Here is a 57,671-nt window from a genome sequence, read left to right as displayed (position 1 = left end):
TGGTGACGCTCAGTAGAAGAAAGGTTTTTACTTTCCTTTAGAATTTCAGCGAACCCACCAATATTATGAATTGGTGTTTTAATCTCATGACTGATTGTCGCCAAAAACGTTGTCTTTGCATCATCGGCCGCCTGCGCCACTTGATAGGCTTTCTCCAACGCTATTTCGATACCCTTACTTTCAGAAATATCATGCGACATGCCGATGATACGTATAGGAGTCCCTTGCTCATCTCTTTGAATTTCTACCGTACTTCTCACCCATACCGGATGCCCTTCAGCATGAAGGAAACGATGATCGAGATTTACCGGAGGTCCACCAGCCCTATGTAAGTTCCACGCCTTTTTTACAGCCTGCACATCATCTTTATAAATGAACCGCCAGATATCACTAAGCACCTCTTCCCCCTGAGGAGGACGGCCCAAAAAGTCAGCCAAATTTGCAGAATAGTGGATAGTCTGACGCTGAACATCGACCTCCCAAGCAGCAGAACCTGACAGTAAAAGCGATTGCCGCAAACGCACTTCGGAGGCTTTCAGCGAACTAATCATTTCCTGTTCGCGCGTTACATCCTCCGTATAAATAACAATACCACCAACTTTTTGGTCATCATCATACCAAGGCCGAATTTCAAAATTGAGATATTGTGCACGTCCATCTGCGCGCATAAATTTATAATTACGTTGGCGCTCAATAGCCCCATTCAAACATCTATTATTGACCTCTTTTTCCTGCTCACTAACTTCAGGTAGCGCATCATAATGTGATTTTCCGATAACTTCATAAGCATTCAGGCCATAATCAGCCGCCCAACGCGGGCTAAGCGCAAGATACCGCATCTCTTTATCGAGGAGCGCCATAGCACTAGGTGATTGCGTAATAAAATTGACCAGTCGCGCACCAGCACTCTGTAATTGAAACCAGCGTCGGCGCTCTTCCATATGCTCAACAAGGATCTCAGCCAAAACCTTCAATTGATCCAATTGAGACTTTGTAAATCGTACCGGCTTTGTATGAATGACACACAATGTCCCGATTGCATGCCCTTTTCTCGTAATCAAAGGCATACCAGCATAGGATCGAATTCCAAGCTCACCTGTTACAAGTGGGTTTTCATTAAATCGGGGATCTTTTGTTGCATCCTCTACTAGAAAGTGTGTCTTTCCTTCAATTGCATGCGAACAAAACGCAACATCACGTGGCGTCTCCCCCGCATTCAATCCAACAGTAGACTTAAACCATTGGCGATCACGATCGACGAGAGAAATAAGAGAGATAGGAACGTCACATATGGCGGCAGCAGAACGCGTTATTTTGTCAAAGAACGGTTCCGGCGGTGTGTCGAGCAAATTGAAAGCAGATAATTCTTCTAACCGAGAGGTTTCAGCAGACATGTCATTGGGATCAGTCAATTTGCGGCATTCCTTAACTTCATTTCGCCCTTCAAGTAAGCTTCAACTTTTTGCTACTCTTTAGGCATAATCTGACGGGCAACCAATATTGCTTGTGTACGATTTGATACACCGAGTTTTTTATAAATAGCGGTGAGATGACTTTTCACTGTTGCTTCTGCAAGTTCTAAATCATACGCGATTTGTTTATTTAACCGCCCATCAGCAAGCGCAGCTAATATCCTCACTTGAGCCGGTGACAAACCGTCAATCAATTTCGATTGTCTTTGAGTTTCTGCATCTGCATGGTCGAAATTGGGAAATATAACTTCCCCCCACATAACTCTTCGCAATTTACGGATCATTTCATCCATCGCCAAAGATTTACCGATAAATGCATCTGCACCCGCCGATTGCAGCGCACGTACAATGCTAGGCTCTTCTCGACCTGATATAACAACCATTTTGGTTTCATCAGGTAATCGCTTCTTTAACGCCAGAAACCCATTCAACCCATCCGTATCTGGTAACATTAAATCCAATATAACCATCTCAGGGAGACCGCCCTTATCTAGGTAAACATGGGCGTCTGTTGCAGTTGTCACAGCGTTGACCTGTGCTTTGGGATTTATGCCTTCAAGCGCCAACCTTAAAGCATCACAATACAAAGGGTGATCATCAATAATCAAATAGCGGTCAAACATTTATTTACCTTCACACAACTACAGGGCACTTATTTAAAGACATGCATTTTTGAGTATAGCCTGCGCTAACGGTCTTAATTTCCACTTAAATGCGTAAACATAGCTCATACCTTAGTATGCATGTTCCCCATACGTTCACGTTTCCATATTGCTGATTTTAACCATAACAACAGCAAACTTGAAAATACAGTACTGTTTTATAACAATTTATTTCTCAACCTTACGCTGCACCCATCCTTTATCCTAAATCTAAATGAGAAAAGTCAAGGATTCCAATTCAGAACCCAGAAACCGCCAACCCCAATACTCAGGGTAGTTGAATAAATAAAATCACAACTCGCGGAGAATGGACATGCGTATTTTATATAAGACACCCAAGTCAGCTCTACCTCTCTTATGCTCAACCATCCTCATGGCAGGTTCGGCACATGCGGTAGGAACTGATGCTGGTAAATCTGTCGAAAACACTTTCACATTGGATTACCAAGTTAGCAATGTAGATCAGGGTACAATTACTAACGACCCCAACTACACTGCTGAAGCTGGTGACCCTAGCCCTGTCATCAACCCTGCTGGCCCAACCAACTTTACCGTCGACCGTATGATCGACCTAAGTGTAACAGCTAATAACTCCAATCTTATTGTGCCTTCCAATGCACAAGACCGTGTACTTGAATTCTCAGTCACCAACCTTGGAAATGATTATCAATCATATTCATTTAGCGTTGCTGATGTTGCAGGCGATGATTTTGACGCTACAGACCTTCAACTCACTTATTCTCGTGCAGCATATGACCTAAATGGCGATGGCGACACATCTGATGCTTGTGAGGGCGAAGTTGTTGACGCTGCCCTAACAGCGACTGTCGTTGGAACAGCCGCAGGAAGCGCGAGTTATACTTGTGACATTCCAGCTGACTTGCCATTTACAGTGAAAATCTCAGGCGACATCCCGTCTGAACTTGGCGAGCAAAGCGTAGACAACCTCGTTCTTGTCGCGGAAACACGTAACCCTAGCCAATGGGTATTTGAAGGAAGCGCCCCAAGTGTTGGTGGTGTTTCAGCCAAAGATGGCGATTCAGCTAACACTATTGATGGTGTTGCTGAGAACGTATTTGCCGATGGTTCAGGCTCTTCAGAAGAAGCAAATGAAGACGGTCTTATGTCCGCACCTTCCAGCTATGTCGTAACATCTCCAGACTTGGTTGCCGAAAAGCGTGTATGGGTTTTAGAAACAGACTCAGATGTTTCTGGCTGTAATGCACTTGCTATTCCAAGCTCTGAGCCAACCACTGAATACCCAACACCTGGCGCATGTGTGCTCTACACAATCGAAGTGCGTAACACAGGTGAAGTAGCAGGTTCGGATGCAGAAAACCTAGACATCGTCGACTTGCTACCATCCGATATAGCTTTCGTGTCAGCTACAACCAACGGGTTTAGCACACCAGGCACACTCACTTACAAAAAAGCCGATGGCACAACCGATTGTGATGGCGCAGCAGCTGAAGACTGTACTGTCTCTCTGATCGCCACATCATTGGATGCACAAGTTGGAGCAACAGACACTGTCGCTCAACTCTACATTCGAGCACTCGTTAGGTAACGAGGCTCGGATCAGAAGAGGTCGTTTTGTCCCCCCCAACCAGAGACGACCTCTTCGCTTTTTTCACAATAATCACAACAAGCCATTTCAATTGGCGGAAGCTGCGAAAGAATTTATGATGTTTATCAAGGCAAAAAAATCTATCACAAACATCGCTGCAGCATTCGCTTTCTTTGGCTTCAATGCATCCGCAGCATTGGCGCAAACAACGCCTCTTGGCACAGAAGTCGTCAATCGCGCGAGCCTTTCATACGACCACTCAAGTGGAAATTACACATTCCCAACGAACGACGCGACCTTCACTGTGACCGCGCGCCCGTCACCGTCAGTTATCGAGTTTTTCCGTCAAGCTCCCACAGCTCCAGACGCTGAGTTCATTTCGTTGAATGGAAGTGATTACAGCTTTGATGGAACAAATACGCGCGGCAGCTTCCAACCTATTCCACGCGATTCAGCGTCAATGGGCATGCCGGTATCATCAGATAAACCCGTCCCAATCATTCCAGCAGAATCTTTCTTTGCTGGTGAAATGATGATTGTGCGTGTTGTAGACAAAGGTCAAAATGGTGACCCAGACCTCATCGAAACAGTTACATCGACCATTACAACAAAATCTGGCGACAGCATCGTTATTCGTTTGTATGAAGACACACCTGATAGCGGCATTTTCTACGCGTATGTGCCGTCTACATCTGAAAACTCCACAACAAACGACCCCGTTCTAAGTACACCTGATGCAACATCCATCAAAGCTGAATATGTTGATCCTTTCGATGCAACAGAGCAATCTGAAGATTCAGTACTTGTAGACCCTTATGGCTTGCTATTTGATTCATTGACTGGTGAGCTTATCAATGGCGCTGAAGTTACGATTGTAGACGCTGATACATTACAGCCCACCCAAGTTTTCGGTATCGACGCAATGTCTGCATACCCATCAACACTTCTAACAGGAAGTGTCGTCACAGACGCGTCTGGCTTGGTATATGACTTAGAAGATGGCCAATTCCTATTCCCACTTGTGTATCCTGGTGAGTACCGCCTTTTAATCACACCGCCACAAGGCTACATCTTTCCATCAGGCTTTGGTGCAAGTGATTTTGAAGCGCTAAACAATGGCCCATTTGAAATCATTGATGGTTCTTACGGCCTCACATTCACTGTTGACGCTTCTGGACCACTACACTTTGACGTTCCTTTAGACACAACACGTGGCCTCACTGTGACGAAAACAGCAGGCAATGTGCAAGCTGCCCTTGGTGACTTCGTCACTTACACAATCAAGGTAAGCAATGACAGCGAACACCTATTGCCGCTTTTGATTAAAGACGAACTTCCTAGAGGTGTGCGTTATCAGGACAATTCTGCACAAATGGGCGGTGAGCGCCTTCCAGAAGATGCTGTAACAGCGAGTGCAGACCTCATTATTTTTGATGCGGGAGATATCCAAGCTGGTCAGTCTAAAGAGATCAATTATGTGGCTGCTATCGGCGCTGGTGCACCTAATGGTGAAGCCATCAACATCGCGTCAGCTATCAATCCTTATGGTCGCAAAATCTCGAACACTTCAGAAGCTGTTATCAACATCAAAGAAGACTTATTGCGTTCAGAGTCTACCGTAATTGGCCGTGTATCTGAAAACGCCTGTAACACGGATGATGAATGGACACGCGACATCCAAACAACACCGGGTGTTGAAGGTGTACGCATCTATATGGAAACAGGTGAGTTTGTGGTCACTGATGAGACTGGTGCATTCCACTTTGAGGGAATTGAAAAAGGCACACACATTCTTCAAATCGACCCTGCCACTCTACCTGCTGGCTACACACCTATCCAGTGTGAGGAGAACACACGTTATGCCGGCAATGCTGCGTCTCAATTCATAGACATTATTGGCGGCGGCATTTGGAAGGCAAACTTCTACCTTGAACGTACAGAGACTGTTGCAACAGAAGAAACACAGTCACAAACTGTCGCAGCTCAAGAATACCTCGCATATGATGATGCATGGTTGAACACACAAAACGCTGACACAGCTTGGGTGTATCCAGACACATCTTTCGCACCAGCAGGACGCAGCCTTAACATTGGTATTAAGCTTCCAGCTGGCAGCAAAATCGACCTAAATTTAAACGGCCGCCCAGTTGAAAAAACAAACCGCCAGCCTCGCTTGCTTTCAGCCGACCAAAAAGTCGTTCTGAAGCGTTGGAAAGGTGTAGATATTCAATCTGGCCGCAACACAATTGAAGCAATCATTACGCATAAAGATGGTCGCGTTGAAAAACTGAACAAAGAAATATGGTTTGTTGAGCAAGGTGAACGCGCGCGTCTCGTAGATGACCAATCAATTCTCGTTGCAGATGGACGTACGGCTCCAATCATAGCGATCAGACTCGAAAACTCTGAGAAGCAACCGGTTCACGCTGGCCGTATCATCGAAGTTGACGTGACAGCGCCATACAAATTGAACACAGAAAACCGCCTTTCAGACATAGCTCCTGTAGATGTGGGTATTGTTGAAGCACGCGGTATCAGCATCAACCGCGAAGGTATCGCAATGGTTGAGCTAGCGCCTACACTTCGCACAGGTAAAGTACGTGTGCGCGTACCGCTTACAGATGACCGTTATGAAGAAATTGAAGCCTATCTTCGTCCAGAAAAGCGCGACTGGGTTGTTGTTGGTCTAGCTGTTGGTGAACTCGCTGAAGTGAGCTCAAACGATATATTTGCAGACACAACAGACGGACAAAGCAAATCTGGCCGCATTGCATTCTTTGCGAAAGGTCTCGTAAAAGGCGACTGGTTGCTAACGCTTGCGGTAGACACAGCGAAACGCCGTGGACGTAAAGACGATGAATTATACGATGCAATTGATCCTAATGCTTATTACACACTCTATGGAGACCGCTCAGAATCCGGCCATGAAGCACAAAGCCGTTACCCGCTTTATGTAAAGCTTGAAAAAGATACCACAAAAGTTCTTTTCGGTGATTTCAACACAGATATCGCAGACTCAGAGCTTGGTCGCTATGGACGCCAGCTATCAGGCTTGAAGGCCGATTATGAAGGTGAGAATTTCTCGCTTACTGGTTTTGCTGCGGAAACAAACCAAGGCTTTGTAAAAGATGAAATTCCAGCGGATGGTACATCTGGCCCATATCAATTGAGCCAAACCAACCTTGTGCGCAATTCAGAAACAATCATCATTGAGACACGTGACCGTAACCGTCCAGATCAAATTCTATCTAGCCGCTCTTTGCAGCGCTACACAGATTATGAACTTGATGTAGACACAGGTGAAATCATTTTCCGTTTTCCGGTGAATACAACGGATGCAAGCTTCAATGACAATGTGATTGTTGTTGACTATGAGACATTTGCCGATGCAGACCGCAACATCACTTATGGTGGACGTGCAGAAGTACGCGGCTTTGATGACAAGGTTGAAGTTGGTGTAAACTTCATCAGCGAAGACGGCGCATCAACAACATCAAAAAGCGCTTCACGCCTAACATCTGTTGATGCCAAAATGGACATAACAGAAAAAACGCAACTTGTTGCCGAATTTGCTTCATCAAACAACGCCTCAGCTGAGGAAGGTCAAGATGACGTAGAATCTAATGCATACCTCATAGAATTGAGACACGCTTCTGACGGTGTATCAGCGCAAGCTTATATAAGAGAAGAAGAAGCAGGTTTTGGTTTAGGCCAAACAGGCAGCAACACTAACGGCATTCGCCGCGTAGGTGCGCAAGCGTCCATTCGTATCAGCGAAAAAACTAATGAAGAAACAGGCAACCGCCTTATCCGCCGCGTAGAAGGTCAAGCGTACCGCGAAACAAACCTCGGTACAGATCAAAACCGCACAGTTTCTGATATTGCGCTTATCCAAAACGGACACTCTTTCACAGCAGGCGTAGGTCTACGCTCCGTAAAAGAGCACCTCACAACTGGCGATCGTGAGTCTTTGCTAGCAACTGTAAACGCAAGCAAGAATTTCCAAAAAGCTGGCGTCACAGTTCTCGCCTCTCACGAGCAACCAATCAGCAGCGATAAAGACCAAGTGTCTACATCCCCTGAGCGTACTATTCTTGGTCTCGATAAAGCTTTTGGTGAGCGCGTAACGCTCAACCTCCGCCATGAAATCACCAATGGTGCAGATGCATCTGGCAATAACACACTTGTAGGCGTGACTGTTCAACCTTGGACAGGTGGACAAGTCGTGACGGGATTGGACCGCATTACGAAAGATGCAAGCTCACGTCTTGCAGCTACAGTTGGCCTAGATCAGTCATTCCGCATTTCTGAAAATTGGAGTGCAAGCCTGGGTCTTATGAACCGCAGCCGCATTGATGGAGGTGACAACCCAGTAGATCCACTTGCAGATGATGCCATCTCCCCTATCGCGGAAGGCACACGCAGCGCCCTCACAGAAGATGACTCATATACATCTGGATATGTTGGACTTGGTTACAGAAATGAGGGGACCGCCGCATCAGGTCGCTTTGAATACCGTGACACTATTTCATCAACACGCACTGCATTCATTTTAGGTGCAGCACGCGAGATGACTGAAACAATCAGCTATGCAGCCAGTGCTCGTCTTCAATCTGATGAACAAGCCAATGGCACGACAGACAAACTAATAGCGAGACTTGGTTTTGTGCGCCGCCCTGAAGATGAGTCTATCTCAATTTTCAACCGCTTAGATTTCCAAATGGAAAGAGCTGACCTCAATGGTGAGTCATGGAAAGTAGTCAACAATCTTGGGATCAACATGGCACCAACTGAAAGATCTCAGCTCGCTGCATTCCACGGCATCAAATATTCTGAAGCTAACCTTTTAGGCCAACAATATTCGGGTTGGACGAATTTGATCGGAGCTGAATACCGCTATGACGTTACAAGATATGTTGACTTGGGTCTGCGTGGATCGGTCTTAACATCCACAGCAACGTCCACAACTGAATACCAATTTGGACCGAGCGTTGGTTTATCTCCAACAAAAAACATATGGATTAGCGCGGGTTACAACTTTACGGGCTTTAAAGACAATGATTTTGACGCCGCTTTAGATAGTAGAAACGGCATGTTCATAAAGTTAAGGTTGAAATTAGATCAAAACGACCTTGATGGCCTTTTGGCTTGGGTTTCGCCAAAAGAGGGGAAATAACATGATCAAGAAAATAGTTCGCAAAACGGCCAAATATATTATTGCCATTTCCTCTGCAACAATCGTTGCAGCGCTAAATGCTTGGTCTGAGCCCGCTCCCAATGGCGCACAAACATGTACGGCCCTAACAGGAACGTGGACGGGATCGGGCAACACATGGACAGCGACCACATCTAGCGGCGTTGGCGTCACCGCGACTTTATCCGCGCAAGCAGGTGGGAATTTCACAGGCGGCACTGACGTGCTGAACTCAGTTCCTGCTTTTAGCGAAACATCCGCTCAAGGTGCGCCCTCTTTATCTATGGTTTTCTTTTGGGATACGACAGCGGAAGCCACGACACAATCAAGCGTTGATGGCGTGAGCGGCAATATGGTTTTGACGTTCGACCGCCCTATTCTCAACCCGATTGTTCACTTTGACCGTGTTGGGGGTGTTGACGGCACGTCTTCAAACTCAGCCTATATCGAAGTGGTAACGCCTGGTGCATCGCTCACACGGCTTGCTGGTTTAACTCATTTTGAAACTGAGACGAACCGTCTCTTCAGAACAATTGGCGAGTCTAGTGCCGGCGCAGAATCTTCTGCTATATCATCTCAAGGAACTGCTGCTGGTTCTGTCATGGTCAACGGTTTCCATTCTGAAGTTAATTTTGAACTCACAGGCGGCGGTCTTGAAGGCGCTGGAGGTGATGGATTTGAAATCAGCGTGTGTGGTCATGAATCAGACTTTGGTGATGCCCCATCACGATATGGAACGCGCATCGTTAATCAAGGACCAACCCACCAAATCACAACCGGAGCAGCCAGCCTATTTTTAGGTACAGGGGTTGATGCAGAAACCAATGCAACTGTTTCTTCCGGTACTGCTTCAGATGACACAGATGAAGGCGTCACCCTACCTAGTTTCAAGCAAAATGTAGAGACACTTATCCCTGTATCCGTTGTTGGAAACGGCTATCTACAAGCATGGATAGATTGGGATGGAAACGGCACATTTAACTCAAACGAAGCCATAGCGGTTGATGTCGTCGATGGTGGATTGGGTGATGCCGATGGCGTGGTTAATTCTCAAATATCTATTGCTGTCACACCACCTCAATCATCCACGACAGCATTGACATTTGCGCGCTTTCGCTGGGCCAGCACAACGGGTCATGGCGCAAAAGGCGGCGCACCTGATGGAGAGGTCGAGGACTACTCCTTCACGATAGAACCATCCATCACGCACAACTGTACCACAAGCTCATCAGCCACAGGGAGCGGCTATGCCACATCGGGTACAGGTGGGTTCCGCAACGCTATCTGGTGGTTTGATTGGTCTTGCGGCGGAAGCGTTTTTCAAGCTGGAGACATTGTAAATAAAACTTGGTCCCTGCCCGCAGGCATAACCGTACAAGCGCAAGTATCAAATATTACCCAATCAATTCAATCCTACAACTCTGGCGATTGGAGTGGAGACATTTGGCCCAGCATGTATGGAGGTATTAACCCCGTCGGCCTGCGCAATGCAATCGTTGGAGATGACCCTCGATTTGATATCGAATGGAGCGCAATCCAAAATGGTAGCCCAATTTCACTCGATCTCATATTATTTGAAGCTGAGGATTTGGATGGTGATGAGATATTATCTGCCGTAACCGATGGTGCAAACTGGGAACCTATTGAATATCAAGGAGAAGTTTCTGCCGCTTTCCCAATGGGAGGTTCGCAAGTAATTGAAGTTGACCCAGCCAATGGCGGCCCCGGAACACTCCTTGTTCTTTCAGAAGATATAGCAAACTTAAACGTTGAACTTACATCCAATGGAATTACAGCCGTTGGAATGGGTTTCTTACTGCCCATCGATATTGGTGATGCCCCTAACAGCTATGGCAATGGCGGCGGTCACTATGCGCAGCACACAGTATCTAGTGCAGCTATTCAGCCAGCTGCAGTTACGCTTGCTGCAAGCCTTACATATTCAGCCTTAATACCTGACGCAATTGTGTACATGGGAGTGGAAAAACCTGACTCCGATCCCTCTTCCCTCGCTTCCGCTGACTCTACGGGTGATGATGCCCTTGGGAGCGCTGATGAAGACGGTGTAACAATGCCAGCAATATCCCCGAGTGCTTCGCTATCATTTCCTGTCTCTGTCACAGGGTCTGGGGGGTATTTGCAAGCTTGGGTCGACTGGAATGGTGATGGTGACTTCCTAGATGCCGGTGAACAGATAGCGACCAATGCTCAGGATGGAATTACTGGTGTGAATGGACGTACGGACGATAGTGATGCAACGGCAAATACAATTACTATCTCAGCAACGGCACCGGAAACACTCGTCATCAATCAAACAAGTCATGTACGTTTTCGCTGGTCCACGCAGTTAGATCTAGGACTTAACGATGTAGCGCCCGATGGTGAAGTAGAGGATTATTCTTTCACTGTGTTAGGTTTGAATGCCGAACTCACTGGCTCTAAAACCATATCAGTATTTGACCCAACCAATAGCGGTGATGTTTACGCCCTTCCCGGTGAAGATGTGATCTATACTTTAAATGTCGCAAATACAGGGGATGGAAGCGTCGACACTGATACAGTTCTTCTGATTGATCGACTTCCTGATGAAATTGAATTTTTCAATGGGGATATAGATACAGATGGACCCAATACCTATGCAGGTAGCGATCCAGTTGGTTTTGTTGATTCAAGTTCAGGACTAACCTTCACATATAATAGTGATGTTGGTTTTTCTAACCAAGCACAACGCCCAGCTGACTTTGCCGCTTGCAATTACGTGCCAAGTGCGGGTTATGATTCAAACGTAACGCACATTTGTTTTAACCCCAAAGGCCAAATGGCAGCAGGCGATCCTGACCCTAGTTTTGCGGTATCTTTCCGCGCACGCATCAAGTGATACCAACGATTTTAATAAATTTGCCTCTAATTCAATATATGGAGCTCTCATGAAACATTTTATTTTGCCACTCATCATTAGCATGGCTGCTATCACGCAACCTGCTTTAGCTCAAAAGTTTGAAGCTGAACAAACCGTTGAAAAACAAGTTATTACTACAGATGAAAACGGTAATACTGTTGAAAGCTATGAAGAAGCTATAGCTGTCGCGCCTGGAGATATCGTTCGCTATTCTCTCGATTATAAAAACAATTTAGCGCAACCTGCTGATGGCGTTGAATTTGTTATCCCTGTGCCAGCTCAAACTATATTTGTAGCAGGTTCCGCGACTGAGATTGGCGCAGCAACAACTAGCTATTCTATGGATGGCGCTGAAAGCTTCACAGCTGACAACAACGTTTCCAATGACCAGCCTGATGCGATCACTCACGTGAAGTGGACATTCACCCAAGCTGTCGCGCCGACAGAAGCAGGAAAATTATCATTTCTTGCGCAGCTTCAATAAGCTCTAGTTTTTATATGGCAAACAACTCTCCAGCTAAGTGAACTAAACTTAGCTGGAAGCTTTTTTATTTCAGGTGCTCGCGTTTATTAAATCTAGTAAACGCTTATTCGGAACAAGCTTGCTTGCCAAAAGAGATGCATTCCGCTGGACAGTTCTTTGCGCTGTCAAAAGTTCATTCTTTTCTTGTTCGGAAAAGCCCAAAGGTCTTTTTTGTGTTTTAAATCCCATGCCATACAAGACATACTGATAGCTAGCGATTGGAAACGGTTCATCAACTCGGTCAAACTCCTTTGCTGAAGGCGCTTGGCACGACCAAAATTCCATATCTTCAATCAACCGAGAGGACATACTCTCTCTGCTTGCACTCTCTCGCCAGAACGCCTCCTTACGATCAGATAAAACATAGTGTAATTTCAAAAAATCTATGATGCGCTGCCAACGATAATGAAAACGCGCGTTAAACTTCTTCGATACTTTATCCATCGCTGCACGCGTCACCGGGAAATGATCAGCGACAAAATTTGCTGACGCCTCAATTATCATCATGGCAGACGCTTCCAGTGGCTCTAAAAATCCTGCTGACAACCCAATTGCGACACAATTTTTGTGCCAAAACTTCTCTCGATAACCCGGCTGGATAACCAGTTTGCGAGGATTTAAATTACTAAACTGCGGTTCCGACACCCCCAAATACCGTTGCAATTGCTGTTCAGCTTCACCATCGGTGATGTGGGCTGAACTATAGACATGCCCTACGCCTCTTCTATTGGATAAACCTATATCCCACACCCAACCCGCTGTTTGCGCAGTTGAAATCGTTGCTGATTTTATGGGCACTTCCTCAGAGTATGGGACTTGAACAGCAAGCGCTGAATTGATTGGCATTTGCGCACTCTTATCAACAAAACCAACCCCTAGCGCTTCCCCTAACAACAAAGACCGAAAGCCAGTACAATCTACGAAAAGGTCCGCCGATAATTCATCGCCCGTTTTCGTTGTTACACTAAGAATATCGCCGTTCTCACGAATATTCACACGCGTCACATTATCTTGAATAAGCTCTACGCCTAACTTTTCTGTGCAGTGCCTTTTCAAGAATTCAGAAAATTTTCCTGCATCTAAATGGAAGCCATAATTACCAACACCCGCATATTCAGGGGAGCTCATTAATTTGGGAGATAAATCCAATTCGCATAAATGCTCTTGAACACAGCTCGCTTTGGAAAATGATTGTTCTTGGTCACCTTCTAACCAATATTGGCTTACATCCGCATCATAGAATTTCTCTGGTAAATCAAATGGGTGGTAATAGAAGTCCTTCTCTCCACCCGTTTTCCACCCTACAAATTTGGAACCTTGCTTAAAAGAGGCATGGCACTCTTTTAAGAAATCCACTTCCTTTATTCCTGCATTGCGAAGCGTGTGTCGCATGCCGGGCCACGTCCCTTCACCAACGCCAACAATTGGAATATCTGGCGCTTCAATCAGTCGAATTTTCAGCCCTTCACCATCCGAGCTGTGGTGGTGCTTAGACGCCAAGATAGTTGCGGTTAACCAGCCAGCGCTTCCCCCTCCAACGATGAGAACAGAACGAATAGCACCGGATAGATTAGACATCGTCAATGCCGCAATATTGCTTCAAAAAGTCTTCATGACGCGGCATCCCTGACACTGTTTTCCCTATATTCGCTTTGAGTGTTTCCAACGCATGCTCTAATTGAGCTTGCGGCAGCATACGTCCCATTAAATGATAGCCATCACTTTCAAGTCCCTGCCCCCTAAATACCTGCATCCATGAATCGACACGAAACAAATCCAAGCCATCTTGGTAAGCGATCGCGTTATTTTTATATAATTCAATTCGATGCCTTAGCGTGTCAGGGATATCCATAGCTGCACACTCTTTCCAAAAATCGGAATCGGTTCGTGTGTTAAGCTTGTAGTGAAGAATTAGAAAATCTCGAATACTTTCAAGCTCCTTCTCACTGTGGAAATTATAGTGGCGCTGAATAGCCTCATTCACCCCACCAAAAGGAAACATTTGGATTAAGCGTGTCACTCCTATCTGGACGAGGTGAATACTCGTAGATTCCAGCGGTTCTAAAAAGCCACTAGATAAACCAAAAGCTATACAATTTTTTGTCCAACATTGTTTGCGCCGGCCAGTTGTGAATTTTATTGGACGAGGATCTGAAACCATCTCTCCGTCGATATTATCCACGAGAATTTTATAGGCATCATCATCCGACATATGCGCACTTGAATACACATGACCATTGCCTACGCGATGTTGCAGCGGAATACGCCATTGCCACCCGGCTTTTCTCGCAATTGAACGCGTATAAGGTACTATTTTACCTGAAGATTTTGTTTGAACCGCAATGGCTCGGTTCATCGGAAGATAATGGCTCCAATCATCGTAACCAACTCCTAAAGCATCCCCAGTAAGCAGGCTACGAAACCCTGTGCAGTCTATAAAAAGATCACCTTCAATACTTTGGTCATTATCTAAATCCAGCTGAGTGATAAACCCGTTTTCAGGGTCCACATGCACATTATTTATTTTACCTTCGATCCGCTTTACGCCACGCTCTTCGCTGTATTTTCTAAGAAAACCAGCATAAAGGCTAGCATCAAGATGGTAGGCGTAATTTATGTTTGCTTTCTCAGAGGTGGCAAATTTACCGGCCTTAGCCGCTTGTAATTCAAAGCAATAGTCATCTAAGTCACCGCCACCACCTTCAGCCTTAGCTTGGTGCCACATGTGCTGAAAATCGCCCATCCAAGTGGATTTTCCAATTTTCCCAAATGAGTGAAAATAACTATCCCCCAGCTTGCCCCAGTTTTCAAATTGGATACCAAGCTTAAAACTAGCACGTGTTGCACGCATAAAAGCTTGCTCATCAACGCCTAGAAGACGATGAAAAGCTTTGTGCGTAGGGATAGTAGCCTCGCCGACACCGACAGTGCCGATCGCATCACTTTCAACGATTGTGATATCCAACAAAGCCCCTAATTGGCCCGACAATGCGGCAGCAACTGTCCAACCGGCAGTGCCACCACCCGCGATAACGACTTTTTTGACCCTCTGTTGCATACCGCCTGCTCCCCTTGTGCTCATTATCTGTTGAGCTTGTGTATTATCTTCGCTCTAAGTCTGCGCGCTGACTGCTCTTCAAGTGGAGCAAGCATGTTTTGAATATGCTCTGGTAGATGTGCAATGGGTGCCTCTGGCCCATTGAAAACATAGTAATCGAGCACATGACGCCATGCCTGACGCTCGTGTTCTGGTCTGTCTCGCAAACTCAATATACCCTGCAACATTACATTGACTGGGTCATCAAGATAAGCTGGCACATTATTCCACCAATAATTCAGGAGCACATTGAAAGGCTCCAATGCCTCTACTTGATGCCACCACATTGCTGGATAAACCAGCACATCCCCGACATCCAAATCCGCAATTTGTCCTTCTTTGATCGCGAGAGGAAAATGAGGGAAACGTTCCAAATCAGGCTCTTTAAAATTGACCATGCTCACCACCTGACCACCGGGCGTTGGCTCCAAGGGTCCAGGATAGAGATTGGCAATTTGGGATGGCGGAAAAAGTGTGAACCGACGTTTGCCAACCATGCAAGCTGCTATGTTGTTTGACATATCATAGTGACAAGCCGTCGTCGTCTGATTGCCCATCCAAAGACTTATCATAGGCTGACGTGCTCCAGATATATTTTGAGGAAATTGGAGCTTCGATCCATCTATCAAGTTAGGAAAAAAATCTCCTACATCTGCTGAACCGACATAATGGGCTGGCCCATGAGGTTCCGCCAATATTTGCTCAAAAATTTCTTCAAGTCGAACTCTATCAGTTCTATAATTGAACCCATCTAAGGTGTCGTTGTAAAAGAAACGCCCTTTTATTTCAGCTTCAGCTTTAAAATGAATAACGGGCCGCTGATTATAATACGACAAGATAAGGTCCATCGCGGACTTGGCAGATGTATCTGCCGCCTTACAAAGTGGAGACTCGCGCAGAACTCCCTTAAGAATGACAGGCTCACCGGCTTCAATTAAAGCGTTGAAGTCGACATCCTCAAATGAAGCATTCTCGATACATTTGGTTTTTCGATCAATCTTGTAATCAGACGCCAATTTATAGCCTCCACCCTATGCAGACTGATGCCTTTTAATTGTTTTCAGCTCAATTAAACGAGACACATTGCCTGCCGAAGCCATGATTGCATAGCAATGCTCTAGCAGGCCAAGCGAATTCAATTTCGCAAGATCTTCCCCGCTTAACGAAGCCATTTTCTCTCGGCTTATCGTGTAAACGTCAGGCACTGTATATTGCTCGGAGTCAGACAATTTGATTTCGAGAGTTATCGGTTCGATCAATTTCATCTCATTAAGAGATGTAAAAAAAGCTTTCGCAGCCCCCGCCCCTACGTGAATACGTTTAAGTACGTGGGTCACACTTTCCAGATATGGGGAGTGACCACCATGCGGTAGGAACACACTCTCCCCGCCATTGGCACAAATACGAGGATGCTCCATATCTACATTAATAAGTGGCTCAACCTGCATTTGACCGTCCACTTCATTTTCACGCAGGCTAATGGAGAAAGGCCCTCTTTCTTGGATTGCTGGAATATAACGCGCATTCCAGCCCTCCTCACTCAAGAAAAGGTTTTCATCTCGATCCAACCCTAAAAGGACAACAGCATAAAAATCACCATCATCAGATTTACGGATTAATATCGGATATTCCCGCTGCAATTCCATGAACTCAGTAGGAAATACCAATGCCTGATTCACACCATCCCCAAAGGCTTCAGAGTGTTGAATATTCACCCGCAAATCTTGGTGAGCAACATTATCTAGCAATACAGGCTTAGCCATGGAAACCTCTCAATCAGAGCGCCATTCTTTTAAAGAAATACATGATCATCAACGCATTTATGCGGTGGATCAGCAAGGGAATAAATACAAAAAGGAGCTACACAGAATGTAGCTCCTTTCTTATCGTTCTAAAAAAATCTAGAACTTGTAGTTTATACCGAAGTAGTAACGCGCGCCGTTTTCACGGAGGAAGCGCACTGCAGATTGTGAACGTTGGAACGTACGAGAACGCTCTTCATTCAAGTTCACACCTTCAAACGATACTGAAAGATTATCATTGATTTCATATCCTAAGCTCAAATCAATTTGACCATAGGCTTCAACAAAAATCGGGTTTCTGTTTCCATCGTTTGCGCTTTGCAGGAACTCATCACGCCAGTTGTATGCCAAGCGCCCTGAGAAACCGTATTTCTCATAAATCAACGTCGCATTCGCTGTGTCACTTAGACCAACGAGCGCAAATTGAGTCACGTCTGGATCTCCAAGAATGTCAAAGCCGACATCCCCTTCCACCATTGTATAACTTCCAGCTAAACCAAATCCAGTGTCACCAAAGAAGTGTTGTCCTTGGATTTCGATACCATTGATTTTCGCTTCACGGTTGTTCACCGGTTGGCTCAATTCAAATGTCATCAATGGATCTGTGGCGTTTGCAGCCAACTCAAAGTTAGTTTCTAGGCGCAGATATTCATCTTCATCAATGTTTCCATCAGCATTTTGGTTTGCGATGAAAGTTGCTTGAGCAGCGGCAACATCACCACCTGCTTGGTCAACATACACTGAAGCAGCAAAGAAGTTATCTTCGTTCAGTTCAACGCCAAGGTCTTCAAGAATACCTAAGGCAGCACCTGAACGTGTACCCTCAGCACCCGAACTTACATCGCGAAGTCCAAACAGGTTTCCTTCGACAGTTTCTGTACCCACAAAGTTACGAACACGCTTCTCAAATGCACCAATAGATACATAGTTAGAAGCCCCGTAATACCATTCCCATGACACGTCGAAGTTATCAGCCTCTAGTGGCAATAGGCCTGGGTTACCTTTACTTCCGTTTGGAAGGTTACCATCTGCCAATGCTGTTGGACCAGACGGTGTTCCAGCTGAGTCACTTGCGAACAGATTGTTGTAGGTCGCACGTGCGATAGTACGGCTGTAAGATGCGCGCACTTTCATATCGTCAGTAACATCAACCGCAAAATCTACATTCGGCATAAAGTTGTCATAGCTTGCAGTAGATGAGTAACCAGTTGCAGTTGAAGATGCAGCCAATGCAAAGTCGTTATTACCCTGCCAAAGCACACCAGCTGTTGGTGAAGATTGTGTAGCTGCGCTTACATCTGTTGATTCATAACGCAAACCAACATTTAAAGCCGCATCACGATCAGCGATTTGGAATGCTGTATCAAATTGCGCGTAAATCGAGAGGACATCCTCTTGGATTTCATCAATCGCACTGCTTGTTGTGTTCAATGGACGCGGAGGCGCACCATTGTAACCTGCAGCGTAGGCAGCACTCAACGCAGCAAATAGCTCAGCAGCATCACCGCGAACACCTTCAACATAAGGGTTTACAGCGCCGCCTTCGCTTGTTGCACCACCAATTGAGTGGTCTTCAAATTTACAAGACATACAGAAAACTTCTAGAGCACCCGGCGCTAGCGCATCTGCATCACCTGGGTTTTCAGCACCCCAGTTTCCCAAAATTTGCTGATATTGCGTTTTATCAGACAGGTTTGTTTGAGTGCGGTAGTTACCACCAAATACGAGGTTTGAATTATCATCCAACTCCCATTTGGCATGCAGATCAATTTGATCAACTTCATTCTTCTGAACAATTGTCTGAATTCCATTGGCAACCTGACTTGCAGCCAAGCCTGTATCTACCACTGTTGAACCAGAAACTGTTTCGATGATCATCACAGGGATATCACCGCTATAGTCCACCCCGTGAGACACGGAAGGACCATATTTATGGTCAAGACCGACGTTTATTTCAGTAAAGCCCATAGGTGCATTTGGAGAAACTTCAGCTTTTGAAGAATGTGCGTCCAAAACAATTGTAAGCTTATCTGTTACGTCAAACTCACCATTTACACCAAATGAGTGCAATTCATCCTTCGTCATGCGAAGGGTTTGTTGCATTGCTGCACCTTTATTGGTGGTTGGCTCTTTTAAGAATACCGCAGTTGGAACGGAACTGTCATCGAACACGACTTCGGAAAATGGTCTGTTAAACCAGTTTGAAATCTCAGCTTTGTCTTCGCGACCTTCATTCACAGCAAATGTGTAATCTGTTGTGAAACGCATTCTTTCAGACGGTGCAAATTGCAAAACCAACTGCCCGTTCAAGCGTTCGCGTGAAAATTCAGAGAATTGGTAACGGCTATCACGTGGAAGCGTGATAAGTGTTGTTGGATCAGTCGGTGCGTTTTCAATCACCGTGTCATCATTTGTGAGACCTGCAAATTCAGAATAAGGGATGACTTCCCAAGCTGCTGAGTTTGCCCCTGCTGCCGCGCTGTGTCTCTTAGAATAACTACCAAACAAGCCAACACCAAATGTTCCGGCTTCATTTGACCAGTTCATTGTACCAGCAAGTTCCGGCGTGATTGAATCACCGCGGTCTACTGTTGTATCGTGAACACCTTTGGCTGTGATTGAGCCTTGAAATCCAGCCTCTTCGAGTGGACGGCGCGTTACAATGTTTACAGTCGCACCAATCCCACCGGAAGCAATGTTTGCGCGGCCTGTTTTATATACTTCCAAGGCGCGCACACCTTCAGAAGCGAGGTTTGAAAAGTCAAATGCACGCCCTGTTGCACCAGATGCATCTCCACTAAGTCCAGCCCCCACAAGAGGTACATCCGCAGTTGGAAGACTACGTCCATTTAGTGTAACTTGGTTGAAGCTTGGCCCAAAACCACGAACTGTAATCTGACCACCCTCACCATTCACACGGTCAATCGACACACCTGGAATGCGTTGAAGTGATTCAGCCAAGTTTGAATTGGGGAATTTACCTATATCTTCCGCATTAATGGCATCCATAACACCTTTAGCTTCACGCTTCATGTCCATGGCGTCTGTCAGCGACTTACGAATACCTGTAACAACAATAGTATCCAAAGTCTTTGTTTCTTCTGACGTGACCGTTGCCACCTCATCTGCTTCCTGTGCAAATGCAGGCATGGTCATCACTGTTGATAACGCAACCAGTGACGCGCCGAATTTTAGATGCAGAGAACCAGCCCCGCTCTTATCGGATTTTTTCATAATTTTCCTCCCAGAACCTTATTAATCAGTTCATTTAGACATCGTTGTCTAAATTGAGACTTATCATGCAAGCTACAAAATATGCAACTCCTCCCACCACAGATTTCCGAATTTCTTGTTTTTTTGCCACATCTATAAAGTCATGTGGTGGCGTGAGTCCAACAGACTGAAGGCACAAAAATCCCCCAATTTAAAAGCATAATGCGAAAAATTTTATGCTTAAATTACACCTAAAATACTCATCCATGCCTCAAAAATATGATGTGGGCCTTCAACGCCCATTAGACAACCTTCAAGATATGATGGAGAAAAGTGCGCTTAAGATTTGCTTTGTACAAACAAAGACATCGCATTTGATAAGTTAAACCGATGATGCCCCCCCTAGATGCGAGGTTGGTTTTGGATTCGAAAAAATAGACCAATTTGCGTAGGTATTGATCTATTCAAAAAACAACGCGAAAGGTCAAACAAAACGCGCCCGCTCAACAGCCCTATTCTCACCAGCAGAGCGCGCTTAGTTCTTACGCGAATGTACCGAGGCCGACTGGGAGCTATTGGGCGCGTTTCAACTCCCAAACGTAAAAACTAAAGAGCGTTTTTATACTCTATGAGTTTGCGGATATGCCCCATAGACGACAACAAATGATAGCTTGCCTGCAAATATCCCTTCGCGTGCAGTTCTTGCAGCGGCCCCGCATCCAACTTTGCAAGCTTTTCTTCATTCACCGTGTACATGCCATCATAAGATTTTTCTTCACCATTGTTGAATGTTACATTCAACTTAATCGGCTCAACCAACTCATGATCTATAAGAGATTTTATGAAAACCTCAGTTGCCTTTGACCCCGCAACCATATTGGATAGTAATTGCTCAACATCTTTTAGGAATTGGGTTGGCTCTCCCTCTTCCGTAAAGAGCGCTTCACCCGCCTCTTCTTGAACACGTGGACTATCCATATCTATTGTTACAACCGCGTTTTCAGTCTCTCCCTCTTGTTGCGAGAAACCGACCATAAAGGGCTGGCGCCTAACATTTAATGGCACATAGGAAGAGGTCCATTTATCTCCTTGAAGAAACAAATTTTCTCCCGCATCAAACCCTAGAAATGCGTACAATCCAAATTGTCCCGTTTCACCATCCTTCAAAAGGCAAATAGGGAAATCCAACACGAGACTTCTCAGCTCTGTCGCGAGTACGGGCACAATATGCACACCCTCCCCATACTGGCTCCCCCGATCAGTTATCACACGTGTTTTCAGGTGCGTGTCTTTACTGAGCATGACTGAGTTTGGCATTTTGATCTCCCCTTTTCGCGGCCTATTTAGATTTTCCTATGTCCCGCGATATTAGATTACACTTTTTGAAGTCCGTACTTATTGATTTTCCGAATAAGGTCTCGGTTTTTCGGCAATTTTTGTTTCAAATCCTCGGACATATTCAAGTTTCTTGAAAATTGAGAATAAGCAAATTCTCGACGTGGATCAGAAACACCCATTCCTAAATCATCTGTTTTAAACCCCATCCCATACAATACATATTGATAACTTGCGGCTGGAAAAACTTCCAAAGCGCGGTCAAAATCATCATGCCATGGGGATTGATTTTCCCACAACACAAGCAATTCTTGCAGGCTATCTGGAATTGAACGAGGATCACGATTATCAATCCAAAAAGCGCTGTCAGTACGTGAGCTCGCGACATAATGTAACTTTAAGAAATCAATAATGCGATCCCAGCGATAGAGAAAAGTCTCGTTGAAACGCTTTGAAATGACACTCATCGCCGATCTATTGACGGGAAATTGTTCCGCGATGAAATTGGCGGATATTTCCACCAGCAACAAAGCCGATGCTTCCAATGGTTCAAGAAATCCAGCTGCCAACCCAATCGCCACACAGTTCTTTTCCCAAAACTTCTCGCGATGCCCCGGATTGATAGGTATTTTTCGAAATTCTAATTCCGCAACGTCTTTCACAGATGCAGATAGATAATCTCTCAATTTTTCTTCTGCTATTTCCTGTGTCGTGTGTGCACTAGAATAGACATGACCAACCCCTCTGCGGGTAGGCAACCCAATATCCCAAATCCATCCAGCATCTTGTGCCGTCGAAATTGTATGTGAGGCAATCGGGCTATCTTCATCCTGATACGGCACTTGTATAGCTAAGGCCGTATCAAGAAATAGCACATCTTTGCAGGACTTGAATGGAACATTAAAATGCTCTCCCAAGAGCAAAGACTTAAACCCAGTACAGTCGATGAAAAGCTCACCCGATATATCCCCACTCTCTTTGGTCTGCACCGAAGAAATATCACCATTCTCAGCAGAATTTACTCCAGTCACATCATCGAGAACATGACGCACACCAAGTTCTTGCGTGCAGTGGTTTTTTAAAAACTCGGAGAATGCACCCGCATCAAGATGATAGGCGTAATTCGCAATCCCAGCATATTCAGGTGTCGTGATTAGCTTTGGAGCCAATCCATTTTCACACAAAACCTCTTGAGGACACACTGCTTTGGAAAATGACATACCGCCATTATTCTCCAGCCAATGTGGGACTAAATTCTCTTCCATATAGCCCTGAGGCAGCATGAGTGGATGATAGTAATAATCATCCTCTTCACCTGTGGCCCATTTCGCAAACTTTGCCCCCTGCTTGAACGAGACATTACATTCACGGATAAAATCTGTTTCTCGAATACCCATTTTCATGAGTGTTTTGCGCATAGTTGGCCACGTTCCCTCACCAACACCAACTATCGGCACATTAGGAGATTCCACCAAAGTGACAGACACATCTCGCTTAAATTCTGCGCGGAACCTTGCAGCCAAAGTGCCCGCAGTTATCCAACCAGCGCTCCCGCCACCCACAATCACCACAGAAGTCGTCAATCTATTCATTTTCGTCTCCGTCATGAAGGCTAAAAAGAAATCATACACCTACCAACGCAAAAGAGGCCACCACAGATGTGACGGCCTCTTCAATCGCTAACTTTACAAAAGCAAAACTAGATCTAGACCAAGATTAGAACTTGGCGCGCACACCAAAGTTAATGCGTGGACCATATTGTTCCGCAGAGAGCAATTGCTCTTTGTAACGACCATGTGTTCGCGTTGTTTCATTTGTAAGGTTTAGACCTTCAACAAACACAGTGAAGTGCGGGTTGATTTCGTAGCTCGCATTCGCGTCGATTTGACCATAAGCCTCGGTGAAAGTTGGCTCATTGCCACCAGCCAACAAGAACTCGTCACGCCAGTTATACGCAATACGTGCTTGAATGCCGTTCTTTTCATAGAATGCAACCAAGTTCGCAGAGTCACTTAGACCTGTCAAAGCACGGTTTCCGTCAATTTGACGAATATCATATGCCACATCTGCATTAACGATCGTGTAGTTAGCGATCGCACCAAACCCTGTCTCACCAAACATGTGCTGCACGTTTAGCTCCCAACCATCGACCTCAGCAGAGCCTTGGTTTGTTGTTGTGGTCGTTTCAAACATGATTACAGGTTGATCAGGACGGTTCAAACACGCCTCTGTTGGGATCACGGAACTTGGACATCCCGCACCTGGATCAACACTTGGGTCTGTAAGCGGGTTTCCAGCTGCATCATTAATAGTACGCAGCTCTGTTGATTGACCAATAAAGTTATCAACATACTTTTGGAAATACCCAACAGATACATAGCTCGCATCATTGTAATAGTATTCAAGTGAGAAGTCGAAGTTGTCGGATTCATATGGAAGCAATCCAGGGTTACCCTGACTGGCTTTGAATATGTCACCTGGACGTCTTTGTGTAATAGTTGTCGATGGGAACATGTTCCCTAAACCACTACGTGTCATAGTTTTTCCGTATGAGAAACGTCCTACTAGCGCATCAGTAATGTCAACTTTCATGTCGAAGTTAGGCAACATACGCTTGTATCCACCGCTTAGACCCGCAGGGACATCATCACCTGTTACCAGCTGAATCTCTTCTTCATGCCAATATTGCAAGTTTGTGATAGCTGGCTGCACTGAATAGGCTTCAACATCAGTGTCTTCAAAACGCACACCAGCGTTTGCGTAAATTGGCATGCCGTTGAATTCAGTTTCAAAATCGGCATTCACATACATAGCTAATGTTTGCTCTTCAACACCATTCAAGCTTGGCGCACTTTGGAAGAACAAGTCTTGCCCCTTCGTTAGCTCGATGAAGCCTAAAGCGCTATAGTTTGGAATGAATGGGAATGTCTGTGACGCATCTCCAAATTCATCCAATGCATCTCCAGCATTGTCAAATGTCAGCCCAAGACCTGTAAGGTCAAGCGATGTCACAAATGCAAATGTACCAAATGTCTTCGTGTCGACTGCGTATTTAGTCTTCTGCACACCAAACTTCACTTGAGTTAGCGCACCATCGCCCGCATTCTCCCAAGTACCGCCCAATTTGATCTGCTGAACGTTGTTATCAATCTGATATCCACGCGTTTGGAACAAGTCAGCGATAATATTGTCTGCATTATATGCACCGCCAGTCAAAGCTGAATCGTCTACATCTACAGTTGGAATATCCCCTGAGAAATCCGCGCTATAATTCACAAGCTTACCAGGGTTAGCCAAGTTAGCTAATTGCTCAGAATTCACGCCATTCGGATTAGATTTTGATGTTGAATCATGAACGTCAAGTTCAAAAGATAGCGTGTCTGTGGCCTGCCATTCGAGGTTCAAACCAATTGAATCGCTCTCTGTTTTTTCTTCAAATTGCCAAGCCCAGAAGTTCAACTCATCATTGGTTTGGATCGGATTTACCAATGTACCATTTACATCAGCAGCACCTGTTGGGTTATCAAACCAAAGACTTTGACGGTTCATCGATGTCGACTGCTCAAAGCGTGTCGCTGTGTAATCCACTGTCGCAGTAATATCGTTTGTCGGCGCAAATTGCAGCACAAGCTGTCCATTTTGACGTGTGCGCTCAGTATCCCATGAATCCAAATCAACTGTCCATGGTGCCCACCACGAACCTGTTCCGTTATCAACCGCGCTTGTATCAATATTCTGGCCACGATTACGTACCCAACCTTGTGTACCTGCACGATCACGGTGACTATCGCGCTCAGATTGAGATAGAGCCAAAAGCACACCAAACTTGTCGTCCATAAATGTGTGACTAATAAGACCTGAAATCTCAGGCGTCACGCTGTCACCATTTTCAACACTCAGGTCAGCGATGCCTTTAAGGCTTCCAAATGCTTGAAACCCTTTATTGTCGAATGGGCGCGCTGTTTTCACATTGATTGTAGAACCAATACCGCCGGAATCGACATCGGAACGACCCGTTTTATATACTTCAATGCCTGAAACAAGCTCTGATGATAGTTCACGGAAGTTGAAACTCCGTGGAATACCGTCAGTTAAAAGAGATGAAGAACGCGGCATTTGACGCCCGTTCAATGTCACCATGTTGAAGCTTGGTCCGAAACCACGAACAGTAACTTGGTTACCTTCATTATTCGAGCGATCAATAGATACACCCGTAATACGCTGCAAGGACTCTGCAAGGTTGGTGTCTGGAAATTTACCAATGTCTTCGGCTGAAATCGCGTCAACAACACCCTGTCCTGAGCGTTTAATATCCATCGCGTCCTTCAAAGAACTACGAATACCTGTAACAACGATTGTGTCTAAAACAGCTCTATCTTCATCAGCAGCTTGTTGCGCAGTCGTTTCCACTGCGGCTTCCTGCGCAATGGCTGGTGAAATCGCTATAGCACTCAATAGAGCGACCACAGCTGATGAATTTCTTAGGCCTGATCTCATTATATATATTCCTCCCAATTTCAGAAAAACAGCTGTCCACTTATTGAATTTTGGCAATTGGCATAAAAATGGGGCACCAACAGCTGGTTACCAAACATCGGAGCACACACTCCCTCGTCAACGCGCAAGCTCAGACTTTAGTAACGGGGGGGCAAACTACGCCCAATCTTTACATTGTCAACAATACACAATCAGCAATATGGTGTTTTACGTAGGAAGCGTTGCTTTAAAGCAGCACTTATAATTCCAAACAAAAATATAAACGAGCAGAACGCCTGTATGCGTTGCCACCTCCTCCATACAATTCATAGGAATAAAATCGAACTCAGCTCCTCCCGGCAAACCAGAGCAGCGACCGATGGAGATGAGATCTTTAGGGCAAATAACTTAGTGGGGTTGAAAAGTTTCTTTCATTCTCTCTTCGCTAAAAAATTGCAAAACTAACGAAAGAGGTTGAAAATTAAATCAAGGTCACGTGCTCATTCAACTTCCCCCCCACTTCCTCTAATGGTACGCGCTTGCAATCTAAATAAAGCTGCAAAGCCCTTGGAGGGAAATTCTACTTTTTTCAACGTCTACAAATAACGCAGTAACGCATTCATATCCGGCTGCATCATCACCCGCACGATACGACTGATTGCATGCATTTTTTCACGCTTAGAGGATATGTCACTCACAACATTTAAAGCTTCATCCAGCTTTCCATGCCGCGCCATCCCCCATGCAAAATCACGTTGTGCAGCACTCCTCAATGAGGAAGTCGCTCTAAAGGGCACATCAGGAATTTCATCCAGCAATGCATTTGCAATTTCAAACTCACCCGCAAAACCAGCCGACGGTGAAGAAAAAGAGATTGCATACACGTGGACAATACCTCAAGCACCGCGCATCGGCATCAATCTCAAATGGATGCTCGCCAATTGCTTTCAGGTCTCAAATGAAGACGTCACGCCCTATTTCAAGCATGAACCTCTTCTCAATCTAAATGATGGTGTCGCTAAATAATAGCGATAATCCTCTTCCTATCGCCTACGTCCCATCATTTAGCATCTAGCCCGTGAATTCATTTTCACGGGCTCTTTTGTATGCATTATTTCCAACACTTCAGAAGCTATTTAGTTTAGTTCTTAAACCGCAAACTTACTCCAAATGTGCGTGTTTCTCCCGGCATATAGCGGTCTTCACCAAACGCGTAATCAGCCCGTTCCGCGTATAATTCATCAGTGAGGTTACGAATAGAAACGCCTAAATCTACATTCGAATTAAGCGCAAAATTAGTTCGTAAATTCAAGACATTATGCCCCTCATAACTATGAGCATTTGCCGCATCGGTGTAGTATTCATCCAGTGAAACCCACTCTAGCGCGAGCCCTATACTATCATTCACCTGCCACTGCCCACGCACATTCGCACTTAAACGAGGCGCTGTATCAATATCATCTCCAAATTGAATTGATTCAAACTCATTTCCTGTATCGCGATCAAAACGATAAGTGTGACGCGCATAAGATACCGCCGCTGATAAAGACAATGATGAACTAAGTCTAAATTGGGTATCTAGTTCAATTCCCTGATGGCGTGTTTTTCCATTGCTAACATTAAACCCATCCGCATCACGGAAGAAAAAATTAGACTTATCCATATGGTAAGCCACAGCCTCAACCCGTAAATGCTCATGAATATCAGCCCGCATCCCCAACTCGAAAGCATCAATCTCTTCAGGTTCAGCTGGATTGTCAGCTTGTCTTATTTGCAAGCGATACAAATCTGCTGTTTGCGGCGGCCTCGCCCCATGTGAGTAATTAACATATCCCGTCACATCTTCACTAAAAGCATGCGTAAGTGATAATTTGGGACTTACCGTGACGAAATCATCATCCCGATCATCAAGTCTCAAAAAACGACCTACTATCCCTGAATCTGTCTGATTGTCGTATTTGTAAGCTGTATTATCGACACGAACAGCTGCTTTAAGTTTTGTTTTATCAGTAAACTGATATTCACCCTCAACGAAGGCGGAAGCAGAGAAAGCTTCTACCTCATAATCATAATGCGTGCCTTGTGTGTAAGAGAAAACACGTGGAATAGATTGAACCTCACTAAGCTCCCCCTCTGTAAGCTCCAAATCCAAACCAGAGAGTATAGATACAGCCCCATCTTCATACGAGAATGTTGATTGCAGCCCAATACTTTGATGCGCGTTTTTCTCAACAGCTTGGCTCGGTAAAAAATGTTGCAAGAACTCCATTTCGTTCCAGCGATAATAAGGTGTAATCTGCGCACGAACCTTATCGGAAACATCAAACCCAATCGTACTTTGTAAATTGATTGCTTTTGCATCGCGATAAGCATCTTCAAACTCATTCTCTCGGCGCAAATCACGGTCATTCAAAGCATCGCGTCCGAAAATGAAACCCGCAGTTTCTTGGTTCAGATTGTATCCAGATAAAATGGTATCAATTTCAACACCCGCCCCATCATATTGATGGCGCAGCGTAAATTTTTGCTGATCGAGCCCCGCATTCTGTCGATAGCCGGCCTCCGTAATGCCAGAAGCCGCAATCACAAAACCATGTGCACCAGAACTATGTGTCGTCACAGCTTGCATTTTATATCTATTTTGTGAGTCTCCGGAGACCATCACACTATCTTCAGCGGATGCATCCGGTGTGATGACATTGATCACGCCATGAATGGCATTTGCACCATAAACCGCACCAGAGGGTCCGCGCACAACTTCGATACGTTCAGCAATATCATAATGCGTATCAAACAGCCCATTTACATTCGCAAAACCAGCCGAACGCAAAGCAACACCGTTTTGTAGATACAGAAATGACCCAGCCCCCGCGCCGCCCGTTAATATTGGCGACCGGATAGCCGTTAGATGCTCCGCACCAGATCCACGATGTAAATCTACACCGGGCACAAGTGCCAATGCTTCAGATATATGATCAGCGTTTTGAAGGTTTAATGCACTTCGATCTAGAACAGAGATACTCTGCGCAATTTGATCGAGAGGCTCCCCCATGCGAGATGCCGAAACGACGATTACTTCTTGCTGTTCAGCTTGCGCCCAAGCAGGCATAGTCAACGCGGCACTAATGCATGACGCGAAGAGTGATTTTAACGTTAAACGCATAAAAACTTTCTATTTTTTATCTTAGTCGACAGGCAAAAGGCGATACACGACACTCGGCCCTCGGCGCTCTTCATTCACCACAGCATAGATATGGCCATCAGCACCTTGGATCACGTCACGTATACGGCCCAATCCTTTAAATAAGATTTCATCCTCTACAACGCGGCTACCATCAACACGTAGCCTGTGCAATTCCTCGGACTGCAAGCCAGCTGCTAATAAATCTCCGTTCCAATCTGCAAAATCTTCACTTTCCACAGACGTCAGTCCAGCTGTCGCAATGGATGGCACCCAGTAATGTAATGGCTGCTCCATCCCGTCTTTCGCCGTAAGCGCAGTTACAGCCGTCCCATCATAATTCATGCCGTAAGTTATAACCGGCCAACCATAATTTTTACCGCGCTCAGGTCGGTTCAATTCATCTCCACCACGTGGCCCATGCTCAGTTGTATATAATGCCCCATCAGGCCCACCAACTGTCATCCCTTGTGGGTTGCGGTGCCCATAACTCCATATTGATGGATATGCCCCTTCAACATCTACAAATGGATTATCCTCTGGTACGCGGCCATCATCGTGAAGCCTGTGTATTTTTCCGTGAGGCCAATCGAGTAATTGAGCCTTGTCTTGGTCACCACGCTCACCGACGGAAAAATACAAATACCCGTCAAAAAACTCGATACGTGACCCAAAGTGATGATTAGGTGCTGTCGCATGCTCAGGTTTAAACTGGAAAAGTATCTCCTGATCTTCCCAACACCCATCTATTACGCGGCCACGAACAATCTGCGTCATGCCGATATCTGAACCCGCGCTATTTTTGCCCGCCTTCACAGCCATAGACAAATATACCCAGCCATTCTCTGCATAATTTGGATGCAACTTCACGTCCAGCAAACCGCCCTGCCCCTTGGCCCAGACTTTAGGTATTTTCTTGACGCTTTTCGCTTTTCCATCCTTGGAAATTTGCAGCAATTTTCCCTTCAACTCAGTCGCAAAAAAGGAACCATCAGGCAAGAATTCCATGCTCCAGATTTCACCTTTGGTTTTAATCACAGGCTCAAGCTTAAAATTTGCATATTGCGAGCTATAAACATGATCAGGTGACACTTGCGTTTTGGTTTCAGAACTCTTTTCCGCCAGTGACTTTTCTTCTGCCATATAAATTACAAGAGAGCGGATCTCATCATCCGACAATATCTCTGCGAACCCTGGCATTTCCTTTTCCGGATACCCTTGGGCAATACTGTGCGTTATCTGCTTGTTTGAGTTTCCGTGTATCCACACCTCGTCCAATAAAGATGGGCCGATCGCACCTTTCAGATTCTCCCCATGACATGCAGCACAATTTTCTTGATAAATCTGCTTAACAGCACCGATTCCATTATTGACTTGCGCAGACGCCATTGGCGCAAGACACACACCAGCAAGAAGGCTTGTAAGCGGCAGAAAAAACTTAGCTTTAGGCATGTTCATAATCCTTACGTCCCCAAATAGGTTTCTAGTTTTATTTCTCAAACACAGTTAACGGTAAAGGGCTTGTGGTAACCACATTGCAACACTCGGCACCAACGCAACTAACATCAATACAATAACCAGTGGAACAAGAAATGGCATAGTCGCGCGCACACAATCTTCAAACCGCACTTTTGCAACATCCGATAGGACGAACAAAACCATCCCCACAGGCGGTGTAAGCAAACCAATCATCAAGTTCAAAATGATGATTATTCCCAAATGCACAGGATCAATGCCAACCGTTTCTGCTACAGGCAGCAATACAGGCACAAGAATGGTAATCGCCGCGATTGTTTCCATAAACAACCCTATCAACAAAACCATTAGCATTATCAAAAGCAGAACCACGGTTTTGTTATCTGAGATACTCAAAAGAGTATCGCCTAAAATTGTGGCCGCTTGGTTGGCAGAAAGTATCCACGCAAAAATTGCAGCCGCAGCTACAATCATCAAAATTGAAGCTGTCGTTTCAACTGTATCGACACAGACGCGAACCAAATGCTTCCAATTTAACGAGCGATAAACAAACAACCCCAGCGCAAGCGCATAGAAGACGGCAGCCACAGCTGCTTCAGTCGGGGTGAAGGCACCCGTCGAGATACCACCAATGATGATGCAGGGGGTAAGCAGAGGCAGAGCAGCGGCCTTGAAGCTGGTCCACACATTACAATAATCAAGCTTGGTATCACGCGGATATCCGCGCTTTTTTGATATCCAAGCAACCATAACCATCAAAGATATGGCCATCATCACCCCTGGAACGAGCCCAGCAGCAAACAATTCCCCAACGGACACCGACGCCATAACACCATATATAACAAGGGGTAAGGACGGTGGAATAATTGGCCCGATAGTTGATGAAGCCGCAGTTACGCCAACTGAAAAGTCAGTATCATACCCCGCATCCTTCATGGCCTTGATTTCCACATTGCCAAGCCCACCTGCATCAGCAACAGCAGCCCCAGACATGCCCGCAAATATCACACTCGCACCCACATTCACATGCCCTAACCCACCCGGCAGCCAACCGACTAATGCTCTAGCAAAATTGAATATTTTCGTCGTAATTCCCCCAGTATTCATCAAATGACCGGCCAAGATAAAGAAAGGAATTGCGAGCAAGGGAAAGCTATCAATACCATTAATCATGGTGTGAACCACAACGACTTCTGGCATTCCCACCACTAAAATATAAGCTAAAGATGCTGTCCCCAAAGATACTGCAACTGGCACACCCATAAGCAGCAAAAGGACTAAAGGTATAAATAAAACAAGGAGTTCCATGATTTACCTCCCCTATATATGCACATCAAGTTTATCGCGCGCCACATCTTCGGCGCTCGCACGATAAAGCGATATAATACGGATGAGAGAAAAACTTCCCATCAAGAATGCCCCAGCACTCACTACATAATAAATGATGGATTTGGGCAGATCGACCGATACCATGTTTTGGCCGGACGTCTTATCAGACAGCTCCAATGTAAAAATTGAGAAGCTGTAGAAAAACAAAGCTGTAATACACTCAGAACTTAGAGCTAACGCTTTGATTTTATTTCGGGGAATATATCTATAGAAGAATTCCAGAAAAATATGTTTGCCCTTTCGGACACAAGACACACCACCTAAAAAGCTCAATATTATCAGACAGTAACTTGCAATCTCTTCCGTCCACCCAAGGCTATCATTAAGCACATATCTTGTGAAAAACTGGACCGCGACCAAGACAACTAACACCACTAAAACGATTAGGGGCAGCGCATCCATCCAATTAACGTCGGAGATATCGTCGCCAACATCCAGCCCATCCAAATGAATATCCTGTTCGAATGCTTTGTGCTCGGTATCACTCATTTGCCTCACCCCCTATTTCAAAATCTGGAACCGCCTGCAAACGTGCAAAGATATCTGACGGGAAAGGCATTCCCGGTTTGCTAAGTTCTGGTAAAACCGCATCACGAAATGGCTTAGTATCAACTTCATGGATACTAATACCTTGATCTTTAAACCAATTTACCATTTCTAATTCTGTTAGTTCCACCTGTTCAGTTACCCAGTCAGCACTGGATAAGAGGTTTTTACGGACAATATCTCGATCAACCTCTCCAAGCTCTTCTAACCTCTTGCCAGATGCAATCGTGAGCGTTGAATTGATGATATGGCTGGTAAGACTAATATGGTCACGTACTTCAAAAAAGCGTTTAGCTTGAAACACTTGCAGCGGACTCTCCAAACCATCTACAACCCCCTGCTGAAGCGCGAGATAGGCTTCAGAGAAAGCTATTGGTGCAGGATTTGCCCCGACGACTTTGGGAAACATCACATAAGCTGGCGCGTTAGGAACGCGAATTTTCATATTCTTCATATCTTGGGGTGTCAAAATGGGCCTATCAGCCAACATTTGACGCGTCCCAAAATAACTAATAGCAGCGACCTCATTTCCATGTGTTGCGGACTTGTAGCCTTCTGAAAGCTCTTGAAATAAATCACTATTTTTATAAGAACGCCAGTGATCTAAATTCCGCAAAGTATAGGGGAAATCGGTCATTGATATGGGACCATAAGAAGATCCAGCAAACCCGGTGCCCGTATAGATAATATCAACAATACCCAGAGTCAGCGCTTCATTCAAAGCCGTTTCTTTCCCCAGAGATGAAGCTGGAAACACTTGGATTTGAACACGCCCACCACTTTGGGCAGCGACATCCTCAGCGACTTTCAAAGCACCTTCATGCAATGGATGCGCGACTTCATAGACGTGCGCAAAGCGTAATATCTCGACATCATTTTGCTTTTTTGAGAATATGAGACTGCCCAGCCATATAATTACAGCAATAAAAACAGCTACATATACCCAGAACAGGCATTCTTGCCGTTTTTGAGTTCCAGTCATAATGTCCGGATTGCCTCCCCAAATTATTTTTATTGAGCAACCTTTATTTGTAAATTGTATACAATATATACGCGAATGCAATCTTTAAACGCTGTGATCTCGATTTATCTGGCTATTCTTCCGCTTAATAAAAAAGGGAGGTGCAAACACCTCCCTCAATCAATAACTCAGCCATCTGCTAAGCTCCTGCTTAGCACCTGCTTTGGCCCCGCTACCCGATTGCCTCCAAAGAGCAGTTAATCTGTTAGCGTTCTTCTTACAGCTTGCTGCCAGCCTGCAACCAACCCGTCGCGTTGCGCCGTATCCATACGCGCTTCAAACCGCGTATCCAACTTCCAGAGCGCCGTAATTTCATCAAGATCACGATAAATACCGCTTTGCAGTCCAGCCATATAAGCAGCTCCTAAAGCTGTCGTTTCCATGACCATTGGACGCTCAACAGGAGTTTGCAAAATGTCAGCAAGAAACTGAACCATCCAATCATTTTTCACCATACCTCCATCTACTTTCAACGTATGGGAGGCAACACCGTCTGCATCCATAGCCTTCATTAAATCTAATGTTTGGTAGGCCACACACTCCAAAGCCGCGCGCGCCAAAGCTGCCTTGCCTGTTCCCCGCGTCAAACCAAATACAGCACCTCGCGCATCGGCGCGCCAATGCGGCGCACCAAGCCCCGCAAATGCAGGCACGAGATACACACCTTGATTGTCCTTGATGGATTGAGCCAGCGCCTCCGTCTCACTTGCATGTCCAATAATCTGCAATTCATCACGCAACCATTGCACAGCAGCGCCAGCGATAAAAAATTGATCCCTCAATCGCGTAGGAGGTTTTACCATCTAACCCATAGGCAATCGTGGTGAGAAGATTATTATCAGAAAACAGTAAGTCTTGTCCGGTATTGGCTAAAACGAAACACCCCGTTCCATATGTGCTTTTAATCGCCCCAGCCTCAAAACCCGCTTGCCCAAACGCAGCTGATTGCTGATCCCCAATCACCCCACAAATAGGGATAGGCCGTCCAAAAATATCACTTTCGCTTTGCCCATAATCATCGGCGCATTGCTTCACTTCTGGCAATAAACTGGCAGGCACACGGAATATGGAAAGCAATTCATCATCCCAAGTTAAACTACGGATATTGAAAAGACTTGTGCGGCTCGCATTGGTGACATCCGTTGCGTGCACCTTTCCGCCAGTAAGACGCCAAATCAAAAAACAATCAATTGTACCACACGCCAACTCGCCTGCCTGCGCACGCGCACGTGCACCCTCAACATTGTCCAATATCCAAGCAATTTTTGACGCAGAAAAATATGGGTCTAACAATAATCCTGTCTTCTCTCTGACAGTTGTTTCCAACCCATCTTTTTTCATTTTTCCGCAGACATCAGCTGTCCGCCGATCTTGCCAGACAATCGCATTGTAAATGGGCGCGCCCGTTTTACGATCCCAAACAACAACTGTTTCACGCTGATTGGTGACTCCAATTGCCTCAACCTTTGCATCCAATGCCTCCGCCTTTTTCACGGCAGCGCGCGATACTGTTAGCGTCGTACTCCAAATCTCTTCTGGATCATGCTCCACCCAACCTTCATTTGGATAAAATTGTTCGAATTCGCGCTGCGCATCAGCCACAATGCGTGAATGATGATCGAAAACTATAGCTCTTGAACTTGTAGTTCCTTGATCTATCGACAAGATATGAGAAAAATTATCCATAATTTCAATGCTCTAGTTTTTGATTGTTATTGTGTCTTAAAATTTTCGCTAACAATATATTGAATTCGAATTCAAACATAGGTCAAGTAGATAAATCTCATTGCTTTCGGAGTTGAAACATTGGACAAGCTTTCAGATCGCCAAAATTCAATTCTTCAACTCGTTGAAGCTCAAGGCTTTGTTGCAACTGAACGCCTCGTGGAAGCCCTAGGCGTCACGCCTCAGACAATTCGCAGAGACATAAACCAGCTTTGCGATCTAAACCTGCTTCAACGTTTCCATGGCGGCGCTGGGCGCTCTGCAACAAGTGAAAACCAACCCTATTCAGCGCGCCGTGAAGCTGCCTCTGTTGGAAAAGAACGCATCGCCCGTATGGTCGCCAAAGCTATTCCTGATGGGGCATCCCTGTTTTTAAATATCGGCACAACGACAGAAGCTGTTGCAGAAGCGCTTCTTACTAAAAAGAGCCTCACAATTGTAACTAATAATTTGAATGTCGCATCTACGCTGGCCCGCAATGAGAGTTTTGAAATTTCAATTGCTGGCGGCCTACTTCGCACTAAAGATTCCGGAATCGTGGGTCATTCAGCTACCGAATTCATGAACCGTTTTAGATTGGACTATGGCATTATTGGCGTGAGCGGCATTGAAACGGACGGCTCATTACTCGATTTTGATGAAAGAGAAACACAAACCGCACGCGCAATTATTAAAAACTCAAGCCAAACCTTTCTCGTTGCGGATCACACAAAATTTGGGCGTCGCGCTATGATACGGTTTGCTGATTTAAGCGAAATAGACACCGTGTTTACAGACGAACAACCAAGCTCTGAGTTTATATCTCTTTGCAAACATGCAAACGTTGAGCTTCAGGTCGGTAAATAAAAAGGGCTTTTTGTATTTTCACAAAAAGCCCTTCTCTTCATCTATTTTCCATACCGCTCGGAGTAGATTTTAGCGTTAAATTCTTTGGCTGCATCTACAAGCTCAGGATAAGGAATATCGGCAACATTCACAAAACCGATATTGGCATTTTCACCATCATAAGCGCGGCCCGTAACCGGTTCATCCATATATTGGAACCAGTGCGCCCCAACAAAATAGGGATTATCCAACACACTTTGCATGTATTGCTTATACATTCTGGCACGATCTTTTTGATCATGAGCATGCACAATACCTGGATTATACAAACCTGAATCAGACGTCGTTCCAATATGGAATTCACCAATCACTGTTGGCAGGTCAATCTCTTCTAAAAATGCCCAATTCTTTTCTTGAACACCCTCTTCATAGATATTGAAACTCAAAGCATCCGAATACTTGACCGAGGCCTTGATAATCTCTGGAGGCATACCCCAATTGGCCATTCGAGCACCCATATATAGGTGGTTTGGTAGATATTCTTCCAAAGTTCCGTGTACGACTTTAAAATACTGCTCACCCAACATTTCAAGCATTCCTGATAGGTCAGCAACATGCGCATCTGTATAGGTTTCAAAGCGCTGGCTCGCTTCAAAGGCCGTCCAATCAGCGATGTTTGTATTCCACGCAGCATTTAGCGCATCAATTGTGTCGTACTTGTCTTTTAGGTGGGCTGTAAATGCCGCTTTCGCAGGGCTGTCGGCTGCATCTTTGGAAAGCGCATCTGTGATCACACCATAACGCGCCACAACACTTCCCTCTAACTCACCCCAAGCTTTTTCATTATCAACAAATATACCCGCACACCATGGGGAACCCTGCACTTCTTCTGCAATCACAGAAATGGTTGCCTTTGCTCTCTCAGCAAACACAGGATCAAAAAAGTCTGGCATTGGACTCCAGCGCTCAACACCTGGCTGAAGGGTTTTAAAGTCCCCAATAATCCATCCGTTTGCGAAATATGGCACCTGCTCGTTTGGATAGAATGCTGGATCGACCCAATTTCCAAAAGAGGTAAAACCCCAGTCCTTCATGCGATCCAGAGTGACCTCTTCCCACTTCTTAATGTAGGATTCAGGCTCTTGCTCACCATAGCGGCGCTCTAAATTTGCGCGGTAGAAACTATAGGTCTCTCCATGCGCAACCGGCCCCATATGCGTGGATCTGCGGTAAGAATAATGCTCAGCCAAAGGATCATCATAAGCTGGCAGCCATTCGAACATTTTATTACGCTCAGGCGATGTCACGTAACGCGATTGACGTACCTCATCAGAAACTTTGATAATTCCCATCGAGTCTTCTGGTGTCACCTCATCAGAATTAATGACGCGCACACTATCATCTTTAAAATCTATACCCGTTGTGGTCGTCATATTCGCCATACGTACATTGGCGGGACCGTGCGAGAAGAATAGATAGCCTTCAGGATCAACCATCCACCATTTGCCATCTACTTTTTCAACGCGAAAATACCCGGTTGCTTCAAGTTTGGGACCGTCTTTATAGCCACCAAATTTAGAGCGGTCTGGCATGCCTTCACTTGCAGCCAATTGGGCCAATTCTGCATCAGCAATTTTGCGCAATTCTTCATCAGACTTAACTGTTAAAGGCCCATTGTCACGTGTGTTTTGACCGTATTTATCAACCAGATTTTCAAGCCAAGCAAATGTGCGCTCTGGGTTCTGACGTATGCGCAAATTATCAATTTTAAGATTACGCTCTTCCAATATACCCACAGTCGCAAAGTCCAGTTTTGCGATTTTATCTGTGGTGATCTGGTCTTTCTTCTTAGAGCGCCACACCATCATTGAGTCTTGCGTTTCCCAAGGTGTCGGTACGCCCCAAAGACCATCTTCCGAGCGCGCTTCAGGACCAGTAATTGGAAAGAACACCGTACCGTCAAAACCTGCTGGCAAGCTGATTGAACGGCTCTCACCAGCTCCCGCAACATCTTCAAGGTTCACATAAAGCTGCGTCGATGTAGTGGCGAGGTTTTGTACATCAAACGCAATATTGTGGTCGCTGAAATTTTGCAAATCCCAAGGTGAATCTGGCTTGATGGACACTGTATCAGTGTTAATCTCTGGGGAAAAAGAAAGCGCAATTTTCTGATTGCCATCAGCTTCTGTTACAAACGAGAACGCATTCTCACGCTTGGAGGAAATCCAGCCCTTTTGCGCATCCGCGTCAAAATCGACCAACACGGTTTCACTCTCAGCACTCACAGCCGCTTCGGACTGCACATTCGCGCCCTCATCATCGGGCTGGCATGCACCGAGCAGGATAAGACCAAGCGCCGAGCACCCACACATGAGCAAGTTACGTGTAATGACTTTCATATTCTCCCCTCGGCAATCAACGAAAGCGAACGCTTCACTATTGCCTGTATATTTAGCGAAGCTTCAATCTCGCTTTTGTTTTGAAAAAGTTTTTCAAGGCCTAAAAGTAAGGTCTCCAACTTAGTACAGACCATCCACCGTGAATTATATGATCTCGAGTCTTTTTGTCAATTGTATACAAAAATAGGCGCGCAGCATTTTCTTCCAAAACTTCCTAATCATAGAGGCACGCTATATTGTCAGTTTGACTTGCAATATTGATTTATGAATTGCTGATGCGTCGGCATTTGTCGCGTTATTTCAGAAACAGCGTGACGCAACTGAGCCATGGTTTGGGCAAGCTGTCTTTCGTCCATAGCATCCGCTAAAGGACTGTAAATCTTTGGCGAAAAACCCTGCCCATCCATGACTGCCAGCCAGCTATCTAACCAAAACAGATCTTGCTCATATTTTACGTAATGCCCAGATTCGCAAAGCAACCGCATTCTATGCTCCAACGTTTCTGGCAGTTCTATCGCTTGGACATCTCTCCAGAAAGGCGTGTCGTCACGTATCGTTGCGACATAGTGCAGAAGAATGAAATCTCTAATCCTTTCATAACTCAACCCCATCACCCTATTGTATTCTTTAGAGTTTTCAGCGTTGAAATTCATATCAGGCATCAATGCAAGCAAACGCACTAAGCCTTCTTGTATGAGGTGAATAGAAGTTGATTCTAGCGGCTCTAAAAAGCCAGATGACAGCCCAAGAGCTACACAATTCTTGTTCCAAAATTTATTCCGGCGACCCGTTTTAAAAAACAATTGCTTTGGCTCTGCCAAAGGCTCACCAATGATATTGTCGAGCAATATCTTTTCTGCCTGTGCCTTATCCATATACTTGCTTGAATATACATGGCCATTTCCAACGCGGTGCTGAAGCGGAATTCGCCAAGTCCATCCGGCGTCTCTCGCTGTGGCGACAGTATAAGGAGGAGGATCACCAACTTTACTTGTCGGAACAGCTAGCGCCCGATCCATAGGCAAATAGTGGCTCCAATCCTCATAACCCGTTTCCAAAGCCCCCTCGATCAACAACCCTCTAAACCCGGTACAATCTAAGAAAAGATCACCTTCAATTTTTTGCCCGGAATCCAAAGTAACACCAGTCAGAAAACCATCCTCAGCTCGCTGGTGAACCTCAATTACCTTGCCTTCAATTCTATTTGCACCATGACTTTCCGCAAACTCACGCAGGAATTTAGCATACATACTTGCATCCAGATGATAGGCATGGCGAATACGAGACGCCAAGGATGAGGGGTCAGCAACAGGCCTAATAAACTTTCCCGCCCGAGCGGCGGCGATGTTCATGGAATAGGCCTCCAAGGGAAACGTTTCTCCCAATGCCTTCATACGTCCCCAATAGTGGTAGAATTGAAGACCGTTCATCTCAATGCCATAATCCCCAAATGGGTGAATGTAGCTTTCTCCTTTTTTGTACCAGTCGACAAAATCAATCCCAAGCTTAAACGTAGCATGAGTTTTTTTCATGAAGGTTGCTTCATCAATTCCCAGTAGGTGATTGAAGTTTTCAAGATGCGGAATTGTCGCCTCACCGACCCCGACAGTCCCAATTTCTTCGGATTCAATAAGAGTGATTTTCGTACTCTTTGACGGCATATATTTGGACATTAAGGCACCAGCCATCCAACCAGCAGTCCCACCTCCAACGATAACAATATTCTTCAATTGATTATGATGCATGAAACCTACTTCCGCTTTGTTGGACATCACCAAACTACAGTCAGTTCAAAAACAAGACTTATTAGAATGCCTTACCCTTATGGAGCAAAACCAACCTGAAATTAGATATCTTTGCGACAGGCTTTACCATCCATACCCCTACATCAATCATCCACAAATATTGAAATAATTCAATGGCTTTATGTCGTATTATCCATATAATCAAAGAAGATATGGACGCAAAAACTGATAAGAGGAAATCATGCCACAAGCATTTTTAGGAACAGATACGCTCGATCAAGAAAATCAAAAATTTGATCAAAAACCTCTTACAAAACCTGTATTCATAAACAGTATTCCAAAGAGCGGATCACACTTGCTTCGCAATATTCTGCGAATGTTTGTACCCGTTGAACAACAATACAAAGATCAATTCATTCAATGGCCAAATATAGCCCAACACATGGCAGCGTTTGATACGCAAAAAAACTACCTTGTGTCAGCTCACCTCCTCTACACTGACAAATCCGCGATGCTTGCAAATCGCACACGTAAGTTCACGCTTATACGTGATCCGCACACATGGGTTATGGCGCAAGCACGCTTCTTTGTATCGGATGCATTCAAGAGCAATTTCGACAATATCAAGGATGGTAGCCTAACGGTGAATGACTTACTTAACTTGATGATCGTGGGTATTTACCAGAAATCCCCGCCAATGAGAGATCAGTACAATTTGTTCGCAGTTTCATGGATGGGAACCGGCACTTATCTCGTAAAATATGAGGAGCTCGTGCTGCACGCCAATAATCTAGAAACAGACGCTGCTGAAAAGTATTTTTCAAATCTACTTGGCGCCGCAGGCATCATCAAACCCTCAGATTGGCGTGAGCGCGTAAAAATCGGGGCAGACAAAAAACAAAGCGGAACCTCAAGGGAAAACATCAATTCGCAAAAATCAAAGTTTAACTTTCCAGATGAGCTTCCCGACACTCAAAAACAACTTATCGAGTACCACGCTCCCGGGCTACGCAAACTTTTAGGTTACACTTAATCTATCTAGAATTTTTCTTCGCCTCCTCCTTAAAATACAAACTGCAACTTCCATCGATGAATAAAAGTTTCTCTGGCGATATTTAGCCCCACCTAAACTACTCAACCGTCCACAAAACAAAACAGCGGCCAATAACTAAATTGGCCGCTGTTCTTATTTGTAAGTTCTAGATTTCTATATTCTAGAATTCAGCACGTAGACCAAGACGGAATACACGTCCTGTATTGTACTCAGCAACGGTACGCCCTTTGAACGCATCGCCGTCTAGCGGGTTACCCTCATCATACGCTACAAGTGCGCCACCGCCATCTGTTGCATTTTCAGGCAACTGGATTGTGCGACTTGTGAAGTAGGTTCTAACCGGCTGATCTAACAAGTTGGCTGCATCAAATGAAAGCGTGAAGAAATCATTCAGCTTGTATGACGCAGAGAAATCGAGCGTTTCACGCCCTTCTTCCCACAATGCACCCCTTTGGAACGCACGCTGAACCAACACATCAGATGCCCCACCATATGCTAAACGCATTTGGTGACCATCTTGCTGCCAATACCCTGTTACGTTGTATGAGTGCTCAGGAGTACGGTCAATTTGGAAGCTAGGAAGAATTGTTCCTGGTGCCAAATTGGATGTTTCCTGCTCAAACGAACTGTCTTGGTATGTGTAGTTTGCTGTCAGACCAAGACCTGAAAACACGCCAGGTAGGAATGAGTAGTTTTGCGTGTACTGAAGTTCAACACCCTTAATCGTGGCACCCGCCGCATTACGAACTTGGCTTGCACGGAATTGCGCACAGAGGAACTCTGGGTCATTTCCGAAGATCATTTCTTGAATATATGTCGGGTTATACTCAAGCTGCCACTCACCCAAGATTTCAGCATAACAATTATCAATGGTAATTGTATCTTCAGTCAGAATTAGACCATCAGTAGAAACTGTGTCCCCATTCTGAATAGCTGACCTCAAATCTGTCAGATATACATTTTGCTGCTCTGACTCTTCTAGGTTCGTGATATCTTTGTAGAACACACCAATTGATAGCAATGCATCTTTTTGGAAATACCACTCAAAAGAAGTATCAATGTTGATAGACTCCAACGGGTTCAACTGCGTGTTGTACAAGTTGATAGAGTTCAAACGTGTTGCTGGATCACCCCAACCCGCTTCACTCACGCTGAAACCAGGGCGAAGTGAATCGATGTTTGGACGTGTCATTGATTTAGATGCAGCAAAACGCGCCACAATATCGTCTGTCACCAAGAAGTTTAAGTTCATGCTTGGCAACCAGACATCATATTCATGCTGTCCTGTTGTCGGAAAAGACTTGATCCTGTTGTCGCGTGTTGTAAGCGACAATCCGGCAGCATCTGTCGTTACAAAACCTTCTCCGTTTGATGGATCATCATCAAACACATAGAAGTCATTGTTTGTGTAGAATGTGTTGTTGTGACGTCTCAGGATTGTACGGTCACCTGCTTGAACGTCAGCAATATCACCCGTCGCAAGCAATGGTTCATGACACGCACCCTGATCAGCAATACGAGTATCATCCAAGAATGTAGCCGTACCTTTTGTATCCACACCCGTACCATCAATACGGCTATAACGGTAAATGTCACCTTGTGCGACTTCACCGTCTGGATAGTTCCAAGCATCAGGACACGCTGGAAGCGCTGTATTTGTCAAACCGCGAATAGTACGCAAGTCCCAAATACGCTGGTTACGTCCAAAAGCTTCGTTGAAAGTCTGTAGACCACCGAAACCTTCAGTTTGAACTTCAGTCTTCACATAGCGAACACCAATGTTACCAGTTAAACGTTCATCAAAGTATGAGAAATTCGTTTTGATGTAGCCCGCGAAGTTTTCGAAATCAGCTCCACGTGTTTCAGCATTATTGATCGTAATCGCAAGGTCTGGGTCACCTGTTACAGCATTGAACAATGCTTCTGCATCAACTGACATAAACCCATCAGCGATGTTGTTCTCACCGAGGCCAATACCATCAAACAATCCATCAGGTGACACACGTCGCGCGAATGACTGCAGTGGTGTTTGGTCCAACGCGTTGGAAACCAACACGGGCTTACCTGTAATCGGGTTCACAATCGTAGCAGCAGAGTTCAAGTTTGTGACTGTGCCCGCTTGGTTATCAACGAACTTCTCACGTTTCGTGTACTTACCACCAACTTCGATAGAAGTTAGACCAAACCTATTCACATCGTAATCAATATCGATGAATGCAGTCTGTTGCTCATCCAAAACTTCACGTTTTGTTTGAAACAAAGACCCTAGAGATTTAGCAAGCAAATCATCAGGGTTCACACCCGTTAGTGAAACGTTATCGTCACCGCGTGTCAGAATCGGTTGACCGATCACACCTGTCACACCATCAGCTTCAAGTTGAGCAATTTGCTCAGCAGACGGTTGGGTTATCACGTCACCCAAATCGACAAAGTGCGTACCCGTAACTGGTTGACAACGTCCACCACGACAGTCGAAACCAATCGGCTGCAACAATTCAGTCGGCACGAAGAATTTGTTTGATTCCGGCAATTCACGTGCAGCCTGAAGATTTGCATAAATCTGCAATTCAGGGATTTGTTCAGCTTTTTGGTAACTCGCACCCGCCTTAACTCTCAAGTTATCTGTAAACTCGTGGTTAAGCTCAAAAGAAGCAGTAGAGTTTTCGTTAGAATAGCGGTTTGCAGAAGAGTTCACATCACCAGTATCAAAACGTTTTAAAATCCGCTCCCAGGTGCGTGTGTCTGTGTTCACAATCTGCCAGTTGGAAGGGTCAGCATATATTGGAACTTGGTTCGTTTCCTCAAGAGGCAAAGTCGTAGGGTGTACGGCCGAGAACGGACCAAAGTTTGGTGAACGAACTTGGTCATTTGAACGAACTGTGTGCTCATTCTGAATATTATCGATATCTTGCTTTGCAAAGCTCAAGTTCACAGTTAAATCAGTTTTGTCTGTGATCTGCCACTGAAAAGCTGAATCGATAGCTTGACGGTCACGTGTACCTTCAAACAGACCATACGCACTTGATTGTGGCGCAATACCATAAATGGCAGCGTTGTTCGCATCATAACTGTCGGAAGTGTAAACATTTCCATTTTGGTCTTCAGCATTAAATGAGCGGAAGGTGTTGTAGTCACGGTGCTCAACATAGTCACGACGCAAAGCACTTGTTTCATCAACAACAGAAACCAAAACACCAAAACGGTCATTGAAGAACTTTTGTGAAAGCGTACCGTTCAATTTACGATCAACCACATTCGGCTGTTCACTGTAACGCCCCTGAACACCAAACGAACGGATATTGTCTTCAATATCAAGTGGCTTTCTTGTGATCAGATTCACAAGACCACCCAACGACCCCTCTTCGTCATCAGCAGCGGGAGTCTTAATGACTTCTACCTTTGCTAAGACATCAGCAGAATAGCTAGATAGATCAACAGCCTGTCCAAACTCTGTAGAACCAAGAGCAGCGCCGTTCAATGTCACAATTGTTTGGTTCGGGCTAGCACCACGAATAGAAACTTGAGACCCTTCACCATCAACTGTTGAAATACTGATACCAGATACACGGTTCAACGCTTCAGCAATATTTTGGTCTGTTGATTTACCGATGTCTTCAGCATTGATTGTATCAACAATCTTACTTGCTTCGCGCTTATCTAATACAGACTTACTAATACTTGCGCGAATACCTGTCACGACAATTGTATCAAGCGTTTTTGTATCTTCCTGCGCGCCTTCAGCTTCTTGTGCGTATGACGCACCAGCACCTGCAGATGCTACCGCCAAAACCGACGCAGCCGAAAACAGCAGTCTTTTTGAAAACCTATTCAATTTAATTCCTCCCAGTGTATTGTCTTCCCTAGCCGTGAAATCGCCTTGATTTTATCTCTTAGGCGAAAATTACGACTACCTCTCCCTAACTCGACGCGACTATTTTATTGTCTTTCGCAATCAAGTCGAAACGCTACTTTCAAGGAAATATCCAAATTGTCAACAATCTTCTATATACAATGATAGTGGCGCACCTCATTTTATGCATATATGCAATCAATGCATGCAAATATGACACAGCTCATTACGCTAAAACTCTACAACCCCATGCGCGTGCTGATGCTGTCGGCAGCGAATCGCACTGCGCTGGTGATATCCACCTCGCGCCTTTTTGTGGATATGCTAGACGTTAGACCCGATACAGCAACAGCAGCAAACAATCCGCCCTCCACCTGCCCTACAAAGGCTGCGCAATCAGTCACACCTACAGTTATTTCGCTCACCCCCATGTAGAAGCGATCTTCTAAAATTTTTTGCAATTGGACTTCCAGTAACTCTCTCTGCTCTAGCGAAGTCTGCGAATACACCTCGTCAGATTGCATAATATCTTGGCGCATCTCTTTGGACATATTCGCAAGCATTACGCGCCCAGATGCCGTCGATAAAAGCGGAAACAATGTCCCCTCAGTAATTGAAAGCGAGACAGGCTCTGAACTGCGCATTTGGCTTACAACCATCAATCGACCTTCATAAAGAAGGCTCAAATGACACGACTGGCCTACCGCCTCTGCTAGTTCCCGCAATGGAAGTGCCGCCGCTTCCCTTAAACGTTCCACGGGTGAATGCGTATGCGCAAGAGAATACAGCTTCAATGACAAACGGTATTTTCCTGATATCTCGCTCCGCACAATATAACGGCGCGCCTCTAGCCCCACCAAGACGCGATAAATTTCGTTTGGAGACTTACCAATACCCGCCGCAATATCCGCTTGTGATAGAGGTTCCGTCTTAGAAGAGAGATATTCCAAGATATCCAACCCCTTCTCTAATGCTGGAGCCGCATATTTTTTTACGTCACTCATAATCACTCCATAAAAAGCAATTGACTTACATCATTGTTTACAATTAACAATAGTGTTTATAAGTGAATACGACATTCATATATAAATAACAACCAATAGCGAGCCAGCACATGATCGAACTCAAAGGCATTACGTGGAGCCACACACGCGGATACGTTCCGATGACCGCGACAGCACAACGCTTTGAGGAGCTCAACCCGGGCGTACGTATCAGCTGGAGCAAACGCTCCCTACAAGCCTTTGCGGATGAACCTATCGACAAACTGGCAGAGAAATATGATCTTCTAGTCATAGACCACCCTTGGGCAGGTTTTGCAGCGAAAACGGGCGTAATTTCTTCCCTCACCAAGCTATTGCCCGCTGAGTTTTTAAAAGATCAGGCCGAAAACTCTGTTGGACACTCGCATGAAAGTTACAGTTATGATGGTCAACAATGGGCACTTGCGATTGATGCAGCCACACCCGTAGCATCGGCACGCATGGATTTGTTACAGGCTGCCGGAGTGGAAATGCCGCAAACATGGGACGAGCTTCTTAGCCTCGCGAAGCAAGGCAAAGTTGCTGTTCCATCCATTCCACAAGACACATTGATGAATTTCTACATGCTGTGCTCAACAATGGGTGAAGACCCCTGCCAGCAAGATACACATATTGTCAGCCAAGACATCGGTATAAAGTCCCTCCAAATGCTACGTGAACTGTCCAGCTATCTGGATCGCAATTGTTTTGATTGGAACCCTATTCAAGTATACGAAGCTATGACGCAAACAGACACGTTTGCGTATTGCCCATTCGCTTACGGCTATTCAAATTACGCCAAGCCAAATTATGCGCGCAAATTGCTAAAGTTTGCCGACACCGTTCGCTTGGAAGGTACGGATCGTCTGAGAACAACATTGGGCGGAACGGGCCTTGCAATTTCCGCAAGCTCTAAACACAAAGACATAGCGGCAAAATATGCCGAATATGTCGGAAACCCAAACATGCAAAAAGGCTTCTTCATCGAGTTTGGAGGTCAGCCCGGTCACCGTGCAGCATGGGAAGCGGAAGCTGGGAACCTCGCGACAGATAACTATTTTAACGACACCCTTCCAACACTCGACCGCGCTTTCCTGCGTCCGCGTTACCATGGCCACATGTACTTTCAGGATAATTCAGGCGCACCCATCCGCGAATACCTAATGAATGGCGGCGACGAAATCAAACTTCTTTCAAAACTCAACGAGACCTATGTAAAATCAAAAAGCGTAACTCTATGACTCTACCATTAGACGGTATAACTGTTCTTGAATTCAGCCAATATTTGGCAGGCCCCTATGCGGGGCTTCGCCTTGCTGATTTGGGTGCGCGTGTCATTAAGGTTGAGCGTCCCAATGGCGGTGACGCTTGTCGTCAACTTGCAACCAAAAACCTATGGGCGGATGGTGATAGTGTTCTATTCCACACCATCAACCGTAACAAAGAGAGCTTTGCTGCCAATCTCAAAGACGCTGATGATGTTGAGCAGGTAAAAAAACTCATCACGAAAGCGGATGTTATTACGCACAATTTCAGACCGGGAATTATGGAACGTCTCGGCCTCGACTATGAGAGCGTCAAAGCTATCAACCCGACAATTGTATACGGTGAAGTCAGCGGTTACGGCTCTAAAGGGCCATGGAAAGATAAACCCGGTCAGGATTTGCTCGCCCAATCCTTATCTGGCCTCACATGGGTCACAGGTAATGGTGATAAACCTCCTACTCCATTTGGAATTGCCGTAGCCGATATGATTTGCGGAACTCATTTGGCACAAGGCCTATTAGCGGCATTGGTAAAAAAGAAGCGCCAAGGTGTTGGTAGCAAGGTAAATGTCAGCCTATTGGAATCTATTGTCGACTTCCAATTTGAAGGACTTACAACCTTCCTCAACCACGATAATGCACTGCCAGAACGCGGCCAGATTGCAAATGCACATCCCTATTTGGGTGCGCCCTATGGCATATACGAAACCCAAGATAGCTACATTGCGACCTCAATGGGCAAGCTACAAAAGCTAACCAATGCAATTGGATGCGATGGGCTAGATGAATACGCCGACGCAAAGGCGCAGTTTGAGCATCGAGACACCATAAAAGCAAAACTAGCGAACCACTTTAAAACCAACACCACAGCCCATTGGATTGAACGCTTGGAAGCACAAGACTATTGGTGCTCTCCCGTTCTAAATTACGACCAGCTTACCCGAGAAGAAGCCTATAAAGTGCTGGACATGGAGCAAACCGTTAGTCGTCCAAATGGCGTTTCTGTCAAAACAACACGCTGCCCCATCCGCATTAATGGAAATGTTCTTAAATCCACCAAAGCTTCGCCACCGATTGGCAATGCAAACCCTTATCTATTCAAGGAGCTGGGCCTATGAGCAAACCCCTCGAAGGACTCCTTGTCATTGATTTCACCCAATTCCTATCTGGCCCCTCTGCCACATTGCGACTGCATGATTTGGGCGCACGAATTATAAAAGTCGAACATTTTGAACATGGTGACATTACCCGCAGCCTGTACGCACCGCAGCTTAATATCGGCAATGACTCCGCATTCTTCCAAGCCATCAATCGCGGCAAGGAAAGCCTTGCGGCCGATTTAAAAAATGAAAATGATTTGACCCTCATTCGCGCTATCATCGAAAAAGCCGATATTCTCGTGCACAATTTTCGACCTAGCGTTATGGATCGTCTCGGCCTTGGATACACGCATGCCAAAGCTCTGAACTCCAATATCATTTATGCTGAAATTAGCGGATATGGTACGCAAGGCCCATGGCGGGATAAACCTGGACAAGATTTATTACTACAGGCCGTTTCTGGGCTAGCTGGATTAAGCGGTCAAAATAGCGATGGTCCCCTTCCTATGGGGTTGGCAATCGCCGATAATATTGCGGGCGCTCAGCTTACTCAGGGCATATTGGCTGCTTTGATTGGGGAAGATGGAGCGCATGTTGAAATTAGCATGCTGGAAGCCGTGTTAGATTTTCAATTTGAGCCACTCACCCTGTTCTTCCAAGATGGAGAACCCATTGATCGCGGGACTGTAAATGCAGCGCACGCTTTGGTCGGCGCCCCATACGGCCTCTACAAAACAAAAGACGGTTATATAGCCCTAGCCATGGGGGCTATTCCTAAATTGGGTGAATTACTCGGATGTGAACCGCTTCTTGAATTTACCGATTCAAAGCAATGGTTTGCGCGACGAGATGAAATAAAATCCATCATTGCTAACCATCTACTCAACCACACATCTCAGCACTGGCTCTCCATTTTAGAGCCTGCTGACATTTGGTGCGCAGAAGTTTTAAATTGGCAACAACTCATCGCGCATGAAGGTTTCAAAGTCTTAGATATGCTGCAAACTGTATCAAATGCGTCGGGTGAAAATTATGTGACGACCCGATGCCCCATCAGGTTTGACGATCAAGTGCTAAAATCTGACCTGGCAGCCCCTAAAATAGGGCAAGATTCTCAAACCATCCGCGCTCAATTTAGCTAATCACCAAAGGAAGACATTATGCCCTCAGATCTTGTGTCTTATTCCGTCAAAAAGCGCGTTGCGTATTTAACGTTTAATCGCCCTCCAGCGAATGCCTACAATCTGGAATTTATGACATGCTTTCGAGAAGCTGTTCAAAAAGCTGACGCTGCCAAAGATGTTGGCGCAGTTATTATCAACTCATCCTCACCTAAATTCTTTTGTGCAGGTGCCGATATAAAAGAGTTTCAAAGTAATGATACTGCCAGCAACCAATTGATGGTGGACCAAGCAAATGCAACGACACAAGCCATGGAAGCCAGCGGTAAAATCTTTATCGCACAAATCGAAGGCCATGCACTGGGTGGTGGATTAGAAATCGCCTTGGCATGCGATATTCGCTTTGCTGCAAAAGGTAGTTACAAGCTTGGTTTACCCGAAATCAAACTTGGCCTTATCCCCGGTAATGGCGGCACCCAACGCCTTGTTCGTGTAGTCGGTGTAAGTCGTGCACTTGAAATTCTCTCCACGGGTGATGCCTTCAATGCAGACCAAGCCACGCAATGGGGCATTATAAATCGCCTTACGGACACTGATCAGCTTGAGAAAGCGTGCTTTGAATTTGCGCAAACTATTGCGAACGGCCCCGCTTTGGCCGTTGCAGCAACAAAAAGAGCTGTGCGTCAAGGCAGTGAACTTAGTCTTACAGCCGGCCTACATCTGGAAAAAGAACTCTGCGCCCCACTTTACGATTCACATGACGCAAAAGAGGGCTTTTTAGCCTTTGTTGAAAAGCGCTCGCCCATATTCAAAGGCGAATAACGCCCCCCTTACACATAGCAATAACAAATACTATTCCGGAGGAAACCATGACAGAGACCAACATTCAGCATTATCCGTGCTATATTGATGGAGCGTGGGTGAACGCCTCCAATGGCGCAACCTTCGATGTGGAAAACCCCGCAAATGAACAAATCTGGGCGACGGTTCCCGATTGCACAATCGAAGATGCAGAACGCGCTCTTCAATCCTCGCTCGCTGCTCAAAAAGGATGGCAAGCCCTCCCCGCTATTCAACGCGCCCGCTATATAATGGCTATCGTTGAAGGCTTAAAGCCAAAGCGTGACCTCTTTGCCAAACTCCTTGTTCAAGAGCAGGGAAAAACGCTTCCTGAAGCTTATGGTGAATTTGACGATACGCTCAATTATCTAACCTATTCAGCCGAAGCTGCCCGCCGCATTGAAGGACAGATTTTCCCGTCTGATAATCCAAATGAGCAATTATGGATTCAAAAAGTTCCCTATGGCGTCACAATCGGAATGTGCGCATATAATTATCCCCTCGCCTTAATTGGGCGCAAAGTGGGGCCAGCATTGGTCACGGGAAATACGATTATCCTCAAAGCTCACGAAGCAACTCCTGTCACCGCATCTGAATTTTGCAAAGTTGTCGAAGCTGCAAATATTCCCAAAGGTGTGATCAATTTGGTCAGCGGAAAAGGTATCGACGTCAGCTCTCACCTCGTCACAAGCCCAATCACAAGACTCATCTCTCTCACAGGGTCAACACGCGCTGGACAGGCTATATACAAGTCGGCAGCAGACAATGTAACAGGCCTTGTGCTGGAGCTAGGCGGAAAGGCATCATTCACTGTGCTGAAGGATGCCGACCTTGAAAAAGCCGCCGATGCAGCCGTCATTTCCAGATACGCAAATTGTGGTCAGGTCTGCATTTGCAATGAAATGATCCTCGTCGAAGAAGAAATCGCAGATACATTTACCCAAATGGTGTTGGAGCGTGTTGCAAAGCTCACCACTGGCGATCCTATGGGTGATTTCAACATGGGCCCTAGCGTTACTGGCGTTGGAATATCCCGTGTAAACGAAATGGTTCAACAAAGTATCGCAATGGGTGCCAAGCTAGAAATAGGCGGCAAACGTCCAGATGGGCCACAATATGAGAAAGGACATTGGTACGCCCCGACCGTCCTAACCAATGTCACGCCGGATATGCCAGTTGCCAAAGAAGAAATTTTTGGTCCTGTTCTCCCTATCATTCGCATCAAGAATTACGAAGAAGCTGTCGCAATTACCAACGACCGTGAAGAGGCTCTATCTTGCTATATCTTCACAAAAGACATCAACAAAATCATGCATGCAATCAATGATTTGGAAGTTGGAACAGTCTTCGTAAACAAACAAATTGTCGGTTATATTCAAGGCTATCACTCAGGCCACAAGCGCAGCGGAATCGGCGGCGAAGATGGTGTTCACGGTATCGAAAACTACCTTCAAAAACGCGCTGTTTATTTCAGTTATGATGCATAAATAACAATAAAGCCCGCCATCTCATTGACAGCGGGCTTTATTATATTCAATGCCAAATCAAAACACTAAGAATTCAGACTTTGATTTTTTAGTTCGTGCATTTTGTTTATATGTCCTATGGAGAATTGAAGCAGATAGCACGCTTGGAGATAGCCATTTTCACTTAAGCCTTTTAACACAGAGGCCTTAAGCCCCATCAGCTTAGATAAGTTGACGGTATGCAGACCGCCATAGGACTTATTTTCTCCATTCGCAAAATTTGCATCTAATTGTAATTGTTCCAATAACCCATTATCTTCCAAGGATTGCACAAATAATTTTGTTGCCTCAGTGCCATTCACCATATCTGCAAGTAATTGCTTGATTTCATTTAAGAATTGCGTTGGGCTTCCATCATTATCAAATAATGCATAGCCCTCACTGCCTCCCATTTTAAATCTCGGACTGTCTTCGTCTATTGAGATAATTGCACTTGGATTGCCATCCTCGTCTTTTTTCTTTTCTGAAAAACTCACAGTAAATGGTTGGCGTTTCAAATTGAGTGGAACATTGGTAGTGGTCCATTTATTCTCTTTCAGAAATAAGTTCTCACCCGCTTCAAAACCCAAAAGAGCATACAATCCAAAAGCACCACTTTCAGCATCTTTTATTAGACACAACGGAAAGTTTAAGGCGAGATTTTTCACTTCTGCGGCGAGAATTGGGACAATATGAATATTTTCACCATAATCTGCACCATGTGCTAATACTACTCTCGCTTCTTTATGCTTTTCATTATTTAATAGCACAGTATTTGCCATCTAATTCTCTCCCTTATCTTGAACGCCGTGACGACCTACATTGATCATCTCATTCGCAGAAACATTCGAAATCTCTTCCGTTTCACCATCACGCCAGCGCACCTGAATTCCATCAATTTGAGCTGCATCCGCTAAACCAAAATGTGCGATATTCAACACGCTTTGAGAGTGTACCGCACCTGCAGACCCCACACGTCGCACATATGTATTGCCGCCCGCTGTCACAGTAATTTCAGCCGCTAATGGGTCTGTTCCCTTTGGAGAATACCCAACGCGAACCAGCGTGTAATTGCGTGCCTCATCGGGAGCCAACTGATTTTTATATAAGTGCCATTTCCCATCATCATCATCACCGCTCAGAAGATCAACGGCGCCGTCAAAATCATAGTCGAACGCCGCTCCCATATCGCCATGACCGCCCTCGCCCAATACATTAGCACCATGGCTTATATTGGCTGCAAATCCTTGCGTACCTTGGTTTACCAACAAAACATCAGGAACACGCTTTCGCAACTCCCCAAAGCGATACACAAAGAAGTCTGTTTGGCCATCATTGTTAAAGTCACCATTCGTAACTCCCCAATTATTATGCATGCTTTCAGCGGGTAGCTGCGCACTTACATCGCTAAACACTCCCCCGTCATTTCGCAGTAAAATATCAGGCACATCCAAATTTTGAGGCGTCCAATCGGGTAAAACCTTCTCAACACCAGAGATGGATCCACGAATATCCCAGGCGAGGTTGAAATCTAAATGCCATTCCATCCGCCATTCACCATCGCCGACATAGCCTAAATACCATCCATTCTCGCCAAAAACTTCCGGAAACCCCTCCGCTTTATCTGCTGAAACTTTTGTTGGAGCGGATGGAGTATCTGTAGTGATCTTCCCACCATCTCGGCCAGAATCCGGTGCATTCACGACTTTTAACTGCGTTTTATTACTGCCTAAAAAAACAGGAAACGTCAGATCTTTGCCACGCGCCCAATGCGAAAAGTCAGATAACGTTATTGTATCGCCCGCTTTGAAACTAATACCGTCATGGCTTTTATTTCCTTCATCTCTAATATCGAGACGCTGCGTCTCACCATTATATGAGACTGAATTATTCGCGATTTCATAATAGGTCTTACCGCGCGCCACATAGAGATCAAAATCGCCATCATTATCAATGTCAGCATCAGCAACAGCGCTAATAAATTCAGCATGCTGATATGCTTTTGGAAGCACATCGTCCGTCACATCTTTAAATGAAAAATCTGAGCCACCCTTCCAGATAGCAAGCGGAGAAAACGTCACCAAATCGGTCACGTGATCACCGTCAATATCGGTTAGTAAAACCCGTTCAGCTTCCGTCTTCTCAAAAGCACCACCATTGCGATATTTAAATTTTCCGCCGCCAAGGTTTTCAAACAGGATATTGCGCGGCTTGTCCTCCCCAATAACCTGGCGCGCATTGATTTGCAGAAAGTCCAAGTCTCCGTCCAAATCCATATCCACCCAACGCACAGAACGTCCACGCGCACCTAATTGAGAAATACCCGCTTCTTCTGTGATATCTACAAATACACCGTCATCATTGCGCAGCATACGTGGCGGTTGCGGCGTAGATCCATTGCCGCCGCCTAAAGAGACAAGCACGTCATTGTCGCCATCTAAATCAAAATCACCTGCTGCAATGCCATGCACATCATTTGTGGCAATGTTTACGCCTTCACGCAGCGTCCCGTCAGCATTTCCCCAGAATGTTTGAGCAGGCTCAATGTGATGATTTGTCAGCAGAAAATCATACACACCATCACCATCAAGATCAGATACGGATGGTCCACCATATTTCCATGTTGGTGTTGATGTCAGACCTATTTCATCGGAAATATCAACGAAACGAATATCAGTTCCAGCGTGCTTTTCAGCGTCGCCATTTACCGTTTTCTGAACTTCTGTTGCGCATCCACCCAACACAATGAGCGCAGCACTACTCAATAACATCATTTTCAGCATATTATTCTCCTCACCCACTTTATTGTTAATTGTAAGCAATATTGAAGGGTGAGGAAATTTTGGCAATGCTTATAAGCAAAAAAGTCTAATAAGTTGCGCGTCCGCCTGTCATATCAAAAACAGCAGCAGTGGAGTATGAGCAATCCTCCGATGACAAGAATAATGCCATTTTTGCCACCTCCTCAACAGTTCCCATACGCCCCATTGGGATTTTCGAAAGCATGTAGGCGATTTGCTCTTCGGTTACATCTTTAAGCATTTCTGTCTTAATGACCGCTGGTGTAATTGCGTTCACGCGAATACCTGTTTGAGCCAGCTCTTTACCCAAGCTCTTTGTCAGACTCAAAACACCAGCTTTTGATGCAGAATACGCAGAAGCGTTAGGATTACCCTCTTTGCCTGCAACAGACGCCACATTCACAATACGACCATAATCATTCTTGCGCATGAAAGGCACAACCGAGCGACAACAATTGAATACACCGCCCAAATTGACAGCCATAACCTTATGCCACCATTCGGCAGGAAATGTTTCAACAGGACCATTCGGGCCAGCAATACCTGCGCTCGTCACCAATATATCAATACCGCCGAGCTTTTCAGCAGTTTCTTTTGATGCTGCTTCAACATTTTCAAGATTACTGACATCAACTTTCAAGCCGATAACTTTACCTTTAGAGGAGAGCCTTTCAACGGCAGCATTCAAACCACTTTCGTCAAAATCCCAGAGGCTAACTGAACCACCCTCTTCGAGCATCTGTTTAGCAATCTCATAACCCATACCACGCGCAGCACCCGTGATAATGGCTGACTTACTTTCAAAGCGGTTTGACATTATAGGTCACTCAGATTGATGACTGTTTGAGCTTGCGTACCAAGACCATCAATTCCAAGTTCAATTTTATCGCCAACCTTCAACCATTGTTGTGGGTCCATACCCGCTCCTACACCTGGAGGCGTACCAGTCGAGATAAGGTCGCCCGGCTCAAGCTGACAAAACTCACTCATGTAAGACACAATGGTTGCTACATCAAAGATCATTGTGCCCGTGTTACCGGTCTGGCAGCGCTTACCATTCACGTCCAACCACATGTTCAAATTGTTGTGGTCCTCAATGTCATCAAGCGTTCTAATAACTGGGCCTGTTGGACAGAAGTTAGGGAAGCTTTTTCCTTTTACCCACTGACCACTACGCTCCAATTGCCATGCGCGCTCAGATACATCATTCACAAGCACAAGGCCAAGAACGTGGTCCAAAGCCTCTTCTTTCGTGATGTTAAGAGCCTTCTTGCCAATAACGATACCAAGCTCAACTTCCCAATCCAGCTTTGTCATTTTAGGTGAGTACAAGATTGGATCGTTAGGACCACAATAAGTACCTGAAGACTTGTTGAACAAAATTGGCTCGTCGGGAATTGGCAAACCAGCTTCCGCCGCATGGTCAGAAAAGTTCAAACCCACACACCATATATTCTTAGGCTGAGCCGAAGGCGGAGCCAAACGCTTACCTGTTGCGTCGAACTCTGGCAGTGAAGAGGCATCTACGCCAGCCAGCTTCCCTATTAAGTCATCACCTATTGTCTCTGGATTAATATCAGACACGATAGAAGAGATATTCCTGTATTTACCGTCAGCATCTACAACACATGGTGTTTTTGCGCCGTCACGGTCTCCAAAACGAATAAATTGCATGATCTAATTCCTACCTATTTTTTCCACCAAGTGTTCTTCAAAGGCTCACCGCCTACGAATGCACCAATTTCTTTTTCTTCTTGAAGACGGATGCATTCATTCCATTTTGCCATACGCTCAGAACGCGTGAATGATCCTACTTTCAGCTGCCCTGCTCCCAAACCAATTGAAAGATGTGTAATGGATACGTCTTCCGTCTCACCCGAACGTGCTGACACAATGGAGCGGTAGCCAACCTCATTGGCAGCTTCAAATGTTTCAACAGCCTCAGAAACAGTCCCCGCTTGGTTCACTTTCACAAGAACCGCATTACACGCTTTGTCTTTGGCTGCTTGGCGTACAAGCTCTGCATTTGTAACGAGGTAATCATCACCGATGATTTGCACTTTATCACCAAAGGCTTTCGTAAACGCTTGGTTCCCAGCGACATCATCTTCAGCCAATGGATCTTCGATCGAAGCAATCGGGTATTTCTCAATCCATTTGCCAAGGATCTCAATCATCCCATCCGTATCAATAGCGCGGTCTTCTAACGCGAGTTTATAGCCGTCTTTATTTCCAAATTCAGAAGCCGCAATATCAAGCGAGATAATCACGCGCTCGCCCGGCACTTCACCCGCATCTTCGATCGCTTGTGTAAGTGTCTCAAGTGCTTCTTCATTGCTAGAGAAGACTGGCCACCACCCGCCTTCGTCTGCAACACCCGCCATGTGACCACGTTTCGCCATGATTTTTCCCGCGGCGCGATAAACGTTTGAAGTGATTTCCATTGCTTCATCAAAGGTCTCGGCTCCTGGCACCATGACCATGAAGTCTTGAACGTCAACACGGCGACCAGCGTGCGCACCACCACCAAAAATCTGAATTTCAGGCAGAGGCATAGTTGGCTTAC

General features: G+C 45.4%; 36 protein-coding genes and 1 pseudogene (2 of these 37 only partly in view). 12 read left to right on the top strand and 25 right to left on the bottom strand.

The features are described from left to right. Both ACFQS8_RS14150 and ACFQS8_RS14145 read right to left on the bottom strand, forming a co-directional pair. Positions 1–1,412, bottom strand: the 5' portion of a protein-coding gene (locus ACFQS8_RS14150; protein WP_382168476.1) for an ATP-binding protein. The gene continues 1,333 nt to the left of window position 1, outside the view; the window shows 1,412 of its 2,745 coding nt (coding positions 1–1,412); the start codon lies at positions 1,410–1,412; its stop codon lies off the left edge, out of view. A gap of 53 nt (positions 1,413–1,465) precedes the next feature. Next, entirely contained in the window at positions 1,466–2,095 is a 630-nt protein-coding gene (locus ACFQS8_RS14145) for a response regulator transcription factor (protein WP_382168474.1), read from the bottom strand. A 352-nt stretch (positions 2,096–2,447) separates the two neighbouring features. On the opposite strand from ACFQS8_RS14145, the gene ACFQS8_RS14140 reads away from it, so the two are divergent. The 4 genes from ACFQS8_RS14140 (at position 2,448) to ACFQS8_RS14125 (ending at position 12,278) form a co-directional block, all read left to right on the top strand. Beyond that, positions 2,448–3,701 carry a hypothetical protein gene (locus tag ACFQS8_RS14140; protein WP_382168472.1) on the top strand — a complete coding sequence of 418 codons (1,254 nt, stop codon included), beginning with the start codon at positions 2,448–2,450 and terminating at the stop codon, positions 3,699–3,701. Between the two features lie 115 nt (positions 3,702–3,816). Further along, positions 3,817–8,877, top strand: coding sequence for a hypothetical protein (locus ACFQS8_RS14135; protein ID WP_382168470.1), 5,061 nt, complete (start codon positions 3,817–3,819; stop codon positions 8,875–8,877). Between the two features lies 1 nt (position 8,878). Then, entirely contained in the window at positions 8,879–11,773 is a 2,895-nt protein-coding gene (locus ACFQS8_RS14130; protein WP_382168468.1) for a GEVED domain-containing protein, read from the top strand. A gap of 49 nt (positions 11,774–11,822) precedes the next feature. Further along, positions 11,823–12,278: a hypothetical protein gene (locus ACFQS8_RS14125; protein ID WP_382168466.1), complete on the top strand. Its 456-nt coding sequence runs from the start codon at positions 11,823–11,825 to the stop codon at positions 12,276–12,278. A gap of 69 nt (positions 12,279–12,347) precedes the next feature. Here ACFQS8_RS14125 and ACFQS8_RS14120 read toward each other — a convergent pair whose 3' ends face one another. From ACFQS8_RS14120 to ACFQS8_RS14085, 8 genes are all read right to left on the bottom strand, one after another. Beyond that, entirely contained in the window at positions 12,348–13,895 is a 1,548-nt protein-coding gene (locus ACFQS8_RS14120; RefSeq protein ID WP_382168464.1) for a tryptophan halogenase family protein, read from the bottom strand. Beyond that, a complete protein-coding gene (locus ACFQS8_RS14115) occupies positions 13,888–15,375 on the bottom strand; it encodes a tryptophan halogenase family protein (protein ID WP_382168462.1) in 1,488 nt (495 codons plus the stop codon). Before ACFQS8_RS14115 ends, ACFQS8_RS14120 begins: the two co-directional genes overlap by 8 nt. 23 nt (positions 15,376–15,398) lie before the next feature. Further along, positions 15,399–16,430: a cupin-like domain-containing protein gene (locus ACFQS8_RS14110; protein WP_382168460.1), complete on the bottom strand. Its 1,032-nt coding sequence runs from the start codon at positions 16,428–16,430 to the stop codon at positions 15,399–15,401. 15 nt (positions 16,431–16,445) lie between these two features. Next, positions 16,446–17,177: a SapC family protein gene (locus ACFQS8_RS14105; RefSeq protein ID WP_382168458.1), complete on the bottom strand. Its 732-nt coding sequence runs from the start codon at positions 17,175–17,177 to the stop codon at positions 16,446–16,448. Positions 17,178–17,315: 138 nt separating this feature from the next. Continuing rightward, entirely contained in the window at positions 17,316–20,450 is a 3,135-nt protein-coding gene (locus tag ACFQS8_RS14100) for a TonB-dependent receptor (RefSeq protein ID WP_382168456.1), read from the bottom strand. A gap of 585 nt (positions 20,451–21,035) precedes the next feature. Then, the gene (locus ACFQS8_RS14095) at positions 21,036–21,746 is read right to left on the bottom strand and encodes a SapC family protein (RefSeq protein ID WP_382168454.1); all 711 of its coding nucleotides are present in this window, start codon (positions 21,744–21,746) and stop codon (positions 21,036–21,038) included. 56 nt (positions 21,747–21,802) lie between these two features. Next, positions 21,803–23,356, bottom strand: coding sequence for a tryptophan halogenase family protein (locus ACFQS8_RS14090; RefSeq protein WP_382168453.1), 1,554 nt, complete (start codon positions 23,354–23,356; stop codon positions 21,803–21,805). Between the two features lie 124 nt (positions 23,357–23,480). Then, positions 23,481–26,261: a TonB-dependent receptor gene (locus ACFQS8_RS14085; RefSeq protein ID WP_382168451.1), complete on the bottom strand. Its 2,781-nt coding sequence runs from the start codon at positions 26,259–26,261 to the stop codon at positions 23,481–23,483. A gap of 666 nt (positions 26,262–26,927) precedes the next feature. Between ACFQS8_RS14085 and ACFQS8_RS14080 the strand changes: the two genes are divergently transcribed. After that, on the top strand, positions 26,928–27,266 hold the full coding sequence (locus tag ACFQS8_RS14080) for a hypothetical protein (protein ID WP_382168449.1): 339 nt from the start codon (positions 26,928–26,930) through the stop codon (positions 27,264–27,266). 115 nt (positions 27,267–27,381) lie between these two features. On the opposite strand, the gene ACFQS8_RS14075 is transcribed toward ACFQS8_RS14080, so the two are convergent. From ACFQS8_RS14075 to glpK, 6 genes and pseudogenes are all read right to left on the bottom strand, one after another. Further along, positions 27,382–29,403, bottom strand: coding sequence for a TonB-dependent receptor (locus ACFQS8_RS14075; protein WP_382168447.1), 2,022 nt, complete (start codon positions 29,401–29,403; stop codon positions 27,382–27,384). A 21-nt stretch (positions 29,404–29,424) separates the two neighbouring features. Beyond that, positions 29,425–30,879 carry a PQQ-dependent sugar dehydrogenase gene (locus ACFQS8_RS14070; RefSeq protein ID WP_382168445.1) on the bottom strand — a complete coding sequence of 485 codons (1,455 nt, stop codon included), beginning with the start codon at positions 30,877–30,879 and terminating at the stop codon, positions 29,425–29,427. A gap of 48 nt (positions 30,880–30,927) precedes the next feature. Beyond that, complete coding sequence (locus ACFQS8_RS14065) at positions 30,928–32,205, bottom strand: TRAP transporter large permease (protein WP_382168443.1); 1,278 nt, start codon at positions 32,203–32,205, stop codon at positions 30,928–30,930. 12 nt (positions 32,206–32,217) lie between these two features. Then, positions 32,218–32,775 carry a TRAP transporter small permease gene (locus ACFQS8_RS14060; RefSeq protein WP_382168441.1) on the bottom strand — a complete coding sequence of 186 codons (558 nt, stop codon included), beginning with the start codon at positions 32,773–32,775 and terminating at the stop codon, positions 32,218–32,220. Next, a complete protein-coding gene (gene dctP, locus ACFQS8_RS14055) occupies positions 32,768–33,814 on the bottom strand; it encodes a TRAP transporter substrate-binding protein DctP (protein WP_382168439.1) in 1,047 nt (348 codons plus the stop codon). The genes ACFQS8_RS14060 and dctP overlap by 8 nt, the downstream gene beginning before the upstream one ends. Positions 33,815–34,050: 236 nt before the next feature. Next, positions 34,051–35,539: pseudogene (gene glpK / locus ACFQS8_RS14050) on the bottom strand (glycerol kinase GlpK). Between the two features lie 120 nt (positions 35,540–35,659). Between glpK and ACFQS8_RS14045 the strand changes: the two are divergent. Then, a complete protein-coding gene (locus ACFQS8_RS14045; RefSeq protein WP_382168437.1) occupies positions 35,660–36,424 on the top strand; it encodes a DeoR/GlpR family DNA-binding transcription regulator in 765 nt (254 codons plus the stop codon). Between the two features lie 41 nt (positions 36,425–36,465). Here ACFQS8_RS14045 and ACFQS8_RS14040 read toward each other — a convergent pair whose 3' ends face one another. Further along, positions 36,466–38,802: an agarase gene (locus ACFQS8_RS14040; protein ID WP_382168436.1), complete on the bottom strand. Its 2,337-nt coding sequence runs from the start codon at positions 38,800–38,802 to the stop codon at positions 36,466–36,468. Positions 38,803–39,041: 239 nt separating this feature from the next. Next, entirely contained in the window at positions 39,042–40,547 is a 1,506-nt protein-coding gene (locus ACFQS8_RS14035; RefSeq protein ID WP_382168434.1) for a tryptophan halogenase family protein, read from the bottom strand. A 241-nt stretch (positions 40,548–40,788) separates the two neighbouring features. Between ACFQS8_RS14035 and ACFQS8_RS14030 the strand changes: the two genes are divergently transcribed. After that, complete coding sequence (locus ACFQS8_RS14030) at positions 40,789–41,580, top strand: hypothetical protein (protein ID WP_382168432.1); 792 nt, start codon at positions 40,789–40,791, stop codon at positions 41,578–41,580. Positions 41,581–41,761: 181 nt separating this feature from the next. On the opposite strand, the gene ACFQS8_RS14025 is transcribed toward ACFQS8_RS14030, so the two are convergent. Continuing rightward, positions 41,762–45,433 carry a TonB-dependent receptor gene (locus tag ACFQS8_RS14025; protein WP_382168430.1) on the bottom strand — a complete coding sequence of 1,224 codons (3,672 nt, stop codon included), beginning with the start codon at positions 45,431–45,433 and terminating at the stop codon, positions 41,762–41,764. Between the two features lie 257 nt (positions 45,434–45,690). Next, positions 45,691–46,455: an IclR family transcriptional regulator gene (locus ACFQS8_RS14020; protein ID WP_382168428.1), complete on the bottom strand. Its 765-nt coding sequence runs from the start codon at positions 46,453–46,455 to the stop codon at positions 45,691–45,693. A 110-nt stretch (positions 46,456–46,565) separates the two neighbouring features. Here ACFQS8_RS14020 and ACFQS8_RS14015 point away from each other — a divergent pair, with 110 nt between their 5' ends. The 5 genes from ACFQS8_RS14015 to ACFQS8_RS13995 are packed head-to-tail and all read left to right on the top strand — an operon-like array spanning position 46,566 to position 52,286. Further along, positions 46,566–47,714, top strand: a complete 1,149-nt coding sequence (locus tag ACFQS8_RS14015; protein WP_382168426.1) for an ABC transporter substrate-binding protein — start codon at positions 46,566–46,568, stop codon at positions 47,712–47,714. After that, entirely contained in the window at positions 47,711–48,856 is a 1,146-nt protein-coding gene (locus ACFQS8_RS14010; protein WP_382168424.1) for a CaiB/BaiF CoA transferase family protein, read from the top strand. Before ACFQS8_RS14015 ends, ACFQS8_RS14010 begins: the two co-directional genes overlap by 4 nt. After that, positions 48,853–49,980, top strand: coding sequence for a CaiB/BaiF CoA transferase family protein (locus tag ACFQS8_RS14005; protein WP_382168422.1), 1,128 nt, complete (start codon positions 48,853–48,855; stop codon positions 49,978–49,980). Before ACFQS8_RS14010 ends, ACFQS8_RS14005 begins: the two co-directional genes overlap by 4 nt. An 18-nt stretch (positions 49,981–49,998) precedes the next feature. Next, positions 49,999–50,781, top strand: coding sequence for an enoyl-CoA hydratase/isomerase family protein (locus ACFQS8_RS14000; protein ID WP_382168420.1), 783 nt, complete (start codon positions 49,999–50,001; stop codon positions 50,779–50,781). 47 nt (positions 50,782–50,828) lie between these two features. Further along, the gene (locus ACFQS8_RS13995) at positions 50,829–52,286 is read left to right on the top strand and encodes an aldehyde dehydrogenase family protein (protein ID WP_382168418.1); all 1,458 of its coding nucleotides are present in this window, start codon (positions 50,829–50,831) and stop codon (positions 52,284–52,286) included. 65 nt (positions 52,287–52,351) lie between these two features. Here the strand turns inward: ACFQS8_RS13995 and ACFQS8_RS13990 are convergent, their stop codons facing one another. The 5 genes from ACFQS8_RS13990 to eno all read right to left on the bottom strand — a co-directional run. Next, positions 52,352–53,086 carry a SapC family protein gene (locus tag ACFQS8_RS13990; protein WP_382168417.1) on the bottom strand — a complete coding sequence of 245 codons (735 nt, stop codon included), beginning with the start codon at positions 53,084–53,086 and terminating at the stop codon, positions 52,352–52,354. After that, positions 53,087–55,087: a CRTAC1 family protein gene (locus tag ACFQS8_RS13985; RefSeq protein WP_382168415.1), complete on the bottom strand. Its 2,001-nt coding sequence runs from the start codon at positions 55,085–55,087 to the stop codon at positions 53,087–53,089. Between the two features lie 85 nt (positions 55,088–55,172). Then, positions 55,173–55,922 carry an SDR family NAD(P)-dependent oxidoreductase gene (locus tag ACFQS8_RS13980; RefSeq protein ID WP_382168413.1) on the bottom strand — a complete coding sequence of 250 codons (750 nt, stop codon included), beginning with the start codon at positions 55,920–55,922 and terminating at the stop codon, positions 55,173–55,175. Beyond that, positions 55,922–56,779 (bottom strand): fumarylacetoacetate hydrolase family protein, encoded by an 858-nt coding sequence (locus ACFQS8_RS13975; protein WP_382168411.1) that lies wholly within the window; start codon positions 56,777–56,779, stop codon positions 55,922–55,924. The genes ACFQS8_RS13980 and ACFQS8_RS13975 overlap by 1 nt, the downstream gene beginning before the upstream one ends. A gap of 14 nt (positions 56,780–56,793) precedes the next feature. Beyond that, positions 56,794–57,671, bottom strand: the 3' portion of a protein-coding gene (gene eno / locus ACFQS8_RS13970) for a phosphopyruvate hydratase (protein WP_382168409.1). Its footprint extends 421 nt past the window's final position; only the last 878 of its 1,299 coding nucleotides appear in the window; its start codon lies off the right edge, out of view; its stop codon occupies positions 56,794–56,796.

It is taken from the genome of Hirschia litorea (assembly GCF_042665075.1).
In the GTDB taxonomy this organism is placed as follows: domain Bacteria; phylum Pseudomonadota; class Alphaproteobacteria; order Caulobacterales; family Hyphomonadaceae; genus Hirschia; species Hirschia litorea.
The sequence above is the reverse complement of the archived record's forward strand: the minus strand, read 5'-3'. Positions and strand labels throughout refer to the sequence as shown.

What these genes read in the sequence shown, in the direction of transcription:
- ACFQS8_RS14145 (WP_382168474.1), bottom strand. Translation starts at nt 2,095, where the DNA reads ATGTTTGACCGCTATTTGATTATTGATGATCACCCTTTGTATTGTGAT.
- ACFQS8_RS14140 (WP_382168472.1), top strand. Translation starts at nt 2,448, where the DNA reads ATGCGTATTTTATATAAGACACCCAAGTCAGCTCTACCTCTCTTATGC.
- ACFQS8_RS14135 (WP_382168470.1), top strand. Translation starts at nt 3,817, where the DNA reads ATGATGTTTATCAAGGCAAAAAAATCTATCACAAACATCGCTGCAGCA.
- ACFQS8_RS14130 (WP_382168468.1), top strand. Translation starts at nt 8,879, where the DNA reads ATGATCAAGAAAATAGTTCGCAAAACGGCCAAATATATTATTGCCATT.
- ACFQS8_RS14125 (WP_382168466.1), top strand. Translation starts at nt 11,823, where the DNA reads ATGAAACATTTTATTTTGCCACTCATCATTAGCATGGCTGCTATCACG.
- ACFQS8_RS14120 (WP_382168464.1), bottom strand. Translation starts at nt 13,895, where the DNA reads ATGTCTAATCTATCCGGTGCTATTCGTTCTGTTCTCATCGTTGGAGGG.
- ACFQS8_RS14115 (WP_382168462.1), bottom strand. Translation starts at nt 15,375, where the DNA reads ATGCAACAGAGGGTCAAAAAAGTCGTTATCGCGGGTGGTGGCACTGCC.
- ACFQS8_RS14105 (WP_382168458.1), bottom strand. Translation starts at nt 17,177, where the DNA reads ATGGCTAAGCCTGTATTGCTAGATAATGTTGCTCACCAAGATTTGCGG.
- ACFQS8_RS14100 (WP_382168456.1), bottom strand. Translation starts at nt 20,450, where the DNA reads ATGAAAAAATCCGATAAGAGCGGGGCTGGTTCTCTGCATCTAAAATTC.
- ACFQS8_RS14095 (WP_382168454.1), bottom strand. Translation starts at nt 21,746, where the DNA reads ATGCCAAACTCAGTCATGCTCAGTAAAGACACGCACCTGAAAACACGT.
- ACFQS8_RS14090 (WP_382168453.1), bottom strand. Translation starts at nt 23,356, where the DNA reads ATGAATAGATTGACGACTTCTGTGGTGATTGTGGGTGGCGGGAGCGCT.
- ACFQS8_RS14085 (WP_382168451.1), bottom strand. Translation starts at nt 26,261, where the DNA reads ATGAGATCAGGCCTAAGAAATTCATCAGCTGTGGTCGCTCTATTGAGT.
- ACFQS8_RS14080 (WP_382168449.1), top strand. Translation starts at nt 26,928, where the DNA reads ATGTCACTCACAACATTTAAAGCTTCATCCAGCTTTCCATGCCGCGCC.
- ACFQS8_RS14075 (WP_382168447.1), bottom strand. Translation starts at nt 29,403, where the DNA reads ATGCGTTTAACGTTAAAATCACTCTTCGCGTCATGCATTAGTGCCGCG.
- ACFQS8_RS14070 (WP_382168445.1), bottom strand. Translation starts at nt 30,879, where the DNA reads ATGAACATGCCTAAAGCTAAGTTTTTTCTGCCGCTTACAAGCCTTCTT.
- ACFQS8_RS14065 (WP_382168443.1), bottom strand. Translation starts at nt 32,205, where the DNA reads ATGGAACTCCTTGTTTTATTTATACCTTTAGTCCTTTTGCTGCTTATG.
- ACFQS8_RS14060 (WP_382168441.1), bottom strand. Translation starts at nt 32,775, where the DNA reads ATGAGTGATACCGAGCACAAAGCATTCGAACAGGATATTCATTTGGAT.
- dctP (WP_382168439.1), bottom strand. Translation starts at nt 33,814, where the DNA reads ATGACTGGAACTCAAAAACGGCAAGAATGCCTGTTCTGGGTATATGTA.
- ACFQS8_RS14040 (WP_382168436.1), bottom strand. Translation starts at nt 38,802, where the DNA reads ATGAAAGTCATTACACGTAACTTGCTCATGTGTGGGTGCTCGGCGCTT.
- ACFQS8_RS14035 (WP_382168434.1), bottom strand. Translation starts at nt 40,547, where the DNA reads ATGCATCATAATCAATTGAAGAATATTGTTATCGTTGGAGGTGGGACT.
- ACFQS8_RS14030 (WP_382168432.1), top strand. Translation starts at nt 40,789, where the DNA reads ATGCCACAAGCATTTTTAGGAACAGATACGCTCGATCAAGAAAATCAA.
- ACFQS8_RS14020 (WP_382168428.1), bottom strand. Translation starts at nt 46,455, where the DNA reads ATGAGTGACGTAAAAAAATATGCGGCTCCAGCATTAGAGAAGGGGTTG.
- ACFQS8_RS14015 (WP_382168426.1), top strand. Translation starts at nt 46,566, where the DNA reads ATGATCGAACTCAAAGGCATTACGTGGAGCCACACACGCGGATACGTT.
- ACFQS8_RS14010 (WP_382168424.1), top strand. Translation starts at nt 47,711, where the DNA reads ATGACTCTACCATTAGACGGTATAACTGTTCTTGAATTCAGCCAATAT.
- ACFQS8_RS14005 (WP_382168422.1), top strand. Translation starts at nt 48,853, where the DNA reads ATGAGCAAACCCCTCGAAGGACTCCTTGTCATTGATTTCACCCAATTC.
- ACFQS8_RS14000 (WP_382168420.1), top strand. Translation starts at nt 49,999, where the DNA reads ATGCCCTCAGATCTTGTGTCTTATTCCGTCAAAAAGCGCGTTGCGTAT.
- ACFQS8_RS13995 (WP_382168418.1), top strand. Translation starts at nt 50,829, where the DNA reads ATGACAGAGACCAACATTCAGCATTATCCGTGCTATATTGATGGAGCG.
- ACFQS8_RS13990 (WP_382168417.1), bottom strand. Translation starts at nt 53,086, where the DNA reads ATGGCAAATACTGTGCTATTAAATAATGAAAAGCATAAAGAAGCGAGA.
- ACFQS8_RS13985 (WP_382168415.1), bottom strand. Translation starts at nt 55,087, where the DNA reads ATGCTGAAAATGATGTTATTGAGTAGTGCTGCGCTCATTGTGTTGGGT.
- ACFQS8_RS13980 (WP_382168413.1), bottom strand. Translation starts at nt 55,922, where the DNA reads ATGTCAAACCGCTTTGAAAGTAAGTCAGCCATTATCACGGGTGCTGCG.
- ACFQS8_RS13975 (WP_382168411.1), bottom strand. Translation starts at nt 56,779, where the DNA reads ATGCAATTTATTCGTTTTGGAGACCGTGACGGCGCAAAAACACCATGT.